At 62.8% G+C, this 45,427-nt stretch carries 46 protein-coding genes and 2 tRNA genes; 33 read left to right on the forward strand and 15 right to left on the reverse strand.

Annotation, left to right across the window (positions count from 1 at the left end; all coding sequences use genetic code 11):
- Window positions 1-773: toll/interleukin-1 receptor domain-containing protein (locus VF769_RS01730; RefSeq protein ID WP_331006641.1), on the reverse strand; the 773-nt coding region annotated here is incomplete at its 3' end.
- Between the two features lie 82 nt (window positions 774-855).
- Between VF769_RS01730 and VF769_RS01735 the strand changes: the two genes are divergently transcribed.
- The 4 genes from VF769_RS01735 (at window position 856) to VF769_RS01750 (ending at window position 5,203) form a co-directional block, all read left to right on the forward strand.
- Window positions 856-1,419: a hypothetical protein gene (locus VF769_RS01735; RefSeq protein ID WP_331006642.1), complete on the forward strand. Its 564-nt coding sequence runs from the start codon at window positions 856-858 to the stop codon at window positions 1,417-1,419.
- A gap of 483 nt (window positions 1,420-1,902) precedes the next feature.
- A complete protein-coding gene (locus VF769_RS01740) occupies window positions 1,903-3,051 on the forward strand; it encodes a hypothetical protein (protein WP_331006643.1) in 1,149 nt (382 codons plus the stop codon).
- Window positions 3,052-3,127: 76 nt separating this feature from the next.
- Window positions 3,128-4,744 carry a F0F1 ATP synthase subunit beta gene (gene atpD, locus VF769_RS01745; RefSeq protein ID WP_414731758.1) on the forward strand — a complete coding sequence of 539 codons (1,617 nt, stop codon included), beginning with the start codon at window positions 3,128-3,130 and terminating at the stop codon, window positions 4,742-4,744.
- Between the two features lie 114 nt (window positions 4,745-4,858).
- A complete protein-coding gene (locus VF769_RS01750) occupies window positions 4,859-5,203 on the forward strand; it encodes a hypothetical protein (protein WP_331006644.1) in 345 nt (114 codons plus the stop codon).
- Between the two features lie 101 nt (window positions 5,204-5,304).
- Here the strand turns inward: VF769_RS01750 and VF769_RS01755 are convergent, their stop codons facing one another.
- A complete protein-coding gene (locus VF769_RS01755) occupies window positions 5,305-5,544 on the reverse strand; it encodes a helix-turn-helix transcriptional regulator (RefSeq protein WP_331006645.1) in 240 nt (79 codons plus the stop codon).
- A gap of 145 nt (window positions 5,545-5,689) precedes the next feature.
- Between VF769_RS01755 and VF769_RS01760 the strand changes: the two genes are divergently transcribed.
- The 5 genes from VF769_RS01760 to VF769_RS01780 all read left to right on the forward strand — a co-directional run bounded on the left by VF769_RS01760 (window position 5,690) and on the right by VF769_RS01780 (window position 8,363).
- Complete coding sequence (locus tag VF769_RS01760) at window positions 5,690-6,184, forward strand: hypothetical protein (protein ID WP_331006646.1); 495 nt, start codon at window positions 5,690-5,692, stop codon at window positions 6,182-6,184.
- Between the two features lie 68 nt (window positions 6,185-6,252).
- Window positions 6,253-6,600: a helix-turn-helix transcriptional regulator gene (locus VF769_RS01765; protein ID WP_331006647.1), complete on the forward strand. Its 348-nt coding sequence runs from the start codon at window positions 6,253-6,255 to the stop codon at window positions 6,598-6,600.
- A gap of 281 nt (window positions 6,601-6,881) precedes the next feature.
- Window positions 6,882-7,085: a helix-turn-helix domain-containing protein gene (locus VF769_RS01770; protein ID WP_331006648.1), complete on the forward strand. Its 204-nt coding sequence runs from the start codon at window positions 6,882-6,884 to the stop codon at window positions 7,083-7,085.
- 12 nt (window positions 7,086-7,097) lie between these two features.
- Entirely contained in the window at window positions 7,098-7,331 is a 234-nt protein-coding gene (locus tag VF769_RS01775; protein ID WP_331006649.1) for a hypothetical protein, read from the forward strand.
- A gap of 3 nt (window positions 7,332-7,334) precedes the next feature.
- Window positions 7,335-8,363, forward strand: coding sequence for a tyrosine-type recombinase/integrase (locus VF769_RS01780; RefSeq protein WP_331006650.1), 1,029 nt, complete (start codon window positions 7,335-7,337; stop codon window positions 8,361-8,363).
- 112 nt (window positions 8,364-8,475) lie between these two features.
- Here the strand turns inward: VF769_RS01780 and VF769_RS01785 are convergent.
- A tRNA-Arg gene (locus VF769_RS01785) sits at window positions 8,476-8,552 on the reverse strand.
- Window positions 8,553-8,668: 116 nt separating this feature from the next.
- Here VF769_RS01785 and VF769_RS01790 point away from each other — a divergent pair.
- Window positions 8,669-10,501, forward strand: coding sequence for an NAD-binding protein (locus VF769_RS01790; protein WP_331006651.1), 1,833 nt, complete (start codon window positions 8,669-8,671; stop codon window positions 10,499-10,501).
- On the opposite strand, the gene VF769_RS01795 is transcribed toward VF769_RS01790, so the two are convergent.
- Together VF769_RS01795 and VF769_RS01800 are read right to left on the reverse strand one after the other, a co-directional pair.
- Window positions 10,498-12,537: a PhoX family phosphatase gene (locus VF769_RS01795; protein WP_331006652.1), complete on the reverse strand. Its 2,040-nt coding sequence runs from the start codon at window positions 12,535-12,537 to the stop codon at window positions 10,498-10,500. The two genes, VF769_RS01790 and VF769_RS01795, sit on opposite strands and share 4 nt — an antisense overlap.
- Window positions 12,538-12,600: 63 nt before the next feature.
- Window positions 12,601-14,016, reverse strand: coding sequence for a protein adenylyltransferase SelO (locus VF769_RS01800; RefSeq protein WP_331006653.1), 1,416 nt, complete (start codon window positions 14,014-14,016; stop codon window positions 12,601-12,603).
- A 123-nt stretch (window positions 14,017-14,139) separates the two neighbouring features.
- Here VF769_RS01800 and VF769_RS01805 point away from each other — a divergent pair, with 123 nt between their 5' ends.
- The gene (locus VF769_RS01805; protein WP_331006654.1) at window positions 14,140-15,207 is read left to right on the forward strand and encodes an RsiV family protein; all 1,068 of its coding nucleotides are present in this window, start codon (window positions 14,140-14,142) and stop codon (window positions 15,205-15,207) included.
- On the opposite strand, the gene VF769_RS01810 is transcribed toward VF769_RS01805, so the two are convergent.
- Window positions 15,204-15,695 (reverse strand): TerB family tellurite resistance protein, encoded by a 492-nt coding sequence (locus tag VF769_RS01810; protein ID WP_331006655.1) that lies wholly within the window; start codon window positions 15,693-15,695, stop codon window positions 15,204-15,206. The genes VF769_RS01805 and VF769_RS01810 overlap by 4 nt on opposite strands.
- A 123-nt stretch (window positions 15,696-15,818) precedes the next feature.
- Here VF769_RS01810 and VF769_RS01815 point away from each other — a divergent pair, with 123 nt between their 5' ends.
- Window positions 15,819-17,012: an MFS transporter gene (locus VF769_RS01815; protein ID WP_331006656.1), complete on the forward strand. Its 1,194-nt coding sequence runs from the start codon at window positions 15,819-15,821 to the stop codon at window positions 17,010-17,012.
- Here VF769_RS01815 and VF769_RS01820 read toward each other — a convergent pair.
- From VF769_RS01820 to epmA, 3 genes are read right to left on the reverse strand one after another with little or no spacing between them, the layout of a single operon-like run.
- A complete protein-coding gene (locus tag VF769_RS01820) occupies window positions 17,009-18,001 on the reverse strand; it encodes a lysine-2,3-aminomutase-like protein (protein ID WP_331006657.1) in 993 nt (330 codons plus the stop codon). The genes VF769_RS01815 and VF769_RS01820 overlap by 4 nt on opposite strands.
- A 1-nt stretch (window position 18,002) precedes the next feature.
- Complete coding sequence (locus VF769_RS01825; RefSeq protein WP_331006658.1) at window positions 18,003-18,494, reverse strand: N-acetyltransferase; 492 nt, start codon at window positions 18,492-18,494, stop codon at window positions 18,003-18,005.
- Window positions 18,491-19,414, reverse strand: a complete 924-nt coding sequence (gene epmA, locus VF769_RS01830) for an EF-P lysine aminoacylase EpmA (protein ID WP_331006659.1) — start codon at window positions 19,412-19,414, stop codon at window positions 18,491-18,493. Before epmA ends, VF769_RS01825 begins: the two co-directional genes overlap by 4 nt.
- Before the next feature lie 145 nt (window positions 19,415-19,559).
- On the opposite strand from epmA, the gene efp reads away from it, so the two are divergent.
- The 5 genes from efp to VF769_RS01855 all read left to right on the forward strand — a co-directional run bounded on the left by efp (window position 19,560) and on the right by VF769_RS01855 (window position 22,021).
- Complete coding sequence (efp, locus tag VF769_RS01835; RefSeq protein ID WP_331006660.1) at window positions 19,560-20,135, forward strand: elongation factor P; 576 nt, start codon at window positions 19,560-19,562, stop codon at window positions 20,133-20,135.
- Window positions 20,136-20,175: 40 nt separating this feature from the next.
- Window positions 20,176-20,631 carry an AAC(3)-I family aminoglycoside N-acetyltransferase gene (locus VF769_RS01840; protein ID WP_331006661.1) on the forward strand — a complete coding sequence of 152 codons (456 nt, stop codon included), beginning with the start codon at window positions 20,176-20,178 and terminating at the stop codon, window positions 20,629-20,631.
- 28 nt (window positions 20,632-20,659) lie between these two features.
- The gene (locus VF769_RS01845; protein WP_331006662.1) at window positions 20,660-20,959 is read left to right on the forward strand and encodes a hypothetical protein; all 300 of its coding nucleotides are present in this window, start codon (window positions 20,660-20,662) and stop codon (window positions 20,957-20,959) included.
- On the forward strand, window positions 20,959-21,312 hold the full coding sequence (gene arsC, locus VF769_RS01850; RefSeq protein WP_331006663.1) for an arsenate reductase (glutaredoxin): 354 nt from the start codon (window positions 20,959-20,961) through the stop codon (window positions 21,310-21,312). The genes VF769_RS01845 and arsC overlap by 1 nt, the downstream gene beginning before the upstream one ends.
- Before the next feature lie 139 nt (window positions 21,313-21,451).
- On the forward strand, window positions 21,452-22,021 hold the full coding sequence (locus VF769_RS01855; protein WP_331006664.1) for a lipoprotein: 570 nt from the start codon (window positions 21,452-21,454) through the stop codon (window positions 22,019-22,021).
- Here VF769_RS01855 and VF769_RS01860 read toward each other — a convergent pair whose 3' ends face one another.
- Complete coding sequence (locus VF769_RS01860; RefSeq protein WP_331006665.1) at window positions 22,022-22,444, reverse strand: hypothetical protein; 423 nt, start codon at window positions 22,442-22,444, stop codon at window positions 22,022-22,024.
- A gap of 81 nt (window positions 22,445-22,525) precedes the next feature.
- Window positions 22,526-23,008, reverse strand: coding sequence for a hypothetical protein (locus tag VF769_RS01865; protein WP_331006666.1), 483 nt, complete (start codon window positions 23,006-23,008; stop codon window positions 22,526-22,528).
- A gap of 167 nt (window positions 23,009-23,175) precedes the next feature.
- Between VF769_RS01865 and VF769_RS01870 the strand changes: the two genes are divergently transcribed.
- Window positions 23,176-23,532 (forward strand): DUF1428 domain-containing protein, encoded by a 357-nt coding sequence (locus tag VF769_RS01870; RefSeq protein WP_331006667.1) that lies wholly within the window; start codon window positions 23,176-23,178, stop codon window positions 23,530-23,532.
- 59 nt (window positions 23,533-23,591) lie between these two features.
- On the opposite strand, the gene VF769_RS01875 is transcribed toward VF769_RS01870, so the two are convergent.
- Window positions 23,592-25,799, reverse strand: coding sequence for a M3 family metallopeptidase (locus tag VF769_RS01875; RefSeq protein ID WP_331006668.1), 2,208 nt, complete (start codon window positions 25,797-25,799; stop codon window positions 23,592-23,594).
- Between the two features lie 203 nt (window positions 25,800-26,002).
- Here VF769_RS01875 and VF769_RS01880 point away from each other — a divergent pair, with 203 nt between their 5' ends.
- The gene (locus tag VF769_RS01880; RefSeq protein ID WP_331006669.1) at window positions 26,003-26,650 is read left to right on the forward strand and encodes a hypothetical protein; all 648 of its coding nucleotides are present in this window, start codon (window positions 26,003-26,005) and stop codon (window positions 26,648-26,650) included.
- A 123-nt stretch (window positions 26,651-26,773) separates the two neighbouring features.
- Window positions 26,774-27,889 carry a hypothetical protein gene (locus VF769_RS01885; protein ID WP_331006670.1) on the forward strand — a complete coding sequence of 372 codons (1,116 nt, stop codon included), beginning with the start codon at window positions 26,774-26,776 and terminating at the stop codon, window positions 27,887-27,889.
- On the opposite strand, the gene VF769_RS01890 is transcribed toward VF769_RS01885, so the two are convergent.
- The 3 genes from VF769_RS01890 to msrA all read right to left on the reverse strand — a co-directional run bounded on the left by VF769_RS01890 (window position 27,890) and on the right by msrA (window position 31,036).
- Window positions 27,890-29,812 (reverse strand): PAS domain S-box protein, encoded by a 1,923-nt coding sequence (locus VF769_RS01890; RefSeq protein ID WP_331006671.1) that lies wholly within the window; start codon window positions 29,810-29,812, stop codon window positions 27,890-27,892.
- A 3-nt stretch (window positions 29,813-29,815) separates the two neighbouring features.
- Entirely contained in the window at window positions 29,816-30,202 is a 387-nt protein-coding gene (locus tag VF769_RS01895) for a response regulator (protein ID WP_331006672.1), read from the reverse strand.
- A 192-nt stretch (window positions 30,203-30,394) separates the two neighbouring features.
- The gene (msrA, locus tag VF769_RS01900; protein WP_331006673.1) at window positions 30,395-31,036 is read right to left on the reverse strand and encodes a peptide-methionine (S)-S-oxide reductase MsrA; all 642 of its coding nucleotides are present in this window, start codon (window positions 31,034-31,036) and stop codon (window positions 30,395-30,397) included.
- 177 nt (window positions 31,037-31,213) lie between these two features.
- On the opposite strand from msrA, the gene VF769_RS01905 reads away from it, so the two are divergent.
- The 13 genes from VF769_RS01905 to VF769_RS01965 all read left to right on the forward strand — a co-directional run.
- A tRNA-Ser gene (locus VF769_RS01905) sits at window positions 31,214-31,303 on the forward strand.
- Between the two features lie 96 nt (window positions 31,304-31,399).
- The gene (gene gcvA / locus VF769_RS01910) at window positions 31,400-32,320 is read left to right on the forward strand and encodes a transcriptional regulator GcvA (RefSeq protein ID WP_331006674.1); all 921 of its coding nucleotides are present in this window, start codon (window positions 31,400-31,402) and stop codon (window positions 32,318-32,320) included.
- A gap of 113 nt (window positions 32,321-32,433) precedes the next feature.
- Complete coding sequence (locus tag VF769_RS01915; RefSeq protein ID WP_331006675.1) at window positions 32,434-34,086, forward strand: nitrite/sulfite reductase; 1,653 nt, start codon at window positions 32,434-32,436, stop codon at window positions 34,084-34,086.
- Window positions 34,083-35,330: a phosphoadenylyl-sulfate reductase gene (locus tag VF769_RS18520; protein ID WP_331006676.1), complete on the forward strand. Its 1,248-nt coding sequence runs from the start codon at window positions 34,083-34,085 to the stop codon at window positions 35,328-35,330. Before VF769_RS01915 ends, VF769_RS18520 begins: the two co-directional genes overlap by 4 nt.
- Window positions 35,330-36,259, forward strand: a complete 930-nt coding sequence (gene cysD, locus VF769_RS01925) for a sulfate adenylyltransferase subunit CysD (protein WP_349258079.1) — start codon at window positions 35,330-35,332, stop codon at window positions 36,257-36,259. The genes VF769_RS18520 and cysD overlap by 1 nt, the downstream gene beginning before the upstream one ends.
- Window positions 36,259-37,515, forward strand: coding sequence for a sulfate adenylyltransferase subunit 1 (locus VF769_RS01930; RefSeq protein WP_331006678.1), 1,257 nt, complete (start codon window positions 36,259-36,261; stop codon window positions 37,513-37,515). The genes cysD and VF769_RS01930 overlap by 1 nt, the downstream gene beginning before the upstream one ends.
- Window positions 37,512-38,255 (forward strand): uroporphyrinogen-III C-methyltransferase, encoded by a 744-nt coding sequence (gene cobA, locus VF769_RS01935; RefSeq protein WP_331006679.1) that lies wholly within the window; start codon window positions 37,512-37,514, stop codon window positions 38,253-38,255. The genes VF769_RS01930 and cobA overlap by 4 nt, the downstream gene beginning before the upstream one ends.
- Window positions 38,252-38,806, forward strand: coding sequence for a precorrin-2 dehydrogenase/sirohydrochlorin ferrochelatase family protein (locus VF769_RS01940; RefSeq protein WP_331006680.1), 555 nt, complete (start codon window positions 38,252-38,254; stop codon window positions 38,804-38,806). The genes cobA and VF769_RS01940 overlap by 4 nt, the downstream gene beginning before the upstream one ends.
- Window positions 38,807-38,812: 6 nt before the next feature.
- Window positions 38,813-39,616: a sulfite exporter TauE/SafE family protein gene (locus VF769_RS01945; RefSeq protein ID WP_331006681.1), complete on the forward strand. Its 804-nt coding sequence runs from the start codon at window positions 38,813-38,815 to the stop codon at window positions 39,614-39,616.
- Window positions 39,613-40,419: a ferredoxin--NADP reductase gene (locus VF769_RS01950; RefSeq protein WP_331006682.1), complete on the forward strand. Its 807-nt coding sequence runs from the start codon at window positions 39,613-39,615 to the stop codon at window positions 40,417-40,419. The genes VF769_RS01945 and VF769_RS01950 overlap by 4 nt, the downstream gene beginning before the upstream one ends.
- 481 nt (window positions 40,420-40,900) lie before the next feature.
- On the forward strand, window positions 40,901-42,508 hold the full coding sequence (locus VF769_RS01955; protein ID WP_331006683.1) for a globin-coupled sensor protein: 1,608 nt from the start codon (window positions 40,901-40,903) through the stop codon (window positions 42,506-42,508).
- Between the two features lie 16 nt (window positions 42,509-42,524).
- Window positions 42,525-43,703 (forward strand): carbohydrate porin, encoded by a 1,179-nt coding sequence (locus VF769_RS01960; RefSeq protein WP_331006684.1) that lies wholly within the window; start codon window positions 42,525-42,527, stop codon window positions 43,701-43,703.
- Window positions 43,703-45,427, forward strand: a 1,725-nt coding sequence (locus VF769_RS01965; RefSeq protein ID WP_331006685.1) for a methyl-accepting chemotaxis protein, incomplete at its 3' end; no start/stop codon positions are given. The genes VF769_RS01960 and VF769_RS01965, both read left to right, overlap by 1 nt.

Here is a 45,427-nt window from a genome sequence, read left to right on the forward strand (position 1 = left end):
ACAATCAGAGATCCAGGTGAGGCGGCGGAAATCGCTTCGCCCAATGTTGAGACTAGTGTGTATTTGGAGCCGGTCGGACGCGGCACATCTGCCGCTTTTGCTACGACGAACGCTGCGTCGCGAAGCATTTCAAAATCGAGAACAGCCTGAGTCATCGCGCCACTCAAATCGAGCTTCGCCGACCTGGCGATGAGCGATCGCGCGGCATGGACGACGGCTTCGACATCATCTTGCTGTGGGGCCAGATCTAGCTCGATGCGGTCTTCATCGGGCTCGATCGTGGGTTCAAGTGGGAGTTGGACTTGGGCTTCCACGAGCAACTTGGACGTCTCGCGCTCCTTCGCCTGGAGCGCGGAAAGTCTTTTGAGAATTTCAGTCTCGTTCGAGCTGAGGTCTGCGAGGCCGCGAATGAGCGCGTCCCATCCAAGATGGTCACTCAGTCCGGTCCATTCCGAAAGGTCCGGCGCGGCCAATGCGTTGAAGGGCACTGGGGGCACAAAGTCTTCAAGGAGGACGCCGAAATACTTGTTGCATTCTAGGCCCTTCAAGGCTTCGCCGCGGACCCAAACGGATGCCTTGGAGCGGGAGGACCAAAGGACGAGGACGCAATCAACGCTTCCCAATTTGCCGTCGATCACGGTGCTGATGTCATCGCGGGAGGCGGGCGCGGTTCGATCGAACCAAGTGGCAAAACCGAGATCTTCCAGCCGCTCTTTGATCTTACGCGCTTTTTCTTCGTCCTCGTGCGCGTACGAGATGAAAACCGACCCCATCGCCCAACGCCTCCTTGCGAGACGTTACAACTTTAGCTTCAAACTTCAATCATGGTTAATTCCGTGATTGGGGAGGCAAACTTTGGGGGAAATTTTGTCGTGGAGCGCCATTCAACTCGGTGCGAATTGGGTGTCATTGGTCGGGGCGCTGATCTCAGTGATCTCTGCGTTTGCCGCCGCGGCACAGAGAAGGAATGAGTTGAGGATCGCGAGGATCAAAGACCTGATCGCATGGGCCAATGAGGGAATGGCGGGTCTTGCTCTTGCATGTGTTGAGGTTTCGCGTGGCGAATTTCGGGATGCGGTCGAGTCTCCTGCGTCGGATCGGCGAGCTTCAATTCGCGCCAGACTTTCTGCCGCCGTCGATCAGGGGCGTCTCTTCTTTGAGAACAAGCAGAGTTTTCGTCCGGACGTCCTCGACCCGTTGGTCCGAGCGTTTGACCTAATGCTAGCCGCAGAGCGTCATCCAGACCGTTACACGGTTGAGCATCTCGAAGCATGCATGAGCCGGCACCGGTCCGATTTCTGGAAAATGGTGCAAAAGAAGGTCGATCCAGAATGGATGCGCAAAGCGGTGCAAGGGCCGCAAGCTGTCGCGGGAAGTGGCGCGTGGGATTTTGATCGCCAAGAATCGCTCTTGACGTGAGGGAGGCGGCGAACGGAAGACCGCTCGGCGCTTGATGTGCTCTGCAGGCTGCCGTTTGGAGGTATTGAAGCGCCGATGACTTCTATTGAGATCGCACGGCTGCTCTCTCTCCCCACGCTCCTATCTCAGGCAATTGCGGCGCAGGACACCGGCCTTTGGAGATACTGGGCGTAAGATCTCGCCATGGGGCAGCGAAGACGATCGCGAAGGAGCGCACAATAGATGCTCCAACCATGCGAAGGTCTCTTATGGGTCTGCGGAGCGCTAATGTCTTCTCCTGGGATTGAGTGACGACTTCATTGGGATTGGGCGCCGGCGGCCTTCTACGCTGGAAAGCGCGCGCTGATAAAGTGATGCTTCGACCGACGACCGATATCGGGATTAATTTGAACCTGCCTTCGACAGGTGATGCGCCGGCAATCGCACGTTGCGAGGGTGCGGGTGCGCGACTATAATGCTCCGAGAGGGTGTGACGAGTACGCGATGGCGCATCTGCCGACCTTTCATGTGCCGCGCGAGGCCGAGAGAGAAGCTCTGCATGAGGCGTGCGCGTCCGTGGTGTCGGCGCCCTCCGGGCAATTGTGTCGACCGATCCTATCGATCGTTGGTTCTCCAAAACTCGGAAAATCCACGCTGTGCGTGGAGTTCGAACATTTCGGCCAGGATTTGCCATTGGCACGAGTTATCCGTGTCGATGTGCTCGCGACCGACGGCGTCGGATACGTGGACGCTCTGGTCAAACTGCGCAACAAGCTCAGTCGCGCTCTTCCTGCTTGCGACTTTGTGAAATTCGACATTGGCGTCGTCGCGTATCTGGCCATGGCAAGACCTTTGGATGCGAAATCCTTGGAGTTGCAGAGGTCGCGCGTGCGGGTCGCCGATGTGATCGAAAAGGGGGCGGAGGGAGCGAGCCAGGCCGCGCTGAACGCCATCCTACAATCAGCCGCGGGTTCGTCTGGCGCTGCCGTGGCGGCGGTGAATGCCGCCGCTCATTCAGCAAGCGCGCTGGCCACCATTTGGCAGGGCGGGCTCGCCGCTGCATCGGCTGTGGTGCTTACGCAAATAGCGAAAAGGGTTGTGCAGGGTGTGCGACGTCGCGCGATCGTGGATCCCGCTTTAGCGTCGTCGCCGACGCTAAAGAACCTTGTAGAGAACGAGGATGCGCGTGTCCCCGAATTCGAAATGGCGCTGCCGAGACTGCTGGCGGAAGACCTGAACGCTGCAAGCGAGGGCGACCCTCTTGCGATGGTGCCCGCCTTTGTAATCGACGACTTCGATCTCGTGCTGCGCCCCGAAGAGTCGCACAGGGCCGCATACTGGGGAGGAGCGATTCGCGGACTGGTAGGCGGGTGCCGGCGGGCCGTTGCGGTCACGACTTCGACGACCGAAGAGGTGGCGTCACTATTCAGAAACTCGAGCGGTGGAGCGGAGCGTTTGACCACGCATCGCCTGACCGGACTGTGCGCAACCGAGGTTCGCGCACGCATCAGAGACTGGTGTGCTTGCACGCTGACCGACGACGAAGTCGACCGTGTCATTTCCAGACTGGCCGACGGCGCAGATCCCGCATCGATCGCTCCTGTCAGGCTCGCGCAATGGTACGAGGAGGAGGCCAGTGCCGCAGCGGCCTGAGATGCTCGATCCGACGTTCGAGGACGGCTCTGCAATAGCGGAGTGGCTGGTCGTGAGATCTCGCGAGCTCGTAGCTATGCCCGAAGGAGAATCACGAACCCTGGAATTCGAGGCGTTGCAGAGCGACCTCGCAACTCTCGGCGGAGGATTTCGGGCCTGGGCGGTCGAACCCGCCCTGCGGGTATTGTTGAGCGATGCAACCGTCCGCAGTAGCGCCGACTTCGACGTCCTCTCGGCCCTGCTGGTGAAAACTCGTGCTCGTCAATCAGGGCTGTCGCAGCAGGTGCGGACGGGTAGGGTGGTGCAGGTCATCGGCGCCGTTGTCGATGTCGAGTTCGATGATCACCTGCCCGAGATCTATCACGCGCTTGAAGCGATCAATCGTGGCAATCGGCTCGTCCTCGAGGTCGCGGCTCATCTGGGCGAAAACACCGTACGTACAATTGCGATGGATGCCACGGACGGACTTGTGCGCGGTCACGAGATTATCGACACCCGTTCGCCTATTGCCATGCCGGTCGGAGAAGAGACGCTGGGGCGCATTCTCAACGTCATCGGCGATCCCGTGGACGACGCAGGCCCGCTGGGCGCGCAGGCTAGGCGAGCTATCCATCAGCCACGTTCGCCGCACGCTGACGCGCCGGCGCGACCTGAGCTGCTCGTCACTGGGATAAAGGCGATCGATCTGCTGTGTCCCTATGCAAAGGGCGGCAGGATTGCACTGTTCGGCGCCGCGGGTGTCGGGAAGACCATGCTCATCCGGGAGCTAATCAACAATATTGCGAAGGTTCACGGCAGCTATTCGGTGTTCGCCGGAGTCGGCCAGCGAGCGGGGGAAGGCAGCGACCTGCACAGGGAATTGATTGAGACCGGTGTCAACCGTCAGGATGGAGCAGAGGGGAGCCGGTGCGTTCTCGTGTTCGGGCAAGCGAACGAGCCGCCTGGCGCACGTGCTCGCGTTGCCTATTCGGGTCTAGCCATAGCCGAGCACTTCCGCGACCAGGGCAAAGACATCCTGTTTGTCGTCGACAACGAATTCCGCATGACCATGGCGGGCGCTGAGGTGTCTGCGTTGCTGGGACCGATTCAATCGGCGGCCAACTACGGACCTGCAAGCGACACCGATGCGATGCTGCAGCGCATTGGGGCGTTGGAAACAGGATCGATCACATCCGTCCAGGCAGTCTACGTGTCGGCAGACGATTCTGCCGATCCCGCGCTCGCGACATCGTTTGCGCACCTAGACGCCATTACGGTGCTCTCTCGCGACGTGGCAGCGAAAGGGATCTACCCCGCAATCGATCCGCTGGATTCCACGTCGCGACTACTCAATCCGGACACGATTGGAGAAGAGCACTATCAAGTGGCAAAGGGAGTGCAAGAAGCCCTGCAGCGTTATAGGGCGCTTCAAGATGTCATCGCGATTCTCGGCTACGAGGAACTCTCTGAGGACGACAAAGTGTACGTGCGCCGGGCAAGAAAGATCGAGCGCTTTCTGTCACAGCCGTTCCATGCTGCGCAGTCAGTTACAGGCTCACCGGGCGTGTTTGTCGACCTAGAGGACACCGTGCGGGGCTTCAAGGCGCTCCTCGCCGGCGATTACGATGACTTTCCTGAGAGATCTTTCGGCATGATCGGCCGCATCGAAGAGGCTCGCACGTCCGAACGATCCTCGAGAAGCAGCGCGGCCTAGTGATCGCCAATCGCATCGATGCGGGTGCATGCGCCAATGTCTGCTGTTGAGTACGGTTACTTTGACGTCTGCTCCTGGGATGGTTCAACGGTGGCTGCGAACGAAGGAAATGCGATGACGACGGAAATCCGTGGATCTGAGCCTTCGCGCTTCAGCGCGGTTGTCGGGTTGCTCGGCCGCGTGTTTAGAGCCGGTTACGCTTGGATACTTGCTCTCGTGGCCGCGGGGTGGATGCACTTGGGCTCGCCAGACGGCCTGCGCGAGGTTTTCGGTTTCCTCATAGGCGATAGGTCATTCGTTCTGATGATCACAGTGGCGTTCGCATTGGGATGGCTCGGCACGATCCGGCAATCGGCTCAACCGCGATGGCTAGATGTCCGACCGTGGGTCGGACAGGTCCTTGTGGGCGTACTGATCGCGGTCCTGATGATCGGCATTTATCTGACCCGGCCGTCATAGGCGCCTCGACTCTCGACCTAGAGAAGGGAGCCGACGTCCGTTATCGGGCGACCTCCTATCAATGACCGCTTGTGGGATCGAAGAGCAGTTTCGCTGACGGGTTATTTCTTCTTCTTCAGTCGCACGCCGGCACCGCCGCCATTCTCTTCGATGAACACGACACCCGCTTTCTCAAGCGCGCGTCGTGCGGCTGCAAGATTGTTCGGCTCGGCTGCGGGCACGCCTTCGGAGCCTTCCCAGCGCTTCAACGTGGGAATGGAAATGTTTGCTGCTTCCGCCAGTTCTTCTTGCGTCCAACGAACGAGTGCTCTTCCCGCTCTGATCTGCGCTGCTGTGATCATGTGTGATCCATAAGTATCATGGTGATCCAAAGGGATTGACGGTCGGAAGGCCCGATGATACCTTTGTATCGTAGTCGATTCTCTAACATCGGGTGATCGAGCGTGTCGCAACGCGCCTGGTCGATCCGCTGTGCTGGACATTTCCATGACGCACCTCACCCGTCGGAATCTGGTGGAAGCAGTTACGTTGGGGGCAACCACGGCGGCGGATTGGAGCGCAGATCAAGATAGGGCCCTAGCGCGTCTGATCGCCGAACATTATCGTTTCGACGAAGCAATCCTCGCGGCCGAAGACGAGGCCGACGCGTTGTTGATTGCGGGGCGCCGCTCTGGTGGAAAGCGCAGCGCGGCTGCCGAGGCTGCGTGCGCTCGCGCTGAGGCGCTGCATGAGGCGCAGGGCAGGGTGGCGAACGAGATCATCAACATGCCAGCGGCAACCGTTTTGGGCGCGGCCTACAAGCTCATCGTATGGCGCAAGGAAGCCGCGATCTCGTTTCCGGATGATTTCGACGGGGCGCATGAGAGTTTCACCTTCTCCGCCTATCGCGACCTCTTGCGGCTCACGGGGCTTAATGCCCTGGAGCATCCCCACGACCGTGCGACGCTTGTGCGGATGAGGAAGTATTGGATTCTATCGTGAGTTGCAATGCCTGGACGTCCGCTGGCAGGATGGCTTGATGGCCGGCCCCGTCTTGAGGAGCCGCTCGCATGGCCTCACGCAAGCGCGGGTCGCGCACGCGCAAGCGTCGCGGCGATCCGGGCCAATTGAACCTGTTCGACACGCCAGCGGACGAGGCGCCGGCGCCTACCAAGCGCGCAGCGCCGCTGCAGGTGAGAACAAAGCGCCTCAAGGCCGCGTCCGTGGAAAGGTCAATAGCGTTCTCACCGCGGGAAGCCTCAACCTATCTCGGTGTCACGGTGAGCACGCTGAAAAGCTGGCGCGCCAAGAAGATCGGGCCGAAATGGACGCGTCGTGGCGCGCGCTTGGTGTGCTACTTTCCGGAAGACCTCGACGCGTTCTTGCGACGTGGGCCGCGCGATCCCGACAAGTCTTGACGCCCAAGCTTCATGCATGACGACGAATTTAGTCGCGTAGCATGCGAATTATGGCGGTGGGACATTGAGGGCGATCAGGGGCCATCGCTGATGATCAAGAGTCGCGAGAGGAAAGTCACGGAAACACGCGGAAACCAGTTGAGACATTGCGCTCTTTTCGACGCCAAATCGTGTTTTCATCGCACGGCAGAATAGATTTGTTGGTTGTGGATAAGCGGATTTCTCATTGAGCAACCGCGCGAGATCTTAGCCGTGACGCGCGATGCTGAAAGGAGAGCATCATGTCCTCAGAAGTTTTGCTGACCGTCGAAGATGCAGCCGCGCGTTTGAAGATTTCAAAGCACACGCTCAATCGTTGGCGTGGAACGGGTGAGGGGCCGCCTTACATCAAGTCTGGCCCCCGCCTCGTGCGCTACGAAGAATCCGCGATCGAGAATTGGGCTCGCGACCGCACTCGTGGTTCGACGCGCGAGCCGGGAAGATGATCGAGGCGCCCAATGAGTCGTCCCTTACCATTTGACTGCCCACGGGGCCTCAATCGCTTGGAGGCCGCGCGATACATCGGTGTTTCACCGACGACCTTCGACAAGCTCGTGACCGATGGGAGGATGCCGAGGCCGAAGGAAATCGGCGCGCGCCGCGTTTACGACCGCGCTCTGCTCGACAGCGCTTTTGACGCCCTCGGCGAGTTTGATGTCGACTTCACAGTCGCAAACGAGTGGGACGGATGAGCCATGGCGACGATCAGGCTCCCTTACGTCGATCGCTTCAAGGACCGCCATGGGACGTGGCGCTATTACTTTCGGCGGGCAGGCAAGCGCGTCCCTTTGCCAGGCCGGCCGGGTGAGGCTTCGTTCATGGGAGCCTACCAATTGGCGTGCGCCTCTTTTGGCGCCACCAAGGTGAGCACCAGCGTCGCAGCCAATTCCGTCGACGCGGTTGCTGTTGCCTATTATCGCTCGCCCAACTTCCTCTCGCTCAACAAAAGCACACAGACGACCTATCGGCGCGAAATTGAACGCTGGCGTGTGAAGAGCGGGTCGAAGGCCATCACGCGCCTAGAGCGCCGCCACATCAAGGAGCAAATGACTGAGCGGTTCGAGGCAGGCGGACCGGAGGCGGCCAACAATCTGCTCCGCATAATTCGCATTCTCTGTGGTTACGCTGTTGAACTGGATCTGCGCCGTGACAATCCAGCTCTCGGCATCAAGAAGTTCAGGATGCGTGGCGATGGCTTCGTCGCTTGGTCGGAAGACGATATTGCGAAGTATCTGGATCGTTGGCCCGCAGGGTCTCGCGAACGCTTAGCGCTTGTCCTCTTGCTCTACACGGGTCAGCGCCGGGGTGATGTTATTCGTATGGGACGGCAGCACGTTAGCGGCGACGCTATTCGTGTGACCCAAGCGAAGACCGGCGCGCAGCTTGCGATTCCAATGCACTCAGAACTGAAGATGGTTCTCGAAACCCTGCCGAAAGATGGCCTCACGTTCTTGACCACACAATACGGGAAGCCATTCAAAGATAGCGCTTCATTTGGAAATCAATTCCGTGAGTGGTGCGACAAGGCGGGTTTGCCTAAGCGCAGCGCACATGGTTTGCGAAAGTCAGCAGCGGTGCGCTTAGTCGAAGCTGGATGTACGACCAAGGAAGTGCAGGCAATCACCGGTCACGCCTCGCTGCGAGAAGTAGAGCGCTACACCAAGGCCGCCGAACAGGAGAAGCTGGCACGCAGCGCCATCGCGCGACTGACGGAAAGCAATTGAACGAATTGGCGCGCGTAGTCGGGGCTTTTCGAACGTGTGTCGAACACGAAGTGCCAAACCTAGTGCCAAACCTTCGCCAAGACTGAATGAAATCAACCGCGTGCGAAGGGAGTGGCGACCCCGGAGAGATTCGAACTCCCGACCGTGTCCTTAGGACGGACCTGCTCTATCCAGCTGAGCTACGGGGCCTGCACAGGCGCCAGAGCTAGGCAAAAGTGTCGATCCCCGCAACTGGTTCACGCTGGACCCCGGCGCTTCGGCGCAGCATCATGGCGCTCGCTGGGGAGCGGGGGAGAGTGCACGCCATGGCCCATACCTACGCCAATGCCCGTTCGCGGGCGGCCGCCTGGTTGACCGCGATCTCACACACCCGGGCCGGGGCGTTTCGTTGGGGGGTCGTGATCCTCCTGACGCTGATTTGGATCGGCGGCGGTCTATTTTTGTGGCGTGACCAAGGCCTGCTTGAAGCCTTCTATCGGACGCTCAGCGCCGTTTCGATGTGGGACGAATACTTCGACGCGCGAGAGCCTTTGCGCGAACTCGTGCGCTTCGCCGCTATCGCCGCGCCTGCCGTTGGTCTGTTGTTTGCTTTCTCAGGCCAGCTCGGCCGCTCTCTCGCGCGAATCTTCAATCTCGGCGCCAGGCGCCATGTCGTCATCGCGGGCGACAGTCCGGCCGCGCTCTCCCTGGCGCTCGATTGCCGCAAGCACAAGGACGCGGTGATCTTGATCGCGCAGGACTTGCCGGACGAAACCGCGCTTGGCCTGCGTCGCAAAGGCGTGATCGTGCTGGAGGGCGACGCCACGCATCTGGAGACGTTGCGCACCGCGCGCGCGCATCACGCGGGGCATGTTGTGGCGTTCGAGCCTGATGACACCGCGAACCTTCAAATCGAAGCGGCCGTGCGGCGACTCGTCGGCGCCGCCAAGCGCAAACCCCCCATTGGCGTGCACGTGGCGACGCGCTCGGCCATGCTGTTGAAAGAAGCGCGCGAGATGCGATCGGCGCAGATGCGTTCTGGCAAGGCCGTGATGAACATCGATCCCAAACCGTTTTCGCTGGAGGAGATGTCGGCGCGCGCACTGTTGCAAACCCAAAGCCAAACCATCCTCACGCTCGCTCGGCAACTCGGTGAAGACCGCGTGCACGTCGTGTTTTTCGGGTTCGATAGCGGCGCCGAGGCCGTCGCCGAGCGCGTGCTGATGAGTCTGTGGTCCGCACATTTTGCGCCGCCGCGCCTGACCGTGCTAACGCAAAATGCCGATATCGCGGAGGCGGGTTTCCGCGCGCGACATCGCGAAGCCTTCGCGCACCCCCACATCTGGAGCGCTGACATCAGCTTCATGTCGTTCGACTGGGACGCGGAATCGATCGGTCATGATGTGCTGGACAAGGTCGAACAGGCGAGAGGCAAGCCCACCGCGCTGGTCGTCTCAACGGGGACCGATCCCGGCAACATCCACCTTGCCATCGCGCTGAAGCGCGTCTGCAACCATCGCCTGCGCTGGCCCGTGCCGATCTTTATGCGCGAGACGAGCCAGTCCGAGTTCTCACAGCAATATGCCAAGGGCGACGAGACCGAAGAACTTGACGCCTACCTGCAGGCCTTCGGCTCGCATCAGGTCAACGCCACACGCGCGCGCATTCTGGACGGCTCGCTCGATCGCGGCGCAGCGATCGCGCACGAGCACTACCAGAAGGGACTGGGCGAGCGCGATGAGCTGACCATGAAGGAGTTGCAGGCCGCCACGCGCGATTGGTCGGACGTGCTCGAAACCTATCGGGCCGCCAACCGGGCTGTGGCGGATGCCGCCATGACCAAGGTGTGGGACGCTGGTTGGCGACCGGCGACGAAGGAAGATGGCGTCAAGGGCGACTCATCCCCCACCGTGCCCGCTGACCTGCAGGAGCGCTTGGCGCGGCGCGAGCACGACCGCTGGATGGCGGAACGGCTGATGTCGGGCTGGCGACCGACGCTTGAGGGCGAGCCGCGCAACAACGACCTCATGGCCCATAACAAATTGATCCCATGGGACGCGCTGACGGACGCCGACAGGAACAACGACGTGGTGCAAGTGCGCGCGGCGATGAACGTCGCCCGCCTCCTGCACAAGGAAGGTTTCGTTCCGCGTTCTTAGTCGCCGATGCGGCCGCCATCGTCGCGGGTGATCACAACCACTGCAGAGCGCGGCCAAGCCTCGCCGCCATCGGGGAAGCTCGAGGGCGGTCTTTGTCCGCGTTCCCAGCGCAGCGTGTCAATCTCGACGCCGCTCACGTCATTCTCGCCGGGATGTTGGATTGACGCGAAGAACGCTCGTTCGTCGAGCGCCATCGTCGGTCCGCAAATTTCCGCGCCAACCGGTCCGACCAAAAAGCGCCTCACCACGCGCGGCCCGTCGCCAACACTTGATGTGACGACGACGGCGTCATTGCAGTCCGGGAAGACTGCGTCTGAGCCGTCGGTCGTGATCCAGACGTTGAGGCGGCTATCGAAACACACATTGTCTGGGCAGGCGAAGCGATCGCCGCTGATGGTCGAGACGCCATTGATCGCTGTGGAGATCGGCAGAGGTTGTCCGGTGCGCGATGGCGTGGTGACGGCGGCGGCGTTGGGGTCGCCAGCCAGTGCGAACACATCCCAGGTGAACGTGGTCGCGCTCGCGTCGGCATTGGCTTCGTCGATGCGGATGATATGGCCAGCGGCGTTGGTCTGGGCGCCACCTTCGCTAACAGGCCCCTCGCGGCGCGGATTGCCTGGGTGCGCAGCGGCGGGCGTGCGATTGTTGGTGCAAACCACCAGCACCGGGCCGAGGCCCACCCAGTTCGAGTCGAGAATGGCTTCCACGTCTTCCGGTCGATCCATCGGCGTCGCGCCAAGGATGCGTGCTGCTTCGCGTGCGCGCACGACAACGTCGCCTTGATCCGCGAAGGGCGCCGCATCGCCACGCGCGGCGTTGACGGCATCGGGCGTCATGGCCAGCCAGCGCCCAGTGCCGTCGGCTTCGAAGCGCGCCACGTAGAGCACGCCGTCGTCCAGAAGATCGCGATTGGCCAATCGGTTGTTCGGATCGAAACGGCCGCTGCTGACGAATTTGTAGACGTATTGGTTCGCCTGATCGTCACCCGAATAGACCGCGACCCGTCCATCGCGCGCCAACGCCGTGGTGGCGCATTCGCCTTTGCGACGGCCAAGCGCCGTGCGTTTGCGGGGCGCCCAATGCGGATCATAGGGGTCAATCTCGACCACCCAGCCATACGCGCTCGGTCCATGTGGATTGAGCGACATGTCGTACTGGCGCGGCATTAAATGGCCCGCCGGGTTCTGCATTGGCACCGTGTAGGCGCGGCAATTCTGTACATAGGCGGGGTCGTTGCGCGCATCGCGCAACGCGGGGGCGTTCTCATCCGAGGCATGGAAGATGTAATTGAAGTTCTCTTCCGCCGTGAGATAGGTGCCCCAGGGGGTTTGGCCGCCCGCGCAATTGGCGTAGGTGCCGCAGCGCACGGCGCCTTCCGGACCGGCGCTGGTTTCGCTCGCGTTGTAGCCTTCGCCCGCGGCACGGATCCAAGCATGGTTCGCGGCAGGACCCGAGAAGATCACCGGGGTGAATGGGGTGATGCGGCGGTTGAATCCCGCACCAGGCGCGGCGTCTCTCACAACCCGCCAACCAGCGCCATCGCGCTCCAGCGTGACGACAGCGACGCCAGTGGACGCCATGCACGCTTCCACTTGCGCGGCGGAGAAAGCCGATGGAGCGGCTACGCTTGGAAACATCAGAGACGGCGAAAAATACTCAAGATTGGCGCACATCAGCATGCGTGATTGATGGAGCGGCGGTGGAAACGCGTAGTCCGCTGGAAATATTGCCAGCATGTCGTTGTTCTGGCCCCAGCGCTGCTCTTGTTCCGCCCGTGTCAGCGCGTCTGGATCAAACGTCGCCGACACGCTGTCGAACAGAGGATCGCCCCAAGCGATCAGCTTGCGCCAGCTATAGCCCACCGGAAGCGTGACCGTATCCGCATTGGTGGCGGCGACGCTGGTGAAACTGACGCCGCCGGAAGCCGACGCGGGCGCCGTGGCGCACGCAGTGAGATTGAGCAGGGGCAAGCCGGCCATGCCGCCAAGCAACGCGCGGCGCGACGTGATCAATTCGCTGATATGTTTGCTGCTCAAGCGAGGCCCCCTGTCAAAGTCGCGCAAGCACCTACCCAGGCCGCACGACAAATCGATGACAGCTTATGCGACAGCCTCTTGCAACTCGTGAATGTGACGCAATTTCGCGTCGAACAACGACCAATCGTCTGCTTCGGCAATGGGCGCCCAGATCGCTTCAACCTCATCGATGACCAAGCTCACCGGCAGCGGCCGCTGGAAATAGGGGCGAGACAGGGCCTCGCTGGCATGGCTCGCGCCGCGCGATTCGAGGCCGGCGCGAATCGGCGCAAACCCCGCCTCGTTGTACCGCACCGCTTCTGGGCTCTCCGCCGCGCGCGCGGCGCTGGCTTCGCCGCCATGCCAATCATGGAAGAATTGATCCCAACCGATTTGGCTTTCTGTCATCCAGTCGAGCAACGCTTGCAGGAATTCGAGATCGGCGGCGAGATCGCCGGGGACCACATTGAGCCGTTCGAACATCGATTGGCGCAGGCCCCGCTGATAGGCCGGACCGAACCGCGCGAGTTCCGTCTCAAGCGCGTTCTGCGAACACGCAAGCAGCATCGCCCCGCCCAGTTGCGCCAGGGCCCACGACACCGCCTCCGGCTGGCGCCCAAAGGCATAGAGCCCGCGCTCGTCGAAGTACGCGGCCGTAAATCCCGGCTGGCTCGTCGGCACGAAGCGCCACGGTCCATAGTCAAAGCTTTCGCCGGTGATGTTGAGGTTGTCGGTGTTCAAAACGCCGTGCACGAAGCCCGCCGCCATCCAGCTTGCCGCCAATCGCGCATTCGCTTCCACGACCTCGCCGAACAAGGCCGCCGCGCGCGCCTCTGCATTCAGATTGAGGTGGTGTGGATAATAGGCCGCCACCGCATGCTCGATAAGCTGATGCATGAGGTCCGGTCGTTCGAAAAAGGCCAGGCGCTGAAACGTGCCGAAACGGATATGGCTGTGCGAGAGGCGCACGAGCACGGAAGACCGTGTCGGCGAAGGCTCATCCCCGCGCGTCAATTGCTCTCCGGTCTCGAACAACGAGAACGCCTTGGAAGTATATACGCCCAGCGCCTCCAGCATCTCCGCTGCCAGCACTTCGCGCACGCCGCCTTTCAGCGTCAGCCGCCCGTCGCCAAAACGCGAATAAGGCGTCTGCCCGGAGCCTTTGGTCGCCAGATCGAGCAGCCGACCGCCATCGTCACGCACTTGCGCAAACAGGAAGCCGCGCCCGTCGCCGATCTCGGGATTGTAGTTGCGGAATTGGTGCCCGTGATAACGCATGGCCAAGGGCTCGCGCATGTTCCCCGGCAGCGGCTCAAAGCGCGCGAACTGCGCCTCCCATTCGGCCTCTGTCAGTTCGCCCAGACCCACGCGCGTCGCCCAATCTTGGTTGCGGCGCCGCAGGATGTGCTGGGGAAAACGCGCCGGAGCCACCGGATCGGCGAATTCCGGCCCCAGTTTCGAGAATAGGGGATCGGGGCGATAGGAGGCGCTGACGGGCATGACTTCTATCTAGGCGCGCGAAGCCTGCGCGTCATGCCGCCGCAACGCGCGACGGGCCGTGACGGCGCCTTTCTTCTGTGGCACTGATCTGGGTCGGGGACGCGTAGAAACGAGGACAAAACGATGCGCGGAGTCCGGCTTGCCGGCGCATCTCTTGCCTTTCTGGCCCTGGTCGCATGCGGCGACCGCGGCGGTGAGGACAAGACCGATCAAAGCTCCGCCGAGCGCATCTCGGCGGCGCTTGATGTGTGCGCGGAGGGACGCGGCGAGTTCGCGCAGCACCTCTGTGAAAACCAGACCCTGGTTGGCCTCGACACCAACGTTCGTGAGGCCATTGTCGCGGCGGCCGCTAACGTCTCGGACGCCGGTGCGCAGATGTTGGTGCAGAACCAGACGCGGTGGCGCGAAGCGCAACGCATCGCCTGCGGCATCATCGATCCCGAAGCGGAACCCACGCCGGAGCAGCAGGCCTGCCTCGAGTCTGAGTATCGCGCCCGTTTGCAGGACGCCGAAACGGCGGTGCAGGACATCGGCGGCTACACATTCCAGCGCATGGAGCTGGTCGATGCGACTCCGGTTACGGCGGAGGTCGCGTCAGCAACGGGTCTTGGCGACGACGCACCGCCGGCGGTTTTGCGCGACATTCGCTTCCCGCGCATCGATGGTCAGCAGACGCCCGCCATTCAGCGGTTCAACGAACTGGTCGCTCAGTCGCCACAATTCCGTCTTGAGGACGCGACCAACGAAGTGGTCGATTATCGTATCGCCTACGCCGGCCCCGAACTCATTTCGGTGCGCTTTGACATGGCCAACGACACGCTGGGGGCGGCACACGGCAACAATACTTCTAAGGCCGTCACGGTGTTGATGACCGAGGGGCGCGCGCTGACGGCGAATGATGTTTTCCGCGCCGGCACAGGTTGGGAGCGCTTTCTCACACAACGCGCTGTCGGCGAAATCTCGCGCCAGTATCGTGAAGATGGTTTCGTCCCGCCCGAGCGCGACGTGCAGGAGAGCGCGACTAAACCGCACCTGTGGCTCATCACTGAGCAGGGGCTCACACTGCTCTTTCCGCCTTATTCATTCGGCGCGCCCTATGTGATGGGCGGCACGGAAGTCTCGATTCCGTGGGCCGATTTGCGCCCCTATCTGAATCCCGCCGCACCCGCGCCGATCAGGCCTAGCGCCTAATAGCTGTTCTTCAGCACGATCACGTCCGCAATCTTGCTCACGTCCTCGCGGTTGAGCTTAAGGTTGAGGATTAGGGTGTTGAGAAAATCGGCTTCATCGGTGTTCAATTCGCCGTCGGCCAGTATGAGGTCGAGCGCGTGCGCAAAGATGGGCAAGCGCATATCCTCTTGCAGCGCCGCACAGGCGTCCCGAAGAGCCGTTGGCTCATCACGCAGCCTCGCGACAATCTTGCCGTTGATCTGCGCGAGCTGCGCGGGCGTGTAAGCCTTCAAGGCGCGTGAGCGGTGCACGAGCGCGAGCAATTCCTCCTGCTCTACGGCAGCAACCTCACCGTCACAGGTCGCGGCGGCGAACAGGATCGCGGCGAACGCCTCGGCGATGGTCCAGCCCTCCGCCGTACGCGCCGCATCGGGCGCGAATAATGTGGACCACGCGAGGGCGTTCTCCGGCTGACGCGCGCCCAAAGTCGCGGCGAAGAATTCAGACATCGGGCCTCTCCTCTTTGCAGTTTGCCAGCATGCCCGTCCGCCTTGTCCGCGTTTTGACGCTGCTCAAAGGGCGGGGGCAATTGTCACGCTTCCCTTCGTGCGCCGATGCGCTATCAGCGCCGCATGAAATCCGCGAACGGCTCTCTAGCCGCCCTTGTCGGTGTCGTGCTCATCGGCATGACCGGCTTCGGCGTCTTTCTGCCGATCTTTCCGTTCCTCGCGCTCGAAGTTGGCGCGACGCCAACCGCGACGACGATCGCAATGGGCGCCTATTCGCTGGGCCAGCTGATCTCGTCGCCGTTCTGGGGCCGTTTGAGCGACCGCTTGGGCCGCAAGCCCATCCTGATTGCCGGCCTCATCGGCGGCGTACTCTCCTACCTCTGGATCGCGCAGGCGCGCAGCGTCGAAGAACTCGGCGCCGCGCGTCTGTTCGGGGGGCTGATGGCCGGCAATGTTGGTGCGGCGTTCGCGGCGGCGGCCGATCTTGCCACCGATAAGACCCGCGCACGCAACATGGGCTTGCTCGGCGCGGCCGTCGGATTTGGCTTCATCGCCGGCCCCGCGCTCGGCGCGCTGTTGATCGGTGGCGAGCCCAGCCGCGAAGGCTTCGCCCTGGTCTGCTACGCGAGCGCTGGCTTAGGCGTGCTGGCGACGCTGGCGGCGCTCCTGCTGTTCCGTGAAACGCTCTCGGCCGAGGCGCGTTTGCCGGCTGGGGTCGATCGTCCGCGGCGCATGCAATTGCTCGCTTCGCGTCCGGCGTTGACGCGTTTCGTGATTGTGATGTTCTTGATGATCGCGGCCCAGGCCTTGATGGAGACTGTGTTCGGCTTGTGGGCCGACGCCGAATTGGGGTGGGGGCCGCGCGAGGTGGGCTGGACGCTTGCGGCGCTCGGCGTTGGCGCTGTGCTCTTGCAGGGCGGCGGAGCGGGCGCGGCTTCACGCGCCCTAGGGGAACGCCTGACGCTGTTCATTGGTCTTGCGCTTTTTGCGGCGGGGCTGGGCGGTCTCGCGGTCTCGCACGAAGTCTCGACAACGGCCGCTGCACTCACCGCCCTCGTGTTCGGCCTCGGTCTCGCGACGCCCGCGCTTAATGCGCTGATCGCGGCGCAGGCCGCCGAGCACGAGCGCGGCGCGGTGATGGGTCTGTCGCAATCGGCCGGCGCGCTTGGGCGGGTGGCTGGGCCGCTCGGCGCAGGCGCCTTATTCGACGCCTACAGTTCGGCAGCGCCATTCGTGGCGGGAGCTGTGCTGATCTTGTGTGCGCTGTTCGTGGCTTTGGGCGAGCCGGCCAAGGAGATAATCGGCTCTAGCAATTAATCGCTATATTTGCGCCAGACGCCGTTGCGGTCGCGCACTTCGTACGCCTCGTCATCCTCGCGCAAACTTGGGCTCGCCAGCGGCGCTTTGCCGTGGCCGCCTGGAATATCCAGCACGTAAGTCGGCTGCGCCACGCCCGAGGCGCGTTGATGCAGCTCTTGCACCAATTCTTGCCCGCGCGCGATCGAACAACGGAAGTGCGAGGTGCCCTGGGCTTTGTCGAGATGGTGCAGGTAATAAGGCTTCACCCGCGCTTCGACCAAACCACGCATCAATGCCTCTAGCGCCTCGACACTATCGTTGACGCCCTTCAGCAGCACAGTTTGCGACAGCATCGGCACGCCGGAATCAACGATCCGCGCAATCGCCGCGCGCGCTTGCTCCGTCAGCTCGCGCACATGATTGGTGTGCAGCACGACGTATGTCGTCGCGCCCTCGACGCGCAGCGCCGCCACCAAATCGGGCGTCACGCGCAGCGGATCGACGGCGGGAATGCGCGTGTGCCAGCGAATGATCTTCACGTGTTCGATCGCAGCCAGTCGTTCCGTAATCTCGCGCACGCGGCGCGCCGAAAGCAGGAACGGATCGCCGCCGGTGAGGATCACTTCCCAAATGCCGGGCTGGCTTTCGATATAAGCGAGCGCCGCGTCCAGCTCCGCGCCGCTCAGTGTGCCGTCACCCTGCGGGCCGACCATCTCGCGGCGAAAGCAGAAGCGGCAATAGACCGGGCACACGTGCACCAGCTTCAGCAAGCAGCGATCGGGATAGCGATGCACCACGCCTTTCACCGGCGTATGCGGCTCATCGCCAATCGGATCGCTCAATTCATCGGGCGCGATCTCCAATTCACGCGCGTCGGGGCGGAATTGTGCGGCGATCGGGTCTTCTGGATTGGTCGGATCGATCAGCGCGTCCATCGCCGGCGTAATCGCCACGGCGTAACGCGCGGCCACCTGGTCGAGCGGATCGGGTTTCGGTTTGGCGCTCAATTCAAACTCCGAAAGCCTTCGCGTAACGCACGCGACCACCGGCTTTCAGCGCATCGGGCCGAAGCTCTAGCGCCATAAAGGCCGGACCCGAAAACGGAGCTTGCAGTGATTCCGCCGCCGCCGCCGAGAAGCCGAAGCGTGGATAATAGTCCGGATGGCCCAAAACAATGATCGCCGACAGGCCAAGATCAGCGCAGGCGGCGTTGCCAGCTTCGATCAGCGCCTTGCCCAGCCCGGCTCGTTGAAAGGCCGGAAGGACGGAAACCGGCGCGAGCGCGGCCGCTGATAAAATTTCGCCGTCGCGTTCGATTTTGAGCGGCGAATAGAGGATGTGGCCCCGCAGCGCGATGTCCGTCGCCGAAACGAGCTCCACCAGCGCATCGCCATCCGCGCGCAGCTGCTCCACCAAATTCGCCTCGTCGTCCTGCGCAAAGGCATGGCGGACGACGGCGCGAATTGCGGGATAGTCGCTGGAAATAGCGGGGCGGATCATTCCGGCGTCCAAAGCACATCGTTGATGTGTCGCGCGCCCGTCGCCAACATCACCAAGCGATCGAAGCCGAGCGCCACCCCGCTCGCGGGCGGCATGTGTGCAAGCGCGGCCAGGAAATCCTCATCGATCGGCCAACGCGCGCCATAGCGCTTCTGCTTTTCATCCATCGCTTCAATCAAGCGGCGGCGTTGTTCGACCGGGTCGGTGAGTTCGCCGAAGCCATTGGCGAGCTCGACGCCGCACGCATAGAGCTCAAACCGCTCCGCCACGCTGGCGTCGCGCGGCGAGCGCCGCGCCAGCGCCGCTTCCCGGATCGGGTATTCCGTCAGCAAAGTCAGCGCGCCATCGCCGAGTTGGGGCTCTATATGCTGCACTAACGCCGCCGAGAACGCGTCGCCATTGTCTGGCATCGGCACGGGTGAGAGCTGGTCGAACGCCTCATGCACGGTGAGGCGTTCCGCCGCGGTGAACGGATCACAGCTGCGCTTGCCCCATTCGAACGTCGATGCGCCCGCCGCCTTCGCCGCCGCGCGCACGATCTCGACGCAATCATCCATGATCGCCTCGTAGGGCGCGCTCGCGCGATACCATTCGATCATTGTGAACTCAGGCGCGTGCAGCGGCCCGGTCTCGCCGCGCCGCCATGTCTTGCCCAGAAAGAAGATGTTCTTCTCGCCGGCCGCCAGCAGCTTCTTCATTGCGAATTCGGGGCTCGTGTGAAGGTAACGCCCGTCCGCCTCGAACGCATCGATATGCGTCTCCGCGCCGGGCGACACCGTGAGCATGGCCGGCTCGGCTTCCACGAAGCCTTGCGCCCAGAACCATTCCCGCACCGCGCGCAGGATCGCCGCCCGCTTATGCAGAAAGCCCTGCCGGTCCTGATGCCGGGCGCGGTCCCAGAAGGGGGAGGGTGTGGTCATTTCTGCGTTTTACTCGCGAAATCGAGGTTTACGGGCGCCCGCCCCGGCTTGGCCGGGCCGGCAAACCCAGCTAGAGAGGCGGCCAATTCCGGTCCTTTTGACATGAGAAAGCGCCCCCGGCGACCCGGCGGCAAGTGAGGTTTACGTGGTTAAAGTCATCGCCAGCGACGTCCGCAAAGGCAACGTGCTCGAGCACGAAGACGGCAAGCTTTATGTCGTCATGAGCCACGAAACCTTCCGTCCAGGCAAGGGCACGCCGACGACCACGATCGTCATGCGCCGCATCATCGACGGCGTGAAGACCACGGCCGTGTTCAAGACCACGGATGCGCTCGAAAAAGCTTTCGTCGAGCAGATCAAGCACACCTATCTTTTTGACGACGGCGACGCTGGCCTCGTGTTCATGAACCCAGACACGTACGAGCAGGTGCATCTGTCGCGGGACATGGTGGGCGATTCCGTCGCTTACCTGCAGCCGGAAATGGTGGTTGATCTCACCATGTTCGAAGGCCAAGCGCTTTCGATTGAATTGCCGCCGCGCATTATCGCCACGATCGAGACCACCGAACCGGTCGTAAAGGGCCAAACCGCGTCATCGTCCTATAAGCCGGCGATGCTGGACATCGGCGTAAAGACGATGGTGCCGCCGCACATTGACGCCGGCACCCGTGTCGTGATTTCGACCGAAGACGGCTCTTACGTCGAACGCGCCAAGGATTGATCGCGCTCCGCCTTGTGGCCGGAGCGGCTGGAGGCGGAAGATGAGTTTCAGTGTCGAGCGTTTGCAGGCTGGCGACATCGCGCGGTTCCGCGCGATGAACGCGCTATTCGCAGCCGTGTTCGAAGACCCGGACAGCTACGCCGCAGCGCCGCCGAGCGACGCGTACGTCGAAGCATTGCTGCGCAACGAGACCGTCTTCCCGCTGGTCGCGATCGAGCAGGGCGAGATCATCGGCGCGCTGGTGGCCTACGAACTCGTGAAGTTCGAGCAGGCGCGCAGCGAAATCTACATCTACGACCTCGCGGTGTCTGAAGCGCATCGCCGCCAGGGCGTTGCGACTGCTTTAATCCAGCGTCTGCGCGAACTCGCGGCCGAGCGCGGCGCGTGGGTGCTCTACGTGCAGGCCGATTATGGCGACGAGCCGGCGATCGCGCTCTACACCAAGCTCGGCCGCCGCGAAGACGTGATGCACTTCGATATCGATCCGGCTAAATAGAAGGCATTGCTTCGTTAAGGGAAACGCGATGGCTTGGTTTCGCTTGTTCGCCTGCGGGGAGGACTTCCCCGTCATCCTCGACAACAATGTCGAGATCGTCGGCTTCTACACCACCCGCTATATCGAAGCGCCGACACAAGGCGAAGCCGAAGCATTGTGCTCCGAGCTGCTGTTCGAAGACGAAGACCTTCAACCGCCGCCAGGCGATTGGAGCGATCTGCAGCCGCGCATCGTGTTCGAAGAGGTCGAGCAGGTCGCCGAGCCGATCAACATCGACGACAATTTCTCCTTCTTCCCGATGAGCGAAGAGGACGAGGAGGATTATTGATGGCCAAGAGGGCGACCATCTACCACAACCCCAAATGCTCCACCTCGCGCCAAGTGCTCGCGATGATCGAGGCCGCTGGCTACAAGCCCGAAATTGTCGAGTATTTGAAAACTGGGTGGACCAAGAAGCAGCTCAAGGAGCTGTTCGCTGCTGCCGGTCTCACAGCGCGCCAGGCGCTACGCACCAAGGCGGCGGAAGCGGAAGAGCTTGGTCTGCTCGATGGCAAAGTCAGCGATGCAAAGCTGATTGACGCGATGATTGAACATCCAGTCCTGGTTGAGCGCCCGTTCGTCGTCACGGCCAAGGGTGCGGCGCTCGCGCGGCCCAAGGAGCGCGTGCAAGAGATTTTGTGAAGCGCTGGTTTCGCGTTGACTTGCCGCCTGTGCCGCGGGTCACAGCCCAATAAATCGTGCGCCGCCATTGAAGCGTCGTGGACAAGACGCGTTCGCGCACGCTAGGGGTCGCGCGGGGCAAGTTGAGAGGGATCAGCGAATGATGCGAAAGATTCTGTTGGCCGCTGTGGCGGCGATGGCGCTGAGCGCCTGTAACCAGATGGGCGCCGGTCCGGCCCTGCCGCCAGTGCAAGAAGGGGCTCAGGCGCCATCGACGCAGGCTCGCCCGACCGGGCAGGTCCAACGGGCGCAGATCGATGAGGCCACGCGCACGCAGCTCATCGCCAATATCGGTGAGCAATTGGGTGCAATCAGCCAGAATTTTGCGTCCGGCATGACGCCGCCAGAGGGCGCCACGGACCAGATTGTGCCGCTTGAGCCAGGGACGGACCATCGCTGGACGATCAACCTCACAGCCAACACGGCCTATACCTTTGTCGGGGCTTGCGATGGTGACTGCACCAATGTTGATATCGAACTGATTAGCATGAGCACGGGGGGCGTCGTCGCCAGCGACATGCTGCCGGACGATTATCCCGTGGTTCAGTTCACGCCGCCGGCGGACGGCCAGTACATGGTGCGTACGCTGCTGCAGAATTGCTCGGTGGCGCCCTGCTATGTCGGGTCGCGCGCGCTCTCGATGCCGGCCAGCGGCGCCGCGCCGAAATAGCTAGGCGTAAGGATAACAGGCCTCGCGCGGCAGGTTCAGATGGACGTGCCGCGCGAGTGCCTCGATCGCACGCTCGTGCGCGATGTAGGGGTCGCCGTTTTCCGGCCCAACGATGACGATGCGAAAGCCCGCCTGCTCGCGTCCTTGCGGCGGAAGCATCGCGGTGGCTAGCCCGGCGCCGTCGTCCGCGCGCAACGTCACAAACATCGGCATCGCCTTGGCGATGTGGTCTTTCAGCCCGATTTCCTGCTCGAAGCTCGCGCCGCCCTTGGGCGCGCGATAGCTTTCGCGCGCCGCCGCCTCGTAGCGGCGGAAATACTTGTCAACGGCGTGACGCATCAGCGCCGCTTCTGCTTCCGCTTCGGCCTCGGTCTCAATTCTGAACCAAGTCGCGCCGCCCGGCGCATCGCACACGTACCGCATGCGCAGCACTATAGCGCGAAGTTCCGTAGCCTCTAATACGCGTCAGCAGTTTTCAAGCGCACGTGATACGCGCAGCACGCATCAGCAGGGGACGTCGACCATCAGATAGCGGTTGGCGTAGCGATCCCATTGCCGCTCGCGGCACATACGCTGCGGGCGTTGATCTTCATAATAAGGCCGCTCGGGCGCGTAGCCGTAATCCTGCTCGTAGGCCGAGCGTGGGTCTTCGTAATAGCCGCCCTGGTCGTAGCCCTGGTTGTAATATTGGGGCGGTGGCGCGCAGCGTTGGTAATTGTCATAGCATCGCGCGCGCGGCGGCGGCGCTTGACGCGGCTGGCTGGCGAGCGCCGCGCCCAAGGTGACGCCCAACACCAGTCCCAATACGCCCGCCGCGACTTCGTCGTCGTCATTATCGCGATGGCGGCGGTGGCGATCGTAATAATGATGGTCGCGGCTGCTCCAATAGCCGTCGTGACGTCGGTCGCGGGCATCCGCGCTCACCGGCGCCAGAGTCGTCAAGGCAAAAGCGAGCGTAGCCGCGAGGGCGGTCAATTTGCGCAACATAATCATGCTCCCAAACCAACGCTGCGCCCTGGCGGCTGAATCCCACCTGAATCCAACCTGAACGCGCTGGCTGTCGCTTGCACCGCATTTCGCGCACGCGCACTCATCGGATTTGTCGGTGGGCGCAGCGCCGGTTCGTCCTAGGTTGGAGCAACGGAGGAAGACCCATGCCTTATGTCGATGGTTTCGTGCTGGCGGTGCCGAGAAATAAAGTGGAGCAATACAAGGAGATGGCGCGGCTTGGCGGCGAGGTTTGGATGGAGCATGGCGCGCTGAGCTATGTCGAGTGCATAGGCGACGACGTGCCTTACGGGGAACTCACGTCCTTCCCGCGCGCCGTCCAAGCCAGGGACGACGAGGTCGTTGTATTTTCCTGGATTACCTACGAATCCCGGGCCAAACGGGATGAGGTCAACGCGAAGGTCATGGCCGACCCGCGCATGAACCAATACGATCAGAACAATACGCCGTTCGACGGCAAACGCATGATCTTCGGCGGCTTCGAAAGCTTCCTCGCACGCTAGGCAGAGAAAGGGGCGCGCATCTTGCGATGCGCGCCCCCAAGGCTGCGAATGTTCCGGGCTTAGCGCTGTTCGCTGCTCTCGCCCGTCGGGAAGCCGCGCGTGCGCAGCAACGCGTTCACGTCCGGGTCGCGGCCGCGGAATTGGCGATAGGCCTCCGCGCGGTCGGTGGTGTTGCCCGGCGCCAGGATGATGTTGCGCATACCGGCGGCGACCGTCGGATCGAACACGTTGCCGGTGCTTTCAAACATTTCCCAGGTATCGGCGTCCATCACTTCCGACCACAGGTAGGAATAATAGCCAGCCGAATAGGCGTCACTGGAGAACAAGTGCCCGAATTGCGGCAGGCGGTGACGCATCGCTATTTCACGCGGCATCCCAAGCGAGGCGAGCGTTTCACGTTCGAACGCGTCCACATCCGTGATTGCCTCCGGGCGGTTGTGCAGCGCCATGTCGACGAGCGCTGAGGAGAGATACTCCACCGTCGCGTAGCCTTGGTTGAAGGTCGACGCATTGTTGATGCGATCCACCAGCGCCTGCGGCATCGGCTCGTTCGTGCGATAGTGGCGCGCGAACTGATCGAGGATCGGGCGTGACAGCACCCAATGTTCGTGCACTTGGCTCGGGTACTCGACGTAATCGCGCGGTGTGTTGGCGAGACCCGGGTAGTTCACGGTCGAGACGAGGTAGTGGATGGCGTGACCAAACTCGTGGAACAGCGTCTGTGCATCGTCGAGCGAGATGAGGATCGGCTCGCCCGGCGCGCCGCGCACGAAATTGTTGTTGTTCGACGCGATCGGCGTGATCTCGCTGCCCATGAAATTTTCATGGCTGCGATAGGTGTTCATCCACGCGCCAGAGCGCTTACCGGCGCGGGCGAAATTGTCGAGGTAGAACAGGCCCTGATACGAGCCGTCGCGGTCGGTCACTTCAAACACGCGTACGTTTTCTTCAAACACAGGCACCGTGCCCGTGATCTCGCGGAACGAAAGACCATAGAGCTGGTTGGCCATGTAGAAGGCGGCGTTGACCATGTTGTTCAGCTCGAAATACTCGCGCACTTCGTTCTGATCGAGGTTGTAACGGTCGCGGCGCACTTGCTCGGCGTAGAAATTATAATCCCACGGCTCGATCGTGATGTTGGCGCGTTGACGATCGGCGATCGCCTGCATGTCGCGTACTTCTTCGTGCACGCGCGCGACGGCGGCGGGCCACACGCGCATCATCAAATCCTGCGCGCGTTCCGGCGTGCCGGCCATCGTGTCGGCCATGCGCAAATGCGCGTGCGTCGGGAAGCCGAGGATCTGCGCGCGCTCAGCGCGGAGGCGCAGAATGTCGGCGATAATGCTATTGGTGTCGTTGGCGTCGCCGTTGTCGCCACGGTTCTTGAACGCCGTCCACACGCGCTGACGCAGCGCGCGATTGGTGGAGAAGGTCAGGAACGGATCGACGCTGGAGCGCGTGTTTACAACCGCCCATTCGCCTGGTCGGCCGCGCTCCGTCGCGGCGGCGGCGAGTGCGGCGACAATGTTCGGCGGCAGGCCGGCAAGGTCGCGACGATTGGTGATGTAGATCGCGGTGTTTTCATCCGCGAGCAGGCGACGGCCGAAATCAGCGAACTTCGAGGAGAGTTCTTCGTTGATCGCGCCGAGGCGGGCTTGTTGTTCCGGCGTGGCGGCGGCGCCAGCGCGCACGAATTGATCGCGCGTGCGTTCAAGCAGACGCAATTGCTCGGCGGTGAGGCCGAGATTGGCGCGGTTTTGGTAGAGCGTGTCGATGCGCTGGAAAAGCGCGCGATTGAACGTGATCGCGTTATAGGCAGCGGTAATGCGCGGCGACCATTCAGCTTCCACTTCCTGGACGGCTGGTGTGGAGACGTTATCGGTCATCACGCCAAAGATCGTCGTGGCGCGGTCGATGTGACGGCCGGCGTCCTGCATCGCCGCGATCGTGTTGTCGAATGTCGGCGCGGCCGGATTGGTGGCGATGACCTGCACTTCCGCTTCTTGCAGGGCGAGGCCCAGTTCAAGCGCCGGCGCCAGCAATTCAACGCGGGCCTGGTCCCACGGCGGCACGCCGCCATGCGGGCCGGTCCAAGGCTTCAACAGCGGGTCTTGGTTGGCTTGTGCGCTCAAACGGGCGACCTCGGCTTGCGCCGCTTGGTGGGCGGCGACGGCTTCGGCGCTGATCTGCGAACCGGCGGTGGCGCAAGCGCTGAGCGCCGGCGCACTGACGGCGAGCAAAAGCGCCAGGATGTGAGACTTGTTCATGGAACCCCCAATAAGGAAACACGCCGGTGGGCGCCGGCGGTGGTTGGAACAGACTTTGGCCAGGGCTGGGCCGCCAGGGCAAGACGAACCGGCGCCGCGCCCGCGCCCCATCACATCAATTTGCGACGAACGGGCGGGGTTCCGGGACGGGCGGGTGGCTGCTATGGCAGGGCAAGCGTGGGGACGCTTCCGGAGGATTAGTGATGCGCGCAGCAATTTTTGCCCTGGTTTCCGTGGGCGCCCTGGCGGCCTGCAGTCCAAGCGCGCCGAGCGGCGAGAGCGGCCAAGCGAGCGTTAGCGATGTTTTCCCCAACCTGAATGCCGCCGCGTTCCGGGCCGAAGCCAACATCATGCGCGAGGGCCAAACCGTTCCGGTCGTCATGATCCGCGACGGCCAGAAGTTGCGCATGGAAATCAACGCGCCGCAGGGCCAAAGCACCATAATCACCAACGGCGAAACCGGCGAGAGCTTCATTGTCGCCACCGCTATGGGGCAGACGCACGCGATGCGGTTGCAGCAGCAGGACAATGAGGATCCTACCGCCGATTGGCAGGGCGAAATGACGACCGCCGCGCGCACGGGGTCGTGCTCAATCGCCGGGGAAAACGGCGCGGAATGGACGCGCGACGAAGGCGGGACGCCGCACACCGCCTGCGTCACCAGCGACGGCATCATCCTGCGGGCGACCGAGGGCGGCCAGACCGTGTGGGAAACCACGAGCGTCCAGCGTGGCCCGCAATCGGCCGACCTCTTCACCCTGCCAGAAGGCGTGCAGGTGATTGATCTGAACAATATGGGCGCGGCCATGGAAGACATGATGGCCCGCGCGCGGGCGCAAGCCGGCCAATAAGCCGACGCATTCTCCTCGGAAGAGAGGCGGCGCCCGGGGGAGACTCGGGGCGCCGCTCCCCGTTGTGCGACGCCGCACGGCGGGCTACAGGTCAAGGCTCGGCTAGGGACGGCGGACGTCTAAATGGTTAATTTTGCAGAGGCTAGTGCATTTGCGCCCGAACTTGCGTCGCGGGTGATGCGCCTCTTGCCGCGCGAGTTCCAGGATGCGTTCGTCCAATCGCCGAACGTGTTCATGTTCTTCATGTCGATGGCCCTGGCCGCGGTCTTGATCGCCGCGTTCTGGATGCTGACGGGCATGGGCAAGGCCTCCAGCATGGCGCGGATAGCGCTGCGTGCGCAGGCGCTGAAGCGCAACAAGGATCATCGCGCCCTTGTGCTGATCGCCGAGATCGAAGGCGGCGGCGGAGAACTGCGCCAAGAGATGAAGGAAGCGATCGAGGACAATTTCGGCATGTTCTCGTTTGAGCAGGACGTGCAGGTCGATCTCTTCCCGATCAAACTCAAAACCGTTTCGCCGAAAGCGCATCCCGAAACACGCCGCCGCGTCGCGGTGGAGGCCGCTGAAGCGCTCGAACGCTCGGCCGCCGATGTGATCATCTGGGGCAAGCGCAATATGCTCGGCAAACTCGATCTGCGTCTGACGACGCTGCCGGGTTATGGCCGCACGCATGACGTGCAGGATTTCCAGCTTGGCTGGCGCACGGGTCGTCCGGATGAAATCGTGCAGCGCGCGCTGGCGTTCGCGCTCGCGCGCAAGGCGCGCCCGGTGCTGCATCGCCCGCAAGATTATAAGCCGGATCGTCTGCAGCCGATTGTCGAGGCGCTCGACAAAATGGTCGAGGCGCGCGCGGAAGAAATCAGCGACAATCTTCAACTCGATATTCTGTCGGACTTCGCGTCCGGCGCGCTTAGCCTCGGCGAACGTGGCGGCCACATCAAATATCTGACGAAGGCGCTCGATGCGCGTCAGCGTTACCTTGACGCTGTCGATCGCACCACCGATCCAGGCGCATGGGGCGCGGCGCAGCAAGAGATTGGCCGGGCGTTGACGGCGTTGGGTGAACGCGAAGGCGCGCGCGACAAGCTGGAAGAGGGTGCGGCGCGCTTGCGTCTCGCCATGGACGCGCTGCGCTCGACGGATTCACTGCAACAAGCCGAAGTGGCGCTGCGTGCGCTGCAACGCGCCGAACAAACCTTGCAGCAGCGCCGTCGCGTCGGCCTGCGCTGGCCGGGCTAGTCAGACAAGAGAGTCCAGCGTTTCACGCACGCGGCGCGCCAGCTCCGCGAGCCGATACGGCTTGGACAACAGCATTGCGTATTGGTCGACTTGCCCGCGCCGTGTCAGCGTCTCTTGCGGATAGCCCGACGTGAACAGAACGCGCAACCCAGGTACCTTCGCGCGTGCTTGCGCCGCCAGCTCCCAGCCGCTGATGCCGCCCGGCATGACGATATCGGTGAAAAGCAGGTCGGGTCGTGCGCCGCCGTGCAGCAAATTGAGCGCCTCACGACCGTCCGAGGCGACGATGGTGCGATAGCCAAGTTGCTCCAGAGAAGAGATCACATGGCTTCGGACGAAGGGATCATCTTCAACAACGAGGATGGTTTCGTCGCCGCCTTCGTTCGCGCCGAAATCGTCGTTGCGCAGCGCGGGCGGCTGCTCTGAATCGGCCTCGGCCGCCGGCAGGTAAAGCCGCACGCTCGTGCCTAGCCCCTGTTCGCTGTAGATGGCGACGTGCCCGTTGGATTGCTTGACGAAACCATACACCATTGAGAGTCCGAGCCCGGATCCCTTGCCGACTTCCTTGGTCGTGAAAAAGGGCTCAAAGGCGCGCTCAAGTGTCTCCTTGCTCATCCCTTCGCCATCGTCAGTCACACAGACCGAAACATATCGCCCGGGTCTCACATCCGAGCTGCGCGCGAGAGCGGTTTGGTCGAGATCGATTTGCTCCACGGAGAGCGTGAGGACGCCGCCGCTGGGCATGGCGTCCTGTGCGTTGATGGAAAGATTGAGTAGGGCGTTTTCGAGTTGCGCGGGGTCCGCCATGGCAAAGATGGGCGATGGCGTTGACGCGATGCGCAGATCGATGTTCTCGCGGAGGGTGCGTTTCAGCAGCACCCGCATGCTTTCGACGAGAGCAGTGCAATTTACCGCCGTCGGCTGCAGCATTTGGCGGCGGCTAAACGCGAGCAGGCGCTGTGTGAGTTCCGCGCCGCGTTCGGCGGCGGCAACGATGGTGTCGGCCACATTGCGCAAATCGGCGCGCGCCTTTAGGCGCGCCGACAAGGCCTCGGCGTTGCCAAGGATCACGGTCAGCAGATTGTTGAAGTCGTGCGCGATCCCGCCAGAAAGCTGGCCGACCGTCTCCATCTTCTGAGCTTGCACCAATTGTTCCTCGGTGCGCTTCCGGACGGTGAGATCATGAACGATGCCGACAAAGATGGATCTGTCGTCTTGCTCGGCCTCGCCTACGGACAATTCCATCGGGAATGTCGAGCCGTCCTTGCGCCGACCTTCGACTTCGCGGCCGATGCCGATGATCTTGGGTGCGCGTGTGCGCACGTAATTTCCTATGTAGGAATCATGCTGCTCGCGATATGGCCCAGGCATCAGCATACGCACGTTCTGGCCGATCACTTCGTGCGCACGATACCCGAACAATCGCTCGCACGCGGGATTGAACATCAAAACCGTGCCGCCGGAATCGATCAGGATCACGCCATCGACCGCGGTTTCCACCACCGCGCGCAGCCGTTCGGCGCCCTCGCGCAATGCCTGCTCCGACGCCTTGCGCTCGGTGAGATCGCGGATGACGCCGACATAGATCGGCTCACCATTCTCTTCGGATTCGCCGACGGACAAATCCATGGGAAAGGTCGCGCCGTGGCGCTTCAAACCCCACACCTCGCGCCCAATGCCGATGATTTTTCGCTCGCCGGTTTCACGATAATTGCGCAGGTAATCGTCGTGTCCGGCTTGGTACGGCTCCGGCATCAACATTTTCACGTTGCGGCCGATCACTTCAAACGAAGCGTAGCCAAACAACCGTTCGCACGCCGGATTGAACATGAGGATGACGCCACGTGCATCGATCAGAATGACACCGTCCACGGCGGTGTCGACGACGGCCCGGAGGCGGGATTGCTCGTTGGCGCCTGGCATGGACTAGGCTGGCGGACCCTTTCGCTCAGCTATCAAACGCTCAAGCACCTCCGCGAGTTGCCTCGCGCGAAATGGCTTGGCCAGCGCTGCGTCCGCGCCGCGCTCCCGCGCGACCTCGGTAATCGCGCGCCCATCGACAACGCTTGCGCCAGAGATCACGACGATCGGCATGTCGGGCCATGTGGCGCGCGCCTGCGCGATCAATTGCGCCCCGTCGGTGCCCGGCATGTTCATATCGGTGACGATGGCGTCAACTTGGCGGCGATTGGCGATATCAAACCCCGCGGCGGCGCCTGGCGCAGTCAGCACCTCGAAGCCCGCGTCGCTTAAGCCCAGGGCCAAAGCATCCCGCACCATGATGTCGTCATCGATCAGACAGATGAGCGCCATCGGCATCCCCGCAAATCAAGCGTTGAAATGTTAACACGCACACAGTGCTACGTCTCGGTTGCAGTTGGCTTAAGTCGAAACGCAGAACCGGACGCGGCGGCGAAGGCTTACGCTACGCCGCCGCGCATCACACGGGTCAAAGTGCAGTCAAATTGCAGTCGCGCCTAGATTCGTCGCGGTAAGGACGGTCGGCTATTCCACTGCGAGTCCGATCGGGCAGCTAATTCCGGTGCCGCCAATGCCGCAATATCCGTTCGGATTCTTGGCCAGATATTGTTGATGGTAGTCTTCCGCATAGAAGAAATCGGGCGCATCCCGAATCTCGGTTGTGATCGCTCCGAATCCGGCGGTGCGCAGCTTTTCCTCGTAGGCCGCTTTGGCGTGCTCGGCCGTCGCCTTCTGTGCCGCTGACGTAGCGTAGATCGCCGATCGATATTGGGTGCCGACGTCGTTGCCTTGGCGCATGCCTTGGGTCGGATCGTGGTTCTCGAAAAAGACCTTAAGCAGCGCGTCATAGCTTATGACCTTTGGATCGAAGATCACACGCACGACTTCGGTATGGCCAGTGCGCCCAGAGCACACTTCCTCGTACGTGGGGTTGGGAGTCGCGCCGCCCGCATAGCCGACGGACGTGCTGAACACGCCCGGGGTCTGCCAAAATTTCCGCTCAGCGCCCCAGAAGCAACCGAGCCCGAACACAGCCTCTTCCAGGCCCGCCGGGAAGGGCGGCTTTAGGGGGACGCCCGTGACGAAATGGGTGGCCGCCGTGGGGATCGGGGTGGGCCGGCCAGGAAGGATTTGGTCGACGCTAGGCATAATTGTGGATCGGGCCATGGAAACCTCGTTTGGACTTCGCGCTGAATGTAGGCGGCCGCCGCACCTCGAACACCCCTCGAATGAGCCTGGTTTGGGCAGGGAGCGGGGCGGTGGGCGCATTTCAGTACGCTGCTGGCCTGCCGTGAGTTACGCGCCTTGCGCCGGACCGCGCCCCCGGCCATAACCCGCCGCTCCGGACAGGTGGCCGAGTGGTTGAAGGCGCACGCCTGGAACGCGTGTATAGGTGCAAGCCTATCGAGGGTTCGAATCCCTCTCTGTCCGCCAGCCCTTTGCTTCGCGTTTCTGGTTCCTGGTGCATGGCGGCAGGGATGCCTATGTTGGGCGCGCGCGGAGTGATGCTTGGAAGACCTGAAAGACCCCATGCCCCCGTTCGTAAGCCTACGGGTTTTCGAGGCGGCGGCGCGATCTGGCAGCTTCGCCCGAGCCGCGGAGGAGCTCGGCATTAGCGCCGGGGCCGTGAGCCAGCATATCCGCTCGATCGAGGAATTCGCCGGCCAGCCGCTGTTTCGGCGCCTGGGCCGAGGTGTCGAGCTGACCGAGGCCGGCAAGTCCGCCTTCGCTCATGCCAGCGCCGCCATGGCCGAGATGCTCCAGGCCGGGCGCGCCATGCGCTCGGCGCTCCGGGGTCGGCGCATCTCAATATCTACCGCCCCGTCCTTCGCCTCAAAATGGCTCATTCCCAGATTGAGCCAGTTTCAGGAACTCTACCCCGACACCGAAGTTCGCATGTCCGCCGATATGACGCTCACCGACTTCGCCGGCAGCGATATGGACCTCGCTATTCGCTATGGGCCTGGCGGCTACGAGGGTCTGCATTGCGAGCGGCTGATGACGGAATCTGTCATTGTTGTCTGCAGTCCGCGCCTGCTTGAAGGGCAGCCTGGTCCCAAAACCGCCGCCGACCTGATTTCTTTGCCGTTGATCCATGACGATGCGCCCGAACGCGACCCGTCCTGCCCAACTTGGAACATGTGGTTCGCGGCGCGTGGTCTGCGTCGCGCGGATGCCGAGCGGGGCCTACGCTTTAATCAATCGAGTCTGGCTATCGAAGCAGCGATTGGCGGCAAGGGGCTCGCGCTCGCTAAGCGCCAGCTGGCGCTAGGGGACATCGCCGAGGGGCGCCTGATCGCGCCGCTCACAGAGGGCGATGCGCCAGTGAACTTCGCCTATTGGCTGGTTTGGCCGCGCGGCCGCCGCTTCGAGCCAGCGCAATTGGCCTTCCTCGATTGGCTCCGCGCCCAGGCGATTGAGGGCGATTCAGCGGCGGATCACACCGCCTGAAGCCTTCCTAAAGCAACACTTTAGTCCCGCGGCCTACCTCGGGTCCGGCGTGGCGCCCATTGTCTGGTCTCGCCAGGGCCGCGACGGCCCGTCTCCCGCAGGCCAGCTCCGCTATGTATCGCTACGACGCTGTCGATCGCCTCATTGTTGAGGAACGCGTAGCGCAATATCGCGACCAGACGCGCCGCTATCTCGCCGGCGAGTTGGACGAGGACGCGTTCAAGCCGCTGCGCCTGCAAAACGGCCTCTATATTCAGCGCTACGCGCCAATGCTGCGCGTCGCCATTCCTTATGGCGTTCTCTCGTCCACGCAGTTGCGCAAGTTGGCCGAAATCGCGCGTAAGTTCGATCGCGGCTACGGCCATTTCACCACGCGCCAAAACATCCAATACAATTGGGTGAAGGTCGAGGAAGTGCCAGACATTCTGGCCGAACTCGCGACCGTTTCGATGCACGCGATCCAGACCAGCGGCTCATGCGTGCGCAATGTCACCACCGATGCGTTCGCCGGTGTCGCGCAGGACGAGATCGTCGATCCACGTCCCTATTGCGAGCTGATGCGGCAGTGGTCGACGCTGCATCCGGAATTCGCGCACCTGCCGCGCAAGTTCAAAGTCGCCTTCAACGGCGCCAAGGAAGATCGTGCGGCGACGCCTGTGCACGACCTTTCGTTCGATCTTTATCGCGACGAAGCCGGCGAGGTGCGTCTGATCGTGAAGGTCGGCGGCGGGCAGGGGCGCACCCCGCGCATCGCCTCGATCATCAAGCGCGACCTGCACTGGAGCGAAATGCTCACCTACACCGAGGCCGTGCTGCGCGCCTACAATCGCCTCGGCCGTCGCGACAATATCTTCAAGGCCCGCATCAAGATCCAAGTGCAAGAATTGGGCGCCGAAGCCTTCGCGGCCGAGGTCGAAAGTGATTGGGCCCACCTGCGCAATGGTCCGAACACGCTGACGCCGGACGCCCTCGAGCGCGTTGCGAAATTCTTCGTCGATCCGCCGCTGGAAACTTGGTCGGAGCCCGCCCCGAAAACGCTGCCAATCGATGCAAACTTCCGAGCCTGGAAGAGGCGCAACATCACCGGGCATCGCCACGCGGATTATGCCGCAATCACCATCAGCCTGAAGCGCGAAGGCATCGCGCCGGGCGATGCAACGTCGGACGAAATGGATTTCATCGCTGATTTGGCCGATCGCTACAGCTTCAGCGAAATCCGAGTCTCCTATCACCAGAACCTGATCTTGCCGCACGTGCCGCGCGCCAAGCTACACGAACTATTCATGGAATTGGATTCGCGCGGGCTTGCGCGCGCCAATATCGATCTTGCGTCGGACATCATCTGCTGCCCCGGCGGCGACTTCTGCTCGCTGGCCAACGCCAAGTCGATCCCGCTCTCGGCCGCCATCGCCGCCGCCCTCGCGCCGATAGAAGAAGAGCTTGGCGAAATCGCCATCAACGTCTCGGGCTGCATCAACGCGTGCGCGCACCACCACGTCGGCCATATCGGCGTGCTCGGCGTGGAGAAGGCTGGCGAAGATTGGTACCAGGTGCTGATCGGCGGTCGTCCCGACGGCGTGGGCCGTTTGGGTGTGCTCACCGGCAAGGCGGTGCGTCAGGAAGAAGTCCCCGGCGTGATTGAGCGTCTCGCACGCCACTATCTCGCGATCCGCGGGGAGCGTGAAAGCTTTATCGCGGCGGTTGAACGCGTGGGCGCGGAATCTTTCAAGGCTGTCCTGGCCAGCGAGGAGACCGCCGCAGCATGAGCCTCGTGGTTGAAATCGACGCGCAAGGCGCGAAAGTGATCGGTCAGGCGCCCGCGCGCGCGCCGCTCACGCCGCCGAAGCCGGCCAATGAAGGCCACGGCGACGTGCGCAAGAAGATCGTGCCGAATGTCAAGCAGCCGACAGAGCCGACCAACAAAGAATGGGAGGGCGGCCAATACCTGTCGCTGCAAGAATGGCTCGACGGCTCGCAAGAAGGCGGCGCGATCCTGTTGCAACCCGCCGACGACGTGAAGAAGCTCGACGGCCGCATCGGCAATGCAGCCCTGATCTCTGTCGACTTCCACCGCATCGGCGACGGTCGCGGCTATTCGCATGCGTTCCTGTTACGCAAGCGTTTGAACTACCAGGGCCGTTTGCGCGCGCAGGGCGCCGTCACGGCGGATCAGGTCTTCGCGATGGCCCGCGTCGGCTTCGATTCCTTTGCGCTGCGCGCTGATCAGAGCGCTGAAAATGCCCTCAAGGCGCTGGAAACATTCAGCATCCCATATCAGGGCGCGGTCGTCGCCGGCGCGGCCGTGGATCGCGCCGACGCCAACTTCGCCGCGCGCGTCCGTCTGCTGGAGCGGGCCTTAATCGAGATCGCGCAGCGCCATGAACGCCCGGCGCTCGCGTCGAGCCTTTCGGCCGAGGACATGGTGATCACCGACGTGATCGCGCGCCTCAGATTGCCGATCGACATCTTCACGCTCGAAACCGGCCGCCTCAATCCCGAGACGCTCGCGCTCATCCCGCAGGTAAAAGAGCGCTACGGCATCGAGATCGACGTGCGCCGTCCGGACGAGCACGCGGTCGCCGCCTACATCGCCGCGCACGGCAAGGACGGCTTCTACGATAGTGTCGCCGCGCGCAAACTCTGCTGCAACATTCGCAAAGTCGCGCCGCTCAACGAAGCTTTGCACGACCGTGATGCTTGGCTCACCGGTCAACGCCGCGAGCAGGCCGTCACGCGCGGCGCGCTGCCGGAAGCCGAGCGCGATGCCGAGCGCGACATGCAGAAATACAATCCGCTCGCGGATTGGACTTGGGCTGACGTGCTCGCTTACGCGGCGCGCTTCGATATCCCGATGAACGCGCTTTATCAGCGCGGCTACGTCTCGATTGGTTGCGAACCTTGCACCAAAGCCATCCGTCCGGGCGAGGACCCGCGTAACGGTCGGTGGTGGTGGGAAAATCAGGACAGCAAAGAATGCGGCTTGCATACGATTCAGAACGTGGCGCGCTGATGAGCGGTGAAGCTCTCCAAGCGCCAGCGCCGTTGGCCGCGTCCGCGCGGCTCGATCGCCTCGAAGCCGAGGCGGTCTATATTCTGCGCGAGCTCTCGTTCTACAAGCGCCCGGCTTTGATGTTCTCCGGCGGCAAGGATAGCGCCGTCCTGTTGCATCTGGCGATGAAGGCGTTCGCGCCGTCGAAGCCGCCATTTGCGCTGCTGCACGTCGATACAGGGCATAATTTTCCGGAAGTGATCGCCTTCCGCGACAAGCGCGCGGAAGAGACGGGGCTGAAGCTCATCGTCCGTAGCGTGGAAGAGTCCATCCGCCGCGGCAGCGTGCGCGTCGCCAGCGAAACCGCCAGCCGCAATGGCGCGCAAGCCGTCACGCTGCTCGAAGCGCAACAAGAATTCGAATTCGACGCCTTGATTGGCGGCGCCCGCCGCGACGAAGAGAAGGCGCGCGCCAAGGAACGCGTGTTCTCACACCGCGACGCCTTCGGCGCCTGGCGGCCGCGCGCGCAGCGTCCGGAATTGTGGGGTCTCTACAACCGCCATATCGGCGTCGGCGAAAACATGCGCGTCTTCCCGATCTCGAATTGGACCGAGGCCGACGTCTGGGCCTACATCGCCCGCGAGAACATCGAGCTGCCTCAGCTCTATTATACACACCATCGCGACGTGGTGCGCCGCGATGGTTTGCTCTTCCCGGTCACCTCAATCACGCCGCCGCAGGCAGGCGAAAGCGTCGAGCGTCTGTCTGTGCGCTTCCGCACCGTGGGCGACATCACCTGCACGTGCCCGGTCGAGAGTTTCGCCGCCAATGCGGAAGACGTTCTGGTCGAAACGCTCACCGCCTCCGTCTCCGAGCGCGGCGCCACGCGCATGGACGATCGCGCCAATGCGGCCGCGATGGAGCGTCGTAAACTGGAAGGCTATTTCTAATGGATAGCGCCAGCTATTTCCGGCCAGCGCAGAATTGGAGCGGCGAGCAGATCCGTTTCATGACGGCGGGCAGCGTCGACGACGGCAAGTCGACGCTGATCGGGCGTCTGTTGCTCGATTCTAAAGCGCTGATGCTCGATCAGGCTGCGGGCCTCGACGGCGAGGAGATCGATCTCGCCTCGCTCACGGATGGACTTGAGGCCGAACGGGCGCAAGGCATCACCATCGACGTCGCCTATCGCTATTTCGCGACGCCGCGCACCAGCTTCATTATCGCGGATTCGCCTGGCCACGAACAATACACGCGCAACATGGTCACCGCCGCCAGCGTCTCTGACGTCGCGGTGATTGTGATCGACGTGGCGCGGGTGGAGAAGGGGCTCTTGAAGCCGCAGACGCGCCGTCATGCGGCGGTCGCGGCTCTGATGGGCCTCAACATCATCGTCGCCGTCAACAAGATGGATCTCGTCGGTTGGTCGCAGGAGCGCTTCGATGAGGTGCGCACGGCGTTCAACGATGTTGCTGGCATTCTCAATATCAAGAACATCGCCTTCGTGCCGGTTTCGGCTAAGCGCGGCGAGAACATCGTCAATCGCGGCGGGCCTGATTGGTACAATGGGCCGACTTTGATTGAGCTGCTGGAAGACACCCCGCGCAAAACCTCGCTTGCGCATGCGCCGCTGCGTCTGCCGGTGCAACTCCTGCTGCGCGATGGCGATATTCGTCTTTACGCGGGTCGCATCGAATCCGGCGCGGTGAAGCCGGGGGATAAGGTCCGGGTCGGCCCAGGCGCCTTCGCCGCCACGGTCGCGCAAGTGCGCATCGGCGGGGTAGGCGTGGCGTACGCCGAGGCGGGCGCCTCGGTTGCGCTCGAATTGGCCGAAGATCGCGATCTCGCACAAGGCGGCGTCATTGCGGACAATGACGTGCGTTATGCCCGCCGTGTGGTCGCCGATCTCTGCTGGCTCGATGAGAACGCCTGGACCCCGGCGCGGCGTTATCGCTTGCGCCAAGGCGCGCTCGAAACCCAGGCGCTGATCGAGAACGTGCGCTTCGTCCGCGACGTCAGCAATCTCGACAACGTTCCGGCCCACGAGCTGAAGCTCAACGACATTGCCAGCGTCCAACTCGCCGCGCGCGATCCCATTTTGGCCGATCTGTTCGCCGAGCTGCCCGGCACCGGCGCCTTCGTGCTGTTCGATCCCGACACCAACCAAACCGCCGCCGCCGGCATGATCCGGGAGATCGTCCAATGAGTGGTGTTGTTCACCTTGTCGGCGCCGGCCCTGGCGCGGCGGATCTGCTGACATTGCGCGCCGCGCGACTTCTCGCGGAGGCGGATGTCGTGCTCTATGACGCCCTCGTCAGCGCCGACGTGCTCGCACTCGCGACCAAGGCCAAGCTCTACAATGTCGGCAAGCGCGCCAACCGTCCCTCGATGGATCAGCGCCTGATCTCGCGACTGCTCGTGCGCATGGGGCTACGTTACCAGAACGTCGTGCGCTTGAAGGGTGGCGATCCGCACTTGTTCGGCCGCGCGACAGAAGAGATCGAAGCCTGCCGCGCCGCAGGCATCACGGTCACGACAGTGCCCGGAGTCAGCGCTGGCTTCGCCGCCGCGTCCGCGCTGGGCGTGTCGCTCACTTCGCGCGGCTTGTCGCGCTCCGTCACGTTCGTCACGCCAAGCACCGCGAAGGGCGGGGCGGAGAACATGCATTGGGCGCGCGCCGCGGCTGCGGCCGAAACAGCCGTGATCTATATGGGCGCCATGCATGCCGAGCGTGTGCGCGATGCGCTCACCGATCTTGGCGTCCCCACCGATCGCCCGGTCGCTTTGATCGAAAGCGCCTCATGGACGGAAGAGCGCGTCATGCGTGGCAAGCTGGCGGATTTGACGGCGCTTGCAGCGCAAGTGGGCGATGGACCCGCGATTATGGTTGTTGGCGAGGTCGCGCGCGAAGCGCGCGGCGCTCTTGAAGCGGCGAATGCAGCATGATTCCGCTCTATCTTGATCCCGCGCAGACGCGCATCGCTCTCATTGGCCGCGGTGCGCTTGCTGTGCGCCGTTTGAACTGGCTGATCCAAGGCGGCGCGGCGCCGGACGTCTGGTCCGACGAGCCCTCGCATGAGCTGCTCACCACAGCGAACGGCCGCTTCGAACGACGCCTGCCGAAGGAAGCGGAACTCGCGGACTATCACGCTGTATGGGTCGCGGACCTGCCGTATGAGCGCGCGGAGATGATCGCGAATGCGGCGCGTAGCGCGAATGTGCTCGTGAACGTCGAAGACGTGCTGCCGCTCTGCGATTTCCACACGCCGGCGGTGCTCCGCCGTGGACAACTCACGCTGGCGGCCGGCACCGGCGGCGCAAGCCCCGCCGTCGCGCGCGCCGCGCGCGAGCGGTTGGAAGCAGCGTTCCCAGAAACCTGGGCGACAGCCCTCAAGGAAATAGCGCAATCGCGCGCCGTGTTGCGGCAGAAGGGGGCAGGTTTCGATGCTTTGGTTGCGGACGCGCGTGCGCGCCTGGCTGAGCACGGCCTGACTTAACCGCACATGGATCCGTTTTTCTGGCAATCTGTTCTGGTCGGCTTCCTCGCCCAGCTCGTCGATGGCGCGCTCGGCATGGCGTATGGTCTTGTCTCGACCTCGTTCCTCATGGCGATGGGTGTGCCGCCGGCGGCGGCAAGCGCGGCTGTCCACACCGCGGAGATTTTCTCCACCGGCGTTTCGGGCGCCGCGCACACGTGGCGCAAGAATGTGAATTGGTCGCTCGTGCTCCGCTTGGCGCCGGCAGGCATTGTCGGCGGCATCGCCGGCGCGATGGCGGTGTCTTACTTGCCGATCGGCATTATCAAGCCGATTGTCTCCTCGTATCTGCTTTTGATGGGCGTGTTCGTCGTTACGCTTGCGTTCCGCAAGGCGCCCGAGAAACCTGTCTCGCCGAACAGCGGCGCAGCTGTCGGCCTTGTGGGCGGCTTCCTTGACGCGGCCGGCGGCGGCGGATGGGGCCCGATCTCGACCACCACCTTGCTGGGCCGCGGCCACGCCCCGCGCCAAGCGGTGGGCAGCGTCAATGTGTCGGAATTCTTCGTCACAGCGGCGATCTCGGCGACCTTCTTTTTGACTCTGGGGGGCGTACGCTGGACCGATATCGCGGGCCTTATTATTGGCGGCGTACTGGCGGCCCCAATCGCCGCCTTCGCGGTAAGCATCGCGCGGCCGCGTGTGCTCATGGGCGTAATCGGCTGCTTCGTTTCGTCGCTGGCGCTGTGGCAGATTGCTGTCGCCATTGATCCTAATATGACATTTGTGGCGTCGCTGACCGCGATGGCGTCGCCGAGCGGGTTCAGCAGATGAGTATCGAAACCTTGGAAACTCGGGTGGCGCCGCCGGCAAACGTGGACGTCGTGCGTGTCACGGCGGTGAAGCACTACACGCCGTTCCTATTCGCTTTCTCATGCGAGCGCCCCGCCGCCTTTCGCTTCCGGTCCGGCGAATTCGTGATGCTCGGCTTGATGAATGGGGCGAAGCCTCTGCTGCGCGCATACTCCATCGCGAGCCCCGCCTGGGACGAGCAGCTTTCATTCTATTCGATCAAGGTGCCGGACGGTCCGCTCACCAGTCGGCTGCAGAACATCCAAGTCGGCGACGAAATCCTGTTGGGCAAAAAGCCGACAGGCACATTGGTGCTCGACGCGCTGACGCCCGGCAAGCGGCTGTTCTTGGTTTCGACCGGCACTGGCATTGCGCCTTTCGCGAGCCTCATCCGTGAGCCGGAAACGTATGAGCGCTATGACGAAGTCATCGTCACGCACACCTGTCGCACTGCGCCGGAACTGCAATACGGCTACGAGACCGTCGAGGGTGCGAAGTCTGATCCGCTGGTGGGGGAGGAAGCCGCCAAGAAGCTTCGGCTCGTCACCAGTGTTACGCGCGATCCGCACCCGCTGCAGGGGCGCATCACTACGCTTATCGAGAATGGTGAGCTCTTCCGGCACTTGAACGAGCCGCCGCTCGATCCGGCGCAGGACCGCGTCATGATCTGCGGCTCGGCCGCCGTGCTGCTGGCGATGAAAGATTTGTGCGAGAGGCACGGCTTTGTCGAAGGCGCGAATAGCGAACCTGGCAGCTTTGTAGTGGAACGCGCCTTCGCCGGTTGAGACTGGCGGGGCATCCCACTCAAATGCGCGGGTCGCATCGGGCTCCGGACTTTTTGCAGTTCAATATGTATCTGGATAGACGCCGGTAGCCCTTGCCGCGCGCAGGACGCTGCCTGGAACGACCCTTGGGCGTCGCCGGTCTAGGTATAGTACTGACGCATTTTACTTCTGCCATTGGGCAGAAGAACTTGTAATCCTATCCAACGATGCTTGTGTGGTATTGCCTCAAAACCTGGAACGTCGTGAATTCGGACGCGCTTTATCTCGAAGTTCGCTTAGACCGAACAGGATATGCCCAACGCTCTAGCTGCATTCTTGATCTAGGTTGCACGCTCTAGTACCGCGAATACCTCATCGCATTTACCGCGATTTAAGCGCGCGGATCGAAATTAACCCTACGACGCGCGGTGTTGCGCGCCGTGCATTTCGCACGAGCGGCGCAGCCTAGGGCTGCCTCTGCGATTGCCTGGAGGGGCGTTCGATGAGTTCCGACAAGTTGCGTGAGCGGTTGGCCTTCATGCGTATCGATGCAGATACGCGCCGCGCCTTGCAGGGCGCCAAGGCGCCGATTGAAGCTGGTTTGTCGATCGGGCTTGATCGATTTTACGATCAGATTCGTGGCGAGCCAGCGGTCAGCCGATTCTTTTCCGACGAGTCGCACGTCGACAAAGCGAAGTCAGCGCAGGCGCGCCATTGGATGCGCATCGCCAGCGGCGAATTCAGCGATGACTACATGGCGAGCGTGCAGCGCATCGGTGAAACGCATGCGCGCATTGGCCTCAAGCCGCAATGGTACATTGGGGGTTACGGACTGATCCTCGATCAGCTTGTGCGCTCAGTGGTGGCCGAAAAGACCAAGTCGCGCGGCCCCTTTGGCAAGTTCGATTCCGATGATCTCGCCAATACGCTGGGGGCTTTGGTGAAAGCCGCCTTGATCGACATGGATCTGGCGATCTCCGTGTATTTGGATGCGTCCGAACGTGAGCGCCAGCGCCTGGAAGCGGAGTCCAAGGCGGCTGAGGAGGCCCAGCATCGGGTCGTGACGGCGTTGGCGAGTGGGCTGGCCAAGCTCGCCGCCGGCGATTTGACCTGCCGTCTCGAACAGCCGTTCGCGGGCGAGTACGAGAAACTCCGCGCCGACTTCAATGGCGCGATAGCGACCCTGCAAGAGGCGATGAAGGTCATCGCCGCCAACGCCAACGGCATCCGCGCCGGGGCGGCCGAGATCACCAGCGCCTCCGATGACCTTTCGCGGCGCACCGAGCAGCAGGCCGCAACGCTGGAGGAAACCGCTGCGGCGCTCGACGAGATCACGGCCACGGTGAAGAAGACGGCGGAGGGCGCGAGCCAAGCCAACGCCACCATCACCGCCGCGCGCGGCGACGCCGAACGTTCGGGTCAAGTCGTCAGCGAAACGGTCAACGCCATGAGCGAGATCGAGCGCTCGGCTAAGCAGATTTCGCAAATCATCGGCGTGATCGACGAAATTGCGTTCCAAACCAATCTGCTTGCCCTGAATGCCGGCGTCGAGGCCGCGCGCGCGGGCGATGCGGGCAGGGGCTTTGCAGTCGTCGCTTCGGAAGTGCGCGCTTTGGCGCAGCGCTCGTCGGAGGCGGCCAAGGAGATCAAGGCGCTCATCAACGAGAGCTCGCGCCAAGTCGAAGCGGGCGTCGATTTGGTCGGCCGCACCGGTGAAGCGCTTGGCGCGATTGTCTCCAAGGTCGCTGAAATCAGCAGCTTGGTCGCCGACATCTCCGCGTCGGCGCAGGAGCAATCCTCTGCGCTTGGGGAGGTCAACACCGCCGTCAATCAAATGGATCAGACGACGCAGCAGAACGCGGCGATGGTCGAACAAAGCACGGCGGCGAGCCACTCGCTCACGCATGAAGCGGAGACACTCACGCAATTGGTGTCGAAGTTCGATATCGGAGCCGCGTCGGCCGCGTCGGTCGCGTCGCCAAAAGCAGCCCCCGCGCGGCCGGCGGCTAAGCCAAGCGGCCCGGCCAAACCAAAGCCGCAAGCTGCGTTCTCAACGCGCGGATCAACGGCTCTTAAACCTTCTGCGGAACAAGACTGGGAAGAATTCTGAGTCGAGGGGGGCTCTCATGTCTGGTCAAGTACGACCGGAGAGGAGGTCGTGGCTGGCGCACGCGCCCGCGGCGGCATTAGCCCTTTCCGCAACTCCTGCGTTAGCCGCTGAAACCGTAAGCTGGTCTGTCGCCTACACAGCCGACGTGGTCGGCGGCTGGAGCGACGACGTCAGCACACGCGGCCGCTTTCTCGACAATCTCGACGTCGTCGCCGATGTCGATCTCGAACGCGCTTTCGGATGGAATGGCGCCACGCTGCATGGCCATCTGCTCAACAATTCAGGCGAAGCGCCAAACGATGATCTCGGCACGCTGCAAGGGGTCGATAATATCGAGGTCTCCGATCAGCACCTGCGTCTGTTCGAGTTCTGGGTCGAGCAGGCGTTCGGCGGCGGCAGCATCCGCGCCGGCCTCTACGACCTCAACAGTGAATTCTATTCCAACGAGTCCGCGGGTCTGCTGATCGCGCCGGCGTTCGGCATCGGCTCCGAACTTGCCGCCACCGGTCCGAACGGTCCGTCGATCTTCCCCTCGACTGCGCTTGCGGTGCGCGCGCGTTTTGATGTGAGCGAACGCCAGTCCGTCATGCTCGCGGTGTTGAATGCGTCAGCCGGCGTGTTCGGCGATCCAGAAGGCGTCGATACTGATTTCGATCACGGCGTGCTGGTGATCGGCGAGTATGGCTGGCGTGACAGCTTCAATTTCAATGTCGGCGCGTGGACCTACAGCGACGACCAAGACGACATCCGCGACCTCGATGGCCTTGGCGAACCGATGCAGCGTCGTGCGTTCGGGGCGTACGCCACCTATGAGCGCCCGCTGAGCGAGCAGGCGACGGGCTTTGTCCGCATTGGTGTCTCCGACGGCGACACCACGTCCTATTCGAGTGGTTGGCAAGCTGGCGTGCTGATTGAGTCGCCGCTCGCCTCGCGCCCCGACAGTCAAATGTCGTTCGGCGCCTATCAAGGTCGCTTCAGCGACAAGCACCGTGACAACGAGTTCGATCTCGGCGTCGACGTCGCCGACGCCGAGACCGGACTCGAATTCACCTATTCCGATCAAATCACGCCATGGCTGCGCGTGCAGCCGGATCTCCAGCTCATTCTTGACCCTGGCGGCGACCGGGACCGCGACGACCTTTGGGTTGCGGGATTGCGCATCGAAATCACACCGCCTTGGGGAGGGGGCTCGTGATGTCAGGCATGTTCAGTTCACTCAACAGAGTAGCCATGGCTGCGAGCGCCTCGATGTTGGCGCTCGTTGCCGTTACGGGCGGCGCCGGCATTTGGGCGCAGCAGGAGCTCACTCACGCGCTTGAGGATTCCGATCGCGCCGCCAATCTGCTGCGCAGTCATCTCACCGCCGACATGATGCACGACGCCATGCGCTCCGACGTGCTCGCCGCGCTCACGGCGCGTGATCCGACCGCGGGCATCGCCATCAATGAGGTGCGCGCCGATTTCGCGGAACATATGGCCGAATTCCGCGCCATGATTGCGGCGGAAACAGAACTCGCCCAGACCGAGGCCGAACGCGCCGCCGTGGCCGGCGTCGCCGAGCCGCTTAACGCTTATATCGCGGCCGCGGAGCGTGTGATCAACGAAGCCGAGACGAACCCTCAACTCGCGCTTTCGAGTCTCCCCGGCTTCTTCGAACAATTTCGCGCGCTGGAAGGGGCGATGGAGCAGGTCACGGAAGTGATCACCGCCAGCGCCGCCGAAACCAAACAGCGCGCGGAGAGCGGCTCAGCGCTTGCTTTCTGGCTGATGGTGTCGACGCTGCTGTTCGCCACCGGCGCGGTCGCCGCGCTCGCGTTCGGGGCGCGTCGTTATCTCGTCAATCCTCTGCTCAATCTGACGACGCAAATGGATCGCTTGGCGAAAGGCGACAACAGCATCGATCCTCCGGAAGCGGTGCGCGGCGACGAGATTGGCGCCATGGGGCGCGCTCTGCTGAGTTTCCGCCAGGCCGCGCTTGACCGAATTGAAGCCGAACGTCGCCATGAAGAGGCGCGCATCGCCGCCGCCAAGTCGCAAAAGGAGGCCGAAGCGCGCGCGCAACGCGAGGCTGAGGCTCTCGTCGTGGGCTCATTTGGCGAGGGCTTGTCCAAACTCGCGGCCGGTGATCTCACCTATCGCCTCAATGGCCAGCTGCCTGAAGCCTATGTCGCGCTTCAGAACGACTTCAATGACGCGATCTCGAAATTGGAGGAGGCGATGATCGTGATCGCCTCCAACGCTGAGGGTATGCGCTCCGGAACCAGCGAGATCAGCGCCGCCTCTGATGGTCTTTCGCGCCGCACCGAACAACAGGCTGCGACGCTGGAGGAGACCGCCGCCGCGCTCGATGAGATCACCGCCACCGTTGGCAAGACCGCCGAGGGCGCGCGTCAAGCCAACGCGACCGTGCAGCATGCCCGCGAACACGCCGACAAGAGCGGCGAGATCGTGCGTAGCGCCGTTGGCGCCATGGAGGCGATCGAGGGGTCCTCGAAGCAGATCACGCAGATTATCGGCGTCATTGATGAGATCGCCTTCCAAACCAATCTGCTCGCCTTGAACGCCGGTGTCGAAGCCGCACGCGCGGGCGAGGCTGGCAGGGGCTTTGCTGTGGTCGCGTCCGAAGTGCGCGCGCTGGCGCAGCGCTCCGCCGAGGCGGCCAAAGAGATCAAGGCGCTGATCTCGACCAGCTCACAGCAGGTCGAGGCGGGCGTGCAATTGGTGGGACAAGCCGGCCAAGCCCTTTCCGAAATCGCTGCAGGTGTCGCAGAGATTAACGCCTTGATGGCCGAAATCACATCGTCGGCCCAGGAACAGGCCACCGCGCTGACCCAAGTCAACAGCGCCATTAACCAAATGGATCAAACTACGCAGCAAAACGCTGCCATGGTCGAGGAATCCACCGCCGCCAGTCACGCG

This window comes from Vitreimonas sp. (genome assembly GCF_036392335.1).
Taxonomy (GTDB): domain Bacteria; phylum Pseudomonadota; class Alphaproteobacteria; order Caulobacterales; family Aquidulcibacteraceae; genus Vitreimonas.

What these genes read in the sequence shown, in the direction of transcription:
- VF769_RS01960 (WP_331006684.1), top strand. Translation starts at nt 42,525, where the DNA reads ATGTCTGGTCAAGTACGACCGGAGAGGAGGTCGTGGCTGGCGCACGCG.
- VF769_RS01780 (WP_331006650.1), top strand. Translation starts at nt 7,335, where the DNA reads ATGGCGACGATCAGGCTCCCTTACGTCGATCGCTTCAAGGACCGCCAT.
- VF769_RS01755 (WP_331006645.1), bottom strand. Translation starts at nt 5,544, where the DNA reads ATGATCACAGCAGCGCAGATCAGAGCGGGAAGAGCACTCGTTCGTTGG.
- VF769_RS01940 (WP_331006680.1), top strand. Translation starts at nt 38,252, where the DNA reads ATGATTCCGCTCTATCTTGATCCCGCGCAGACGCGCATCGCTCTCATT.
- VF769_RS01930 (WP_331006678.1), top strand. Translation starts at nt 36,259, where the DNA reads ATGGATAGCGCCAGCTATTTCCGGCCAGCGCAGAATTGGAGCGGCGAG.
- VF769_RS01800 (WP_331006653.1), bottom strand. Translation starts at nt 14,016, where the DNA reads ATGCCCGTCAGCGCCTCCTATCGCCCCGATCCCCTATTCTCGAAACTG.
- cobA (WP_331006679.1), top strand. Translation starts at nt 37,512, where the DNA reads ATGAGTGGTGTTGTTCACCTTGTCGGCGCCGGCCCTGGCGCGGCGGAT.
- VF769_RS01895 (WP_331006672.1), bottom strand. Translation starts at nt 30,202, where the DNA reads ATGGCGCTCATCTGTCTGATCGATGACGACATCATGGTGCGGGATGCT.
- VF769_RS01865 (WP_331006666.1), bottom strand. Translation starts at nt 23,008, where the DNA reads ATGTTGCGCAAATTGACCGCCCTCGCGGCTACGCTCGCTTTTGCCTTG.
- msrA (WP_331006673.1), bottom strand. Translation starts at nt 31,036, where the DNA reads ATGGCCCGATCCACAATTATGCCTAGCGTCGACCAAATCCTTCCTGGC.
- VF769_RS01845 (WP_331006662.1), top strand. Translation starts at nt 20,660, where the DNA reads ATGGCTTGGTTTCGCTTGTTCGCCTGCGGGGAGGACTTCCCCGTCATC.
- VF769_RS01750 (WP_331006644.1), top strand. Translation starts at nt 4,859, where the DNA reads ATGACGACGGAAATCCGTGGATCTGAGCCTTCGCGCTTCAGCGCGGTT.
- VF769_RS01815 (WP_331006656.1), top strand. Translation starts at nt 15,819, where the DNA reads ATGAAATCCGCGAACGGCTCTCTAGCCGCCCTTGTCGGTGTCGTGCTC.
- VF769_RS01955 (WP_331006683.1), top strand. Translation starts at nt 40,901, where the DNA reads ATGAGTTCCGACAAGTTGCGTGAGCGGTTGGCCTTCATGCGTATCGAT.
- VF769_RS01855 (WP_331006664.1), top strand. Translation starts at nt 21,452, where the DNA reads ATGATGCGAAAGATTCTGTTGGCCGCTGTGGCGGCGATGGCGCTGAGC.
- VF769_RS01740 (WP_331006643.1), top strand. Translation starts at nt 1,903, where the DNA reads ATGGCGCATCTGCCGACCTTTCATGTGCCGCGCGAGGCCGAGAGAGAA.
- VF769_RS01880 (WP_331006669.1), top strand. Translation starts at nt 26,003, where the DNA reads ATGCGCGCAGCAATTTTTGCCCTGGTTTCCGTGGGCGCCCTGGCGGCC.
- VF769_RS18520 (WP_331006676.1), top strand. Translation starts at nt 34,083, where the DNA reads ATGAGCCTCGTGGTTGAAATCGACGCGCAAGGCGCGAAAGTGATCGGT.
- VF769_RS01885 (WP_331006670.1), top strand. Translation starts at nt 26,774, where the DNA reads ATGGTTAATTTTGCAGAGGCTAGTGCATTTGCGCCCGAACTTGCGTCG.
- atpD (WP_414731758.1), top strand. Translation starts at nt 3,128, where the DNA reads ATGCCCGAAGGAGAATCACGAACCCTGGAATTCGAGGCGTTGCAGAGC.
- VF769_RS01765 (WP_331006647.1), top strand. Translation starts at nt 6,253, where the DNA reads ATGGCCTCACGCAAGCGCGGGTCGCGCACGCGCAAGCGTCGCGGCGAT.
- VF769_RS01770 (WP_331006648.1), top strand. Translation starts at nt 6,882, where the DNA reads ATGTCCTCAGAAGTTTTGCTGACCGTCGAAGATGCAGCCGCGCGTTTG.
- VF769_RS01840 (WP_331006661.1), top strand. Translation starts at nt 20,176, where the DNA reads ATGAGTTTCAGTGTCGAGCGTTTGCAGGCTGGCGACATCGCGCGGTTC.
- VF769_RS01860 (WP_331006665.1), bottom strand. Translation starts at nt 22,444, where the DNA reads ATGCGGTACGTGTGCGATGCGCCGGGCGGCGCGACTTGGTTCAGAATT.
- VF769_RS01915 (WP_331006675.1), top strand. Translation starts at nt 32,434, where the DNA reads ATGTATCGCTACGACGCTGTCGATCGCCTCATTGTTGAGGAACGCGTA.
- VF769_RS01870 (WP_331006667.1), top strand. Translation starts at nt 23,176, where the DNA reads ATGCCTTATGTCGATGGTTTCGTGCTGGCGGTGCCGAGAAATAAAGTG.
- VF769_RS01875 (WP_331006668.1), bottom strand. Translation starts at nt 25,799, where the DNA reads ATGAACAAGTCTCACATCCTGGCGCTTTTGCTCGCCGTCAGTGCGCCG.
- VF769_RS01945 (WP_331006681.1), top strand. Translation starts at nt 38,813, where the DNA reads ATGGATCCGTTTTTCTGGCAATCTGTTCTGGTCGGCTTCCTCGCCCAG.
- gcvA (WP_331006674.1), top strand. Translation starts at nt 31,400, where the DNA reads ATGCCCCCGTTCGTAAGCCTACGGGTTTTCGAGGCGGCGGCGCGATCT.
- VF769_RS01950 (WP_331006682.1), top strand. Translation starts at nt 39,613, where the DNA reads ATGAGTATCGAAACCTTGGAAACTCGGGTGGCGCCGCCGGCAAACGTG.
- VF769_RS01805 (WP_331006654.1), top strand. Translation starts at nt 14,140, where the DNA reads ATGCGCGGAGTCCGGCTTGCCGGCGCATCTCTTGCCTTTCTGGCCCTG.
- arsC (WP_331006663.1), top strand. Translation starts at nt 20,959, where the DNA reads ATGGCCAAGAGGGCGACCATCTACCACAACCCCAAATGCTCCACCTCG.
- VF769_RS01790 (WP_331006651.1), top strand. Translation starts at nt 8,669, where the DNA reads ATGGCCCATACCTACGCCAATGCCCGTTCGCGGGCGGCCGCCTGGTTG.
- epmA (WP_331006659.1), bottom strand. Translation starts at nt 19,414, where the DNA reads ATGACCACACCCTCCCCCTTCTGGGACCGCGCCCGGCATCAGGACCGG.
- cysD (WP_349258079.1), top strand. Translation starts at nt 35,330, where the DNA reads ATGAGCGGTGAAGCTCTCCAAGCGCCAGCGCCGTTGGCCGCGTCCGCG.
- VF769_RS01760 (WP_331006646.1), top strand. Translation starts at nt 5,690, where the DNA reads ATGACGCACCTCACCCGTCGGAATCTGGTGGAAGCAGTTACGTTGGGG.
- VF769_RS01775 (WP_331006649.1), top strand. Translation starts at nt 7,098, where the DNA reads ATGAGTCGTCCCTTACCATTTGACTGCCCACGGGGCCTCAATCGCTTG.
- VF769_RS01890 (WP_331006671.1), bottom strand. Translation starts at nt 29,812, where the DNA reads ATGCCAGGCGCCAACGAGCAATCCCGCCTCCGGGCCGTCGTCGACACC.
- VF769_RS01810 (WP_331006655.1), bottom strand. Translation starts at nt 15,695, where the DNA reads ATGTCTGAATTCTTCGCCGCGACTTTGGGCGCGCGTCAGCCGGAGAAC.
- VF769_RS01825 (WP_331006658.1), bottom strand. Translation starts at nt 18,494, where the DNA reads ATGATCCGCCCCGCTATTTCCAGCGACTATCCCGCAATTCGCGCCGTC.